Below are 50,270 nucleotides of genomic sequence, written 5' to 3' on the forward strand. Positions count from 1 at the left end.
GTGAAAGTTGGTGAAAGTTGGTGGTGATTGGTGGTCAGTTCATCAGTTGGTGAAAGTTGACCCTCATTTTGTTCATTGGTGAAAGTTGGTGAAAGTTGGTGATTGGTGGTCAGTTCATCAGTTGGTGAAAGTTGACCCTCATTTTGTTCATTGGTGAAAGTTGGTGAAAGTTGGTGGTGAGTTGGTGGTGAGTTGGTGGTCGCTAACCCTTGCTCTATCGACTTTTCAGCCCAAAATTTGGTGCTGTTGGTGCTGTTTTCTCTAATCTCACTTTTTTCTAAATCCGCTTTGATATCTATCGAAGTAGTTTGTGTGTTTGAAAAAGTGGTTGAATTACCACCAACTTCACCAACTTTTTTTTCTATTGCTTGTCTAGTAATCGTTTCAGCCGTTGGTGGTACCACCAACTGACCACCAACTCCACCAACGTTTTTACGGATATTGCCAAGGTAGTATTTCTTACCAGTACGCGAGATAATGCCCATTTCTATTAGCAGTTGGCAATCAAGGTCGATTTCGGCAGCGGGAATCTTTTTCAAGGCATTGATGTTGCGTTTGAGGTCGCTAACGGTAAAACCATCTCCTCGACGTGCAGCAAACTCTTGGATTTTGAGCAAGTTTCCTGCCAATGAAAGCTGGTCACTGTTTTTGGCATACAGTAGCCGCGCCTGTGCTACGTAAAAATCAATGATGTGACAGGCCACTGCCATTGTGCGACCGTCAACAGATTGCCCTGGTGTGGTTTCTCCTGCTAACACTGCGTTAACTAGGTGCAGCCACAGGGCGAATCTACCCAGGTAGGTTTGCAGTTTGGGGTAAGTAGCTTTGAGTCCTGGGTGTTCTTCGGCTTCTAGCCAATTTATCAGTTGGTGCTGGTATGCAGTGTAAATTTTCTTGGCATCATTGGTCAGGAAGTAATCACGCTCTGGCAGTTTACCCAAAGCTTGATAGAGTTTTGCCAAAGAGTCCTGTAACTGTTGCCCTGTACCGTCATCTTTTTGAAACAGATTGATATAAGCTAAAGGATTTTCCTTGAGGCAGAATAACCAACGGGCAAACTCACCTGCGTAATCTGCAAAGTCTTGTCTTTGTTGAAATTGTTTTAAAATTTCCGGTTGGGTGTTACCTGTACGGCTAATGGCAGAACGCTCTAGGTAAATACATTTGTCGCTGTCTACAACGTCTTTAGATAGTGCATCACCGTTAAATTCGCTCAGGTCAATTTGGCTATCATCACCTTTACCACCGCGATATTTATTGCGTCCGGTGATGTAACCTGCCCACTCGTCGCGCCAGTAAAGAATTCCTCTCTGGTTCTCTCCGTGGATTTTTATCCGCGCCTCAGTCGTTGAACCTTGGACAATAAACCGTTTACGTGGTGTAGGTTCAGAAGGCAGTTCTTCACCTTTAGCGCAGTGTTTCAACTGGAGTTTGTAGTCGTCTTGTGCTTGTTTCCAATTGTTGTACTCGTTAGCCTCCAGCTTGTTTAGTGGATTGATGATTGCTTTTTGTGCCGGAGTTTTTAATCTCCCAGTGGGAGCGACTACACAAGTCCAGAAAATTGATGTGACGGTATATGCTGTTCTAGGATCAACAACTAATTGAGAGGAGGTACCAATTCTGGAGCCTGCTACTGGAAACAGAGTAGTTAACAATGCTTCTGGTGATACGGGCATGGCTTGAGCGGTAGCTTCTAGTAAGAGTGCTAGCTTGCCACCGTCACCCCACAGTAGTTGGCTTGGCGATAGTTCTGCCTTTTGTGCTTCTAGCAGTGTTGGTAATTGACGACCTGCCAATTTACGATCAACAGATTGTTCAAACTCTATTGAGCGTGATTTGTAAAGTTTTAAGACATAACCTGAACTAGTACCCGCTTTTGTGGCAAGTTCCAACAACCTAGCTTCTAACTCGGATTGAAGGTAATTGCCTTCAATCAGTGAGTCAATTTCCCCTAGTAGTTCATTTGTACTGAATGAAAATCTGGTAATTGTGGGATGGGGAATTACCTTAGAGTTGGTGTCAGGTGTTAAGAGTGGTTGCTTTTGGTATGGTCTAACTTGCTGTTGGTGTTGCCAAGCTTTGATGCAGTTGATGAGCGCGTCATCACTTAATGTTGGAGTGGGGTTGTCTTTGGCGGCTGATTTCCAAATTGAGTCGGCTTCTCTAGCATCGAGTGGCGGGGAACAGCGAGAGCTATAGTCATCCAGTAATGTTCTGGGGTCGCCTGAATACCTGTACCCCAAGTGGGTAAGTCTGGCGGCTGTGCCGATGAGGTTACGGGCGAGTTTTGCGCCTTTATTATTTCTTTCTCCAATACCTGCACCGCCGTCAATTAGTTGGCGATCGTCTTTGCTGAGGCATTGGTAAAGTGGCACGTCCCCAGTGGGTAACTGTAGCTCTCTGGGTGCAGTTGCTGCTGTCTTTTTGGTGGGAATATTCTCCCGTAAATCTTGGTAACTGTAGCGTTTACCACTATTGAGGATAATTTGAGATTGACTATTAGGTATGTTGTTTGCTGCAAAGTGCCAGCATCCCGCTAATCTCATCACCCGTGATGGGTTTTTAAGGGAGCGGTCAGCATCAGCAAATTCTAATAAATCAGTTTGAAGCGATCGCCATTGCTCTACTGTACAAGGCTCATCAAAAATCCAGTAGCTATGAATTGATTTACCGCCGCTATCTACCTGTAAACTAGGCTCTGGTAATCCAAGCGAATGCCACAATTCTACCTGCAATTGCTTGTCGAGGTTGTCATGTTCGTAGAAGATAGCGCGGCAAGACGTTACATCCTTGTCAGCTTGTCCACCACCGTTGACTACGAAGTAAACTCCTCTGCCATCTGATTGCCAAGCACTAACTGTTTTGATTAACTGTTCGAGATTATTTACTGAAGCGCTTCTACCTTTATCGTCTTTTTTGCGTGGGTCATCATTGGGGTAAAACGAGCGCAGGTAGATTGTGTCTCCTCTCTTATAACCTAGCGCTGCTAGGTGTTGTGCTATCTGGTCACGGTCTACAAATAGATCTTTTTTAGGTGTTTCAATTGTCTTTGGCTGATAATTGACCTTATTCACAGCAATTTGCTCCTGATACTTAATATTTTGAGTATCGGAGGGGTTTTTTGCGCTGCTATGCCTTATAGCTATGGATTGCTGCGTGGCTTGGTTTAGCTCATTTTGATGAGAATCACAGATGCAGCATTGGCATCAATTGGCATCCACTATGGATGCCACAAATTCTGCGGCAACCCGTATAATAAAGTAAGCAATGCGAACTGAATCTCTTTTCAACCAATCAGTGCTTTCTAAGCTGCCAACTTACTTCACTGATATGGTCTGTTTGAGATCAACCCGCTCCGGACAGACAATTCAAAATGTCTAACTATAGCTGTAGGACAAAGCGTTCACTACCTAGTGAGTTTTGTCCTTTCAGCGTTTTGGTACTTTTTACTGTTCACCTCCGTTACACTCTTCATTTAGGGTATTGCTTGATCTTACAAAAGTTTTTGCTACCTACAACTTAATATTAGTTTGATTTTTTACTTTAAATTTCTCCACATTTATTGAAGTTTGTTTACGAAAAAAAAGAGGGTTTGTAGCCCACTCCGACTTTAGTGATTACCCAATCTGAAGCTTGAGTTCTCGCTCAAGCTTCCCCTGCCTCAGATGTTGCCTCTGCCTTCACTTTTTTTTCAAACACCTGGATGTTTGGCTCTTCCAGTACAAAACCCTGATCTGTTTGTTGACCGAGTTTACCAGCGATAGCAGCTACCCACTGAGGATAGCTGCTAGCAGCGTCAGTCAGTTTCTTCCAAATTTTTGGTTTGACGGTAACGCTGATAATACGTCCACCACAGTCAACCTCGAATTGTTGCCAGCCGTTTTCTACGGTATTACTTTGAGGCAGTTCATTAATTTTGATTATTACTTCGAGTTTTCCTGCAATCATAGGCACTCTCCATTACTTGTCTGGTGAGGGATCATTTTCTTCTAGCCATTTATCTAGAAGTTCATTGAGTACCGTATCCATATTGGTTTTGAGCTTGATGCAAGCGATTTTAAAACGATCGCGTTTATCAGACTCAACACGGAGCCTGATAAAAACAGGCTCTTTTGCATTTTTACCCATATTGTTACTTATAGCACCTTATTTTGGTCAGCAATGATTGAGGCTGACTTGGACTCGCTCAATGAACAGGAATTAGTCAAAGGTGGCAAATAAATATAAAGCGCAGTCTAAACAGATTTTCTTAATTTTTTACCCCATTTCAATGCTTAGAGTCTTGCCGCCTCAAGTACAGTCCAAGCTCAATAGTCTGGATAATCTTTTTTAAATTTTATTTTTTCATATACGCAACTCGTAATTTTCAAGTTACTATTATAAAAATTCTATTTTTTAGGATAGTAACTGGTGATCAGACTCGATATACCCACACTTGAGCAAATTTCTGCTGGTCTAATCAAGGTTCAAGCATGTCAGGGCAGGCTTTATCCTTACCCTCAAGACTTGCAACTGGGTTACGACAGGGTAGTTTTGGCATTTCTAGTGGGCGGTAAAGCTCTTGATGTACCAGATAGTATTCCGAAGTTTTACGAACTTTGCGAACAGCCTTTTGAAGAATGGGGAGTGGAAATTGACGACGAAATAGACTCAAGCGACTCTTTGCTTTTTTTGGGAGAACCTACGGAATTAACGATTGAATTAGCAGAAGCGTTTGGTGGGAGTGTACTGAGCCAAGAACAAACAAAAATTGCAACCGAATTACTGCAACACTGTCAGTCACACCCACAAGGAGTACAAATTTACACCAAATTCCGGAGGTTTATTATTGAGCATCCTGTTTTGTCAAACCAGGAGTTCGTAAAAGCAAAAGGGGATTTTGGACTGGGTGTTGGGCTGTCTGATCTTTTAGATGAGTGCTACGAACCTGTACCGAGTTGCTACGAGTTAGAGGGAAACTTCTATGCCTGCCCGTACTGTCATGCGCTGGCTGGAGTAAATCCGCAAGGGCAAGTGATTGCAAACTCTAGCTGTAACCGTTGTCCACCTGGACGCAGACTCAAGCGCAAAGTAAAACTACCAAGTGACTGCTTAAAACTCAAGCGTGGCATCGAACGCTTTTGGTTTTACCCTGGACGTGCAGAAATTCAACTCTTTCAGAAGTTAGTAGATTTGGGGCTAGAGGTTGAACTTTATCCAGAGTGCGATCGCTATGACTTGAGAATTAAGTTTCCTGATGGTGAAGTATGGGCACTCGATTTGAAGGATTACTCTAATCCCTATCTATTAGTCAGGAATTTAGGTGATGAACCAATACCCAGTGAACCACCTTGGGATGTTGCATATATTGTTATCCCTGCGGAGCGGAAGAAAGACCGTCCTGCTTATCTTAAAGAATTGAAATCACGATGGCGGTGGGAGAATGTTAAACCCGTCTTCGATGATGCAGTTTTTGCACTAGCCAAGAAAAAAGCGGGTGTGCGCGAAGTGGAAGTGCAAGCGAGCGAAACTGGGGTGGAGAGCGATACACCTCCTACTAATAGTAAGCAAAGCTACACCAATACAGAAGGGGACACACGTTCTACCAATAGTAAAGGGGGTGAGGAGAAAAGTACAAAGCGCGATAAAAGTCCCACTAAAAACAAGGGGAGAAAGACATGAGAGAAACGAGGTCTTGGCGCTACAAAGTTACACAATCCCTACAAAAACAAACGAATTTACATAAAGACCAGATTGAGGCGTTGCTCGATTTGGAACTATGCTTGTTTGCTATTGAAAAGTTAGGTGTTCAATCAGAACTTGAAACAGCAATTTCTGTATGGCTACTAATATCTAATCGATTTTATCTGTTTCCGCGCTTGGCTTTGTTGGTGGAGACAGTAGAAGCAAAGAGAACGCTATTTAATCTCAGGCAGTTAGTTCCGTATTTAACAAACCAAGATGTTACAGAACAGTTGCTAAAGTTATACAACCAAATTCCCTCGAAGTACCGAGCCTACGATGTTGATGATAAAACTTATCGGTTCACTCGGAAATCCATGCCTTCTATCTGGGGCAACCGTTTTGAGCGTTTTGAGGAATTGCTTGGTAACAAATTGAAGTATCGCCAGCGTACTGTTAAATATGCAGAACCAGGTAGAGAATATCGCTTTCGCTCTGGAGAAAACACTTACAGCGTCAGAATTCCAAAGGATTTGCCCTTATGCCAAGGCAGGGTTCTATCAGTACATCGCGAGAATAATAAAGCAATCTCTGTCACACGAGAAGAAATGGAGTCGGCAGCAAATCTTCTAGATGAACACTGCGGTCAAAACCATGAAGGGCGTTTATCAGATATCATCCTTGAGCATTTTCAAGGAATGGGGTTTGTCGAACTCGACACTATAGTGTTCGACGGGGTAAAAAACTTAGTTGGGCTGCTAAATGCAGGTAAATCGACACTAATTGAAATTCTGACTGTAGCAGTAGCAAAAAAAGGACACCGAGTTGGCATTGTCTTTAACGAAGTTGTGACGTGCCTAAGAATGGCTAGTCTACTTAAAAAAGTCGGCTTACGAGTATCAGTAGTAATTGGTCAAAGGAATCGAAAAGTTCATCTTGAGAACTGGCATAGTGTGGATGGTGGGATAGACGGCTTCACACACTTATCTACAGCTTGTCCCTTAAGCCAATACTTTCAACCTTCAAATCCTCTTTCTCCTCCTTGCTTTGATTTAAGAGAAGTAAAAGACTCGGACGACAATAATACTAGTAATGGTAACAGTAATAATAATAGCAACGGGGATGGTGTAAGAATTTGTCCCCTGATTGGGCAGTGTCCAAGACACCGAGATGCTAACGAACTTGCTGACGCAGATGTTATTTTGACAACAGTAGCTGCTGCAATATTCACTCGTCCCCTACCGCACGTAAGCCCACAGTCAATTACCTACTATGAATTGATGTACCGGACTTGTAGCGTCGTGTTTTTCGACGAGTGTGACAAGGTGCAATCGAACCTCGACTCAACATTTTTACCTGCTATCAAATTAATTGAGAGAGGCAGTAATGGATTTCTCGATCAAGTAGTAACATGGACGCGAGCTACTAAACTACGTAATTCTAGAAACGATTTACGGCAGCTTACTTTTGGACAATTCAATCATGCTTTGCAAAATGCCGATACGCTTGTTGATAATATTTGCACACAATTGCAACTATCCCCTGATGAAAGCGAGTGGCTGGCTGAGAAATTCTTTACCTGTTCGTCCCTAGCTAGGGATTTTGTATTAGAAATTGCCGAAGCTGAAGGCGTAGATACTGAATCATCTACCTTTATTCTTGATAAAAACCCGATTTATCAGGAATTAGCTGATTTCCTGCTAGGCGATTGGAAAAACTCCTGGCTTGCTGAGTATGCAATGAGACTTCAGAGTGAAAACTACCAAGAACAGCAGGAAACAATTGCCAAAATACAAACAAAACTCACTGAAAAAGGCTGGTTGAAGGCAATTAAAGACAAGTGGGGATTTTGTAGCAAGTTTGCATTATTCCTCAAATTAGTCCTTTTTGTGTCATTTTTTCAACAGTCAATCAAAACTGCATACGGGCTTGAGCAGCAAGTAGATGGAGCCGAAGAAATAGTTTTCTTTAATCGCATTCCACGGGACTTTTACGGGTTGATACCGGGACTAGCATCTGGTTTGGTTTGCGGGTTCAAGCTGGAACGGCAAGAGAATCAATTAACACTTTGGTACTTCCAAGCACTGGGACAAGGGCGCTGGCTGTTGGAGAATTTTTCCCATGTCTTTGCTGATGAAGGTACTCAAGGAGCGCACGCTTTGTTACTAAGTGGTACAAGTTGGGCTGGGCAAAGTCCCATTTACCATCTGGAACGCCAAGTCGATTACTTGTTACGTCCAAGGGTTAGGAAAGCTATCGAAGCAATTTCTGAAAGTAGTTTTCACTTTTCTCCTTGTTACTATCCAGATGGTAGCCCTGTCCGGGTTTCTGGGGCAACAAATAAGGAAGAAGCTCTGTTGCAGGTAGTGCGCTCTTTACTTCGTCAAACTGACATCTTGCAACGTGATTTTGACACGTTACCTGAAGGTAGAAAGCGTTTAATTTGGTATGTCAATAGTTACGAGCAGGTGGATTTTGTTTACGATGCCATCAAGAGCATTGATACTAGCTCCTATTGGAAAGAACGGGTGGCGGCTTTGACTTCGCGATCGCCACTGGAGGAAATTGACGAATCTTTGATTTCTCGCAGTAACGTTGAAAATTTTGCTGATACTAATCGAGCAATTTTAATTGCGCCAATAGCAGCGATTGGGCGGGGTAAGAATATTTTAAATGAGGAAGGACTGAGTGCATTTGGTGGAGCATATTTTTTAGTTCGTCCGCATCCCGCACCTGATGACCTCGATTATAAATTTCGACTGGCATTGTGGAGAGAAAGAAAAGCGATAGCCCAAGAGAGAGAGGGAAACTTTATTAATGCTTGCGACTCTTGGCGTAGCGAAGGCTATGGCATCTTTCTCAAAAGTCTTGATACCATCTTGCAGTATTCCCACAAGGGACTATCCAAAGAACTACGCGAAGGACTGATTTGGAGTTTGATGGTGCTTACTTGGCAGGCGATCGCCCGAACAATTCGTGGTAATCAGCCGACTTTAGTTCGTTTTATTGATGCAGCATGGGCACCTAACCTTGCCCAGAAGAAAGCTGAAACTGAAAAAGATTCCTTACTTAAAGGATTTAAGTACGTTCTGCAACCGTACTTTGGCAAAACCAGAACAGGCTATGACCAAATCGACATCGCGCTAGTGCGATCGCTTTACGAACCTTTTTACCGTGCATTGGAGAAAATAGATGGCATATAACTCTATACAATTATTTGCACTTCAAATACCGACTAAGATATCACTTCCATTCGATTTGTATGCGTTGGCTGTTCCAAAGAATTGGAAAGATTTATTTTCCAGATTACAGAAATATAAGCATGACAAAAATTATGTTTTACCACCTATAGAATGTCTTAACCAAGCACTAACAATTTCAATTGATAATGAAATTATATTTCCTTCCACAAACGCATTTAAATTAACATCTAATACCCATTGGTTTTATTCTAAGTCTAACAACATCTCCAAAGTATATATTGTGAATGTTGTCAAGAACTGGTTAAATATTTCATTTAAAGACTTAGATTGTTTAACCACCAGTGATATCCAAGAAATTCATTCACTTTCGGCTCATGACTTGGAATTTCAGCAGGTAGAAATCCCTGAAACTGTATGGAGTATTGAAGGTGGAGAATTAAAAATTGACCCTTTGTACTATAGTCTCATCCCTTATTTGATTGCTAGTGCAATAGTAGCAGAGCCGCTATCTTTAATCGATACAAACAGCAATCAAGTTTTTGAAACATTACAATTTCATGAGTGTGTAGTAGAAAAATCTAATGTTCAAGAAATTATCAGTTGGCCACCAACTATTATTACTCAAGATAAAAAGAAGAAAGATAGTGAAGACAAAGAAAAACAAACACACTATTACTCTTTCTTACTGAGATTTGCATTCCATTACAATTTAAATGGAGAACCCTACCTTACTTGCGATTACGGTATTAGACGTTGGGTTAGTTGGGAGTTAGGCTATCTAAGTTCAGGTAAGACTGTTTATATCAGTCCTACAAACTCTACAAGATTTGCCCCCTGCAAGTTAAAATACATGGGTAAAGAAAGGGGTATAGATTTTGAAGGTAATCTTGTATATTTGCTAAAAGCCCTTAACTTCAAAGATAAATTTAACGCTCAAGATGTAGTTAAAACACCCTATAAAAATAACGATTTGGCTTGGGGTGTAGTTTACGGTAACACAATATCACGCTCGCACAATGCAGAAGATGGACTCTTTCCAAAAGATAATGCAATATTTCATCAAGCCTGTTTAGAGCGTATACAAAATGTATTAGGTGAAGAGTTTTGCTCTATAGAACCTTATTTACGTTGCGATAATGATAAATTGCTGAAAAAACCACGTGGTGAGTACAATAAGGTCAAAGAATTTATCAAGCAGCATTATGCTAGCGTAAACACATCTCCACCATTTTATATCCCACCTAATCTTAGATTAGTATTGTTATCGCAGAGTAAAGAAGCTGAAGAATTAATCCTTGCACTCGCAAAAAAATACGGAATTGAAGATGTTACTATACATAGTCTTGGTGCTTTAGGTGCAGAAATGTCTGGAAAAAATTGGAGGACTGACTGTGCTAATAGAATCAGAGAATTCCAAAAATTACTTCCTTCATCACCTCCAAATCGGAAAACCTTGACTTTAATTGAAATCCTACCCAAGAAGCATTTTTGGAAAGATGCAAGAAAAGACCCAAAACCTTGCTTTCGCCCTGCATTAGCAATGCTTGGTAGCGTTACCGACCATTTTGAGCCTAAAGATGAAAATGACAAAGGTGATTTACTGACAGAAGCAGAATTTAATGATGAAATTACCAAAGTAGAAGCAGCCCAAGCTGCTGCTAAAGAACAAGGTAAATCCGTTAAAAAGAAGTCTCTAAAAAGTAATTTTGCTCATCGTATGGAATCAGCCCTAAAAAGCGGATTGTCGATGGCTGGTGCATATATTTATCCAACTATTGAGGTAGAACAGTTCCCTACAGATGTTGCTAGCGTTGGTGTCTACAAAATCCCTTTTTACACAGGCGAAATAACCAAGTACCTTCCTGTAGCAGTGCGTATGGACAAAAGCGGCGTTACTGCTAAGGCTTACGGATGTGATGAGTGGCTAGATTTTTACCTCTTTCAAATAAAAATGGCATCAGGAGCATTTGAAAGCATCGAATTTAATAAGAAGAAAGTTCAAAACTGGGTGTTCAACAACTTATTCCAAGAAACGAAACAACCAACAATTTACTGCTTTGATGCTGATAACCTGCGCTCTCATGGTTTGCTATTTCTTCAGAAAAAATTATGGCGCAAGCACCTCCTTGCTTTTGACACTTCAGAAAATACAAAAAATGAAGATATTACTTTTATCCCCATCTCAAAATATCCCCACATACGTATAGCTAATATCATTGCACCTAATACAACAGAAGTTCCCATTTATCGTGCTTGTGATGAAGATGGGAACCTTGAAGGACATACCGCAGGTGTCTTTTACCCTTCATCAAAAGGTTCTGAGTGTGGTTACTATTATTTAAGCAACCAACGTCCTGAATCTCGTAGCGGTGGCATTCTCCAAGAAAGTAAATTGCCACTAGCAATAACTAAAAACGACAAGACAGGGAAACCTAAAAAACCAAAACCCCAAGCCCAAGGCTATAATCCCCGTGGCGTTATTCTAAGCTTGACACTTCAAGAAGCAGACTGCTTTAGTGATTGGGCAACGTTTGTTCAGTGTCAGCGACTTTATGGGATGATTCAGTATCTTGACGCTACAATTTTTCCCGAAGTACTCCACCGTGCGGTTGGACTTGGTGCCTATCGACCAATCCAAGCTATTCGCGAGCCATAGTTGGGGTGGGATCAGCAAGCGTTACTGATGATGGGGAGCAAATATTGGCTCAGAGCTTTTATGCCTGAGCCTAAACAAGAGATTCCAAAATATTTTTGGCGATTGCTACCGTCACACCAATTTTGGCAACACAACCTCAAAATAAAGACAGTTGTCCTGGCGATACGTTCCCCTTGCATTGATTAAGTTTTATTCAACATGAGCGTCAATAATTCCGACAAGCGTGAAAATTTTCACGCTTGGCGTAGTCCACATTTGATATCGAAACTGATAGCAACGATTTCCGCCCTGGGTGTAGAAGCGAGTGTAGACAAGTCAGGGCGCAACATGAGCAAAACCCCAACATCCAGGCCCCCTATGCTGGATAATAGTCTGTGGTATTGGAAAAAGCCATTTTCACGGTGGCGCTCGTGCGGGGTCTGGGTAGAGACTGCGGTGTAGACTAAGCGTGCAGACTGCCGTTGACCCTTGACTTGGGATGAAAATCTTGAACTGAAGCAGCGGGGGTAGCAGCGACGATATCACTCTGATAGCAACAGGAACTTGACCATTACAAAATATTTGGTGTGATGAACCGACTATAGATGAAAGTCTAGTCTGGGATTGACATGGTATCACTTGTCAATGCACAGTTGCGATAATGGCCGCGCTCGCATCAGGGTTGGCCTGTGTATTGAGTAAAAGATTGGGCAGTTTGAAATTGATTTGTGTTTACTTTCGCCATTTCTACACCCACTTATACCCAGCGTGTAGACACTTTACTTCTGTGGTAGAGACTACCCTAGAAACATTTTTTCCTGTCAAAGTCCATACAAGCGGTTAAGTACCTCCGCCTGATAAAACTGTTGTATTAATCACTAAATCAACTAAAACTTCTTAATATTTAGCCTGCTAACTTGTACAAATAACTACAATTATTACGCAGAAGCCAAAAATCTCAACTCAAGTCCCGACTGAAACCGAGCCAAAACTGCTTGTGTATCCACACTGAAGGAAAAATCTGTGCTTTGAACGATAAATTGGCCAAAAAATGAATCATAACCTGACCGAAAGTTCACGTAATATCAAGGCTTTGAAACAATCAACATCTCATGCTGTGAATCAAATAATGACCGCAAGTTTAAAATGTGCATCATAATGCGACCAAAAGTTTAATTTCAACATTATTAAATTTAGGAGTATTCAAACACTTAAATTTCAGTCTAAATTTGGAACTTTTGTACTCAGATATGGTTCAAAGCGGTTATGATATGGTTCAAAACTATATTTTTATCTATATTTGAGTTAACGCTGATATTTGTTTATTGCGATCGCTCTGTTTGTAAGAAAGGCGATCACCAAAATGGCTTTTCCCAAGTAAAAATGATAATCACGGAGAAGTGGTTGGTTGCGCGTCGCGCAACCAACCACTTCTCCCGTCTACACAATAATCATTACCAAATAAATTCCCTATATATGAAAACAGAAGTATATATTGGCCACCTAGTTTGTGAACCATAAAATGGCAATAATTGCCATTTTATGGTTCAAGTCACAAAATCTGAATTAAACGCAAGTACTGTATGCAATGATATAGAGCGTTAACGAAAAGAAGCATTGTCATTAACGGCAAAAATGAATATATTAAGTACAACTACTGAAAACTCTATTACGTCTGTAGCCGCCCAGCTGCAAGCGTCAAATGATTTTTTGGCGGAGTTGCAGCAGAAAGCTAAGACTACTCAGCGGGGGTATGCTGGCAATATCAAGATATTTTTTCAGTATTTTCTGCAAAGGGAACCGAATCAGAAAGATGTAGAAGAGTTTTGGGGTTTAGATGAGCAGACAGCTAACGGATTAATCCTTAAGTTTAAGAATCATTTGGTGGCTTCTGGGAGAAAGGCGGCGACGATTAACCGTTATTTGGCGGCGATTAAGTATTTAATTAAGGTGGGACGGAACCTGAAGCACTGCCGATATCACTTTGATAGCGACCGGATTGAGTCTTTGAAAGTAACCAAATACCGGGATACGCGGGGTGTCTCTGTGGATGAATACAACAAAGTATTTGATGTCATTGATATCACCTGTGCTAAGGGAAAGCGGGATTATGCCTTATTTCTGCTGCTGTGGGCAAATGTTCTGCGGCGGGGGGAGATGGCTCAGTTAACTGTGGGGGATTTTGATTACCACGAAAATACATTAACTGTTTACGGTAAGGGTAAGGGGAATGACTTGACTAGAATTGACTTAAACCCCTATGTTGCAGAAGCGATTAGTGACTGGCTGGGTTGTCGTAGAAATATTAAACCTAGTGACCCCTTGTTTATTGCTTTGGATTTTCATAATTATGGGCATCAGCTGACCGGGGATGGGATATATGCAATTGTGAGAAAAACCTGTGAAAAAGCTGGGATAAATAAGCGGATGACACCCCATAAGATTCGGCATTCTGGGATTACTGATGCCCTGGATTTGGCACAGGGAGACTACCGAAAGGTGCAGCATTTGAGTCGTCATGCTGACCCCAGGACAATTTTGGTTTATGAGGACAATAAAAATCAGTATCAGTTGGAGTTAACTAATAAGTTAGCAGCCCGTGTGGGGAAAAGGCGGCAATCCCAGTAACAATAAATGGCTCAAACATTGAGGGTGGATCTATGACGATATCAGCACACAGAGGGCGTTAATCGGGTGCAACCATATTGAGATTACCGAAGGCTGGCAGAATCGGGTGCTCAAGCCTTTTTAGCTTCCGATAATTTGCTGATGACGGTGTTTTCAAGTAGAGGTTAGATTAAGCCAAAGCAATAGCGAACGCAGGGAAACCGGGGATGGCATTTATAAAATAGTCAAATGCTGATTTAAACTTTTATGTTAGTTTTGTCTTGAGAAAGTAGCCAAGATATTGGCTAATAATTTACGCAATATTACTGAGATATTAATTTATTAATTTGAGCATTATAGAAATATATTTGTAGAACGTCTTATATTTATGGCGATTTCTCTAGTGAAAAAACTGTATTTTAGAATTTTAATTCTATAAAAATATGTTTCCAATATATAAATTTTTTGAAAAGTATCTTGTTTTAAGATTTTTAAGTATTCATATAGTCGCATATATATTATCTGTTGCAGGGTGTTTTGTTAGTTATAAAGGGTACTGGCAGACTATTTTTACAATTCAAACAGTAGATTTTAATATTATTTCTCATATCCTACCGACGAAAATATCGATTTTGTTGTCACAAAAATCGAAAGAAGAATTACAGAAAACAATTGATAGTAATTATGGATTATTTGGAATTGTAGTTACTGATTGTTCTCTATCTAGTAAAGACTGTTCAAGCCAAAAAATTCTATATTATTCTAGTCGATTCTTTAAAAAAGAACCGCAGATTGATACATTAGATATCAGCCCTTATGATCTACTAAAAGACCCTCCTCCTATTCTCGCAGAGTCATACTACCCAAAACTTTTTTTAAATAAGCGAGAAAAAACAAATAAAAACAATTTAGGACGTATTATTGGAAGAGTTTATTATATTCGGGGAAATCAACCATCTTTTTTAGACGAATATATTAAATTTATAAAAAAACCATTGAGGCTAGGATTCAGATCCGTTGTTTATGGACAGACTACAATTTTATTTTTAATCTTAGGTGTTTTGAGTTGGGGGATAATTGAATATCAACTCAAAATATCTAAACAAAAATACAATCTTTTAAAAGCGCAGGTGGAACTAGATAGAATAAATACACTTAATGAAACATTCTCACATGTTATTGAAAGTGAATTTTCTTCTAGAGTTACAAATAATCTACAACAACTGGATTTTGCAATTAAGGGTATAATATCCAGGCTTCGTTCAGATACAATTAACATTATTCATGACATCCAAAAAGCTCCTTTGCTCTCAAATACAGATGATTTTGATGAGATTCTGGCTTCATATAGCAAGGAGCATAATGATTCAAATTTATTAGGGTTATTAAGAGATGCCAATGATTCAATTAAAACAATCGATTTTGTGGTCAAAGAGTTAAGAGAACTAACTGATTTAGAAGAACAATCTATGGTTGTTCAAAGTGAATTGCATAATTTAAAAGAAAATCTTTCTCCCACAATTACAAAACGAACTAAGATAGAGTTTGATTTAACAGAATCGCCAATAAGTATAATATGTAATCCTTGGCGATTTCGTAGCATCATTCGTAATGCAATTTATAATTCAAGTGCGGCATTAAATAAACATAGCAGAAACACTAAAATTATAGACTTTCAGCCAAAAATTTTTATTAAATGTTACGTAGAGAGTAAATTAGCAATTATTGAAATTATTGATAATGGCCCGGGTATACCATTAGATATACTACCAAAATTATATGAATCTCATGAGAGATTAAATAAAAGCGCAGGGGAATTAAGAGGAAATGGTAGTTTGATAGTTACTGCGTATTTAAAGTTTCATAACGGAAAAGTTAGGAAAATGAATCATGAGGAAGGAGGAGCAAGTGTTGCTTTTTTATTTCCCATATCAGGAGATTAAAGATGCCTAAATTTTTAATTGTTGAAGATGAAGCGAATATTCGTCGCCAATGGCGTGGGTTATTAGAATCAGAGAATCACTCATGTCAAGAAGCAGAAGACATCTTTGAAACATTAGAAGTGTTAATAAAAAATCAAAATGATCCAGAAGATTTTGATTTAATTATTTTAGATCATCACCTGGGTTCGGAAACAGGACTTGATGCAATCGAAGCTATAGAACAAAAAGTTGGAAAAGGCTACTGCCAGTATAGAGTTGTAGTTATAACTGGACATTCTAATCGTAATTTAGCCACAGAGTATGTCAAGCTTGGTTCTATAGGTCATTTGCTGAAACCAGTTTCCCCTGCCCAGTTTTGGGTCACTATTGAAGCAGCTTTAGAACGCCGTTATATCTACATTGAGCAAAGAGAAGACTGGGAAAAGGCTTATGAGGTACTTGAAAATTTAGGAATATTAGAATCTGTTGATAAATTAAGACAAGTGAATGTTGAGGTTAATGAACAATACGAAATTTTAAGAGCTACTTATGAAAAATTACTTGAAGAATTAGAGAAATCAAAAGGTAATGAGCAGGAAATAGGAGAAGCTTATCGAAGAGCAGCTATAAGTCTTAATAAATCGCCTGGTAGTATAGATTCAATTCTGCCTTTTATACAGCCTTTTCAATATAAAGAAGCATTTTGGAAAGATATTGAAAATTTATTTCAGTCGGATCGTTTAGGATTTTATATTCTGCAAACATATCTAAAACGCATCGCTGATAATCCTAAAAGTCTACCTATAAAACTAATTGCAGGAACCGATAACTACTATGAGTATCGTGTGGGAAGCGCTTTCAGACTTTATTATCGCAAAGATGGTAATGTGATTTCACTTGAAAGGTTTGGACATAAAAAATTGCAAGAAAAAATAATTAAATATTTACGTGAAAACTAAAATTTTTTAGGAAATTATTTGATTGGTGACCATATGGATTTAATTGGGTCTATAGATTATGTCATACCGATATACTCAAGATATTAATGTAATAGATGCGTTTGTGCGTGTAAAGAAATAATATTGGCTATCCTGTTTATGATATACTCAGCAAATTGGAATTTTAATATTATTAAATATACCAAGAATTTCTACTTAGCAAAGTATGGTTTAAAAGACTAAAGAAATTATTATGACTAACTTGCTTCCTGGAACCGAAGTTCAAGCTCGTGGGTTGCGCTGGGAAGTCGTTACCTCAGACCGGTTGGGCGGACAAACTCTCTACCGCCTGCGCTGCCTGGAAGGAGTTCTCCGGGGACAAGAATTGGATTTGCTTGCTCCTTTTGAAACCATCGAGCCAATTATTCACAGTTTGCAACCAGACCGCGCGGCACCCTTGCGTTCGTGGCTTGTATACCATCAAGCTTTTTTGTTAGAGCAAGCTTTGGGTCAGAATGCGTTACTAGCAGTGCAGCCAGGAAGGTTAAGGATAGAACCCTACCAGCTTATCCCAGTGCTGCGAGCTATTCGCATGAGTCGGGTGCGCTTGCTGTTAGCAGATGGGGTGGGATTGGGTAAGACAATTCAAGCGGGTTTAGTCTTGACGGAATTGATGGCGCGGCGAGTAGCGCATCGTATTTTAATAGTTTGTCCTTCTGGCCCGTTGCTGGAACAGTGGAAATTGGAGATGGCAGAGCGGTTTGGCTTGCGGTTGGATGTGATTAACCGCGCTCGGCTAGAGGAAATCCGTCGCAGCACCGAATTGGGAGCAAACCCCTTCGACCATATTCCTCTGGGTTTGGTTTCTATTGACTTTTTAAAACAGGAGCGTGTGCTGGAGCTACTAGAACGAGCCAGCTATGATGTAGTAGCTATTGATGAAGCACACCATTGTATGGATTTGGGAGCAGCGCAAGAGCGAGAAGATTCTCAACGCCGTCGCTTGGCAGAAGTGCTGGCACAGCGATGCGATTCGCTGCTGTTGCTTACGGCTACGCCGCACGACGGCAATGAGCGCTCTTTTGCGTCACTATGCGAACTGCTAGATCCGTCGCTGGTTGACGGGCGAGGAGCTTTAAGGGGCGATCGCTACCGCTCCTATGTGGTACGCCGACTCAAACATCACATTATTGATCCAGTTACTAAAAAACAACGGTTTAAGGAACGTATTGTCAATCCTCGACCTGTAACGGCAACAGACGAGCGGCATCCGCAGTTTGTGGAGTTGCAACACGGTTTATTAGAATTAATTGCTGGCGAGTTGAAACGGGCATTTCGTGCTAAACGCTATAGTGATGTTTTGTCGTTTATTACTTTATTAAAACGCAGTGTTTCTACAGTAGAAGCTTGCCGCTCTACTTTGACAGTGGTAGCAGAACGTCTCCAGCAAATTCTTACTCAACATTCGGAAAGTCAAGAAAGTCGTCGTCAGAGGTTGCGAACGTTGCGAGATTATTACCGCAAGCTGGAAAGGTTTGGTACGGTTAGCCTAGAGGAAGAACAAGAGCAGACCATACTAGAAGCGGAAGAATTGGCGCAACAGCTAGCTAGTTTGCAGCGAGAAGTGGAATCTAATTCTCGCTCACTCAAGAAGGTTTCTAGTGTTGTCGATATTCTAGACGAGCTAGTAGGGCTGGCGGGAGCGGCGCAGGAGCAAGACCCGAAATTAGAACAACTTGTAGCAGAAATTACTGATATCCGTGTTCAAGAACCGCAGACCAATATCTTGGTTTACACCGAGTACATAGATAGTCAACAAGCGGCTGTCAAGGCACTGCAAGCAGCGGGAGTAGGGGAAGTGCTAGCAATGAGTGGTGAGGATAGCGATCGCGATCGCCGGGAGATTACCCACCGCTTCTGCACGCAAACAAAATTGATTTTAGTCAGTACAGATACGGCTGCGGAAGGATTAAACTTACACCAACGCTGTCATCACTTAATTCATATAGAGTTACCGTTTAATCCCAACCGCCTGGAACAGCGCAACGGACGGATTGATCGCTTTGGTCAAGAATATCCTCCACAAGTTTGCTATTTGTACTTACGGGGGACGTTTGAGGAGCGGATTTTGCTGCGGTTGATTGCTAAGTACGAGCGACAGCGAGCGAGATTGACTTTTGTCCCCAATACTTTAGGGCTGACGGCAACAACGGATGCAGCTGCGGAGCGATTGCTCAAAGGGCTGATGGACGAAGACCAGAAGTTGTTCAACGATAGCACCCCTTTGTTTAATTTCTACACAGCCGACGAAAATGAGGGAACGGACACAGCAACGCAGGAGTTGTTAGAAGAAATTGACCGCAGTCTTAAGGGGTTTGAGCAAGCTGCCCGCACTAATTCTTGGTTGGGAGAAGTGGGCATGAATGCCGAACAGCGACTGCTGGCGGAAGCGGCAGGGGCGAGAGAGCAAGGTACAAAAGTTGGGGCGGCAGATTTAGTTGGTTTTGTCTGCGATGCTGTCAATTTGGACGGCGGAGAAGTTTGCGAAACAGACAATCCAGAGATTTTTGAAGTAAAACTGCCTTCAGCTTGGAGCTATGGTTTGGACGATTTGCCAGGGTACGACAAAGATAAGCGTTTGTTAAGGCTGACAACTAATTTAGATATTACTGCTGATGCCCGCAAAAATTCCGTAGGTTTTTTGGGAAGGGCACACCCCTTGGTACGCAGGTCGCTAGACAGAGTGCGGAATTTGTCTTTTGGCGGGACGGTGCAGCAGGGACAAGACCCCCGTGCTAGTGCTGTGAAGGCGGATGTGCCTGTCCCGACATTGTTATTTACTTTTTTGGGACGAGTTAACAGCAGAGCAGGGCGAGAGTTAGAACGGGTGTTGGCGGTAAAAGTGGATGCAGAAGGAGTAACGGAGTTTTACCAAAGTGCCGAAGTCTGGCTCACACTGGCTGACCGTAAACGGGCAATCCGAACTACCGATGTTTGGCAAAATTACTTTGCTAGTTGGGGAGACATTGCCAGACAGCAGGCACAACAACTTGCCCAAACAGGTTTTGATCCTTTGGCAGAAGCCTTTATTAAGGAGTGGCAACGGGAGTTACAAGCGGAGCAATTTCGGCAGGAAGAATGGTTAAAAACTAGGACGCAGGAAATCGCTCCCGCAGCAGATACTGGCCCACAGCAGTTGGAATTGTTTAGTTTGGCTGCGCCAGCGAATGAGCAGTCATTTACACCAACGACTTGGGCATCTTACACAGATCCAGTAGAGAAGCTGGCGGCATTTGCGACAGATAAAACTCAACCTGCGCGTTTACGTAGTGAGGCAGACGGGGTATTGCGGATATATCGCCAAAGATTAGGTCAGTTGCAGGCTCGGCTATTATTAGGAGACCCGGAAATTATTCCCATTGGCTTATTAATGCTACTGCCGGAGGTAGGACGTGGCGCTTGATTTGTTATCACACTGCACATTGGCTGGCCCTGCTTTGACAGAGCCGTTTGTTCGCTTTGAGTTGGAAAGGGAACTGAATAACGCCAAGCTACTCCCTAAAACGACAGGCAAGGAAGGGCAAGAACTGCAAGAGTCATGGGATGTTTATCGACGCAAGTTGCGGGAATTGGCAATGATGGGCGGTGCGTTGCGGGTGAAAAACCATGTTATCGAGCCATTAGCAGAATGCCTGGGTTACGAGCAAGTAGAAGCTGCAACTGAAGTGGAGACACGAGAAGGTAAGGAGCCAGGCGGTTATCTATTGCAGGCATCTGACGGGGCGCAGTTGCGGGTGTGGTGTACGAGTTTGGATGAAGATTTGGAAGCTCCGTCCAAGCGCGGGGCAGCTTATCGCTATTCCTACTTAAAGATTGCCCAACGGGTACTGCTGGCGAGTGGGGAACGGCTAGGATTACTGACGAACGGGATGGAGTTGCGGCTATTGATTTCCGATCCTGCACGCCCAGATTCACAAATTATCATTCCCATCGACCCCCATTGGAAGCGAGCACGGACAGTACCGGATTCATACCGCTTGGTTTTGGCTTTGGCATCTCCGGCAGGAATAAAGGCAATTCCCAAATTGGTGGATAAAGCCAGATTGCAGCAGGCGCGGGTCACAAAGGAATTACGGGTACAGGCGCGGTTGGCGGTTGAACGGTTTGTGCAGGAAGTCTTGGAACGACCGGAGAACCGCAACAAGTTAGCTCAGATGGGCGACCTCTCCCAGTTGGCGAAGCAGTTGTGGCGAGAAGGCTTAATTACCGTTTATCGGCTGCTATTTATATTAAAACTGGAGACGAGCGACAATTTAGCCCAGAGTTTTAGCTTTGCTTCTACTAGCTTGTGGCGGAATACGTTTTCGCCAACGGTAGCTTTAGCACGGTATGCACCGGAAGTGTTGTACAAGGGCTGGGAAACGGGCAGTCTTTTAGAAAACGGCTTACGTACTTTGTTTAAAATGTTTGCCGAAGGCTTGGAGTGTACGGAGTTAAATGTTAAGCCTCTAGGTGGAACGCTGTTTGGGGCAGATGCTACACCCGTACTTTCACAGTTGCGTTGGGGTGAATGGGCAGTTGCACACTTATTGGATCAACTGCTGTGGACAGCGAAGAAGCGTGGTTCTGATACCCGCGAACGAGTGCATTATGGTCCTTTAGACGTGGAAGATTTGGGGCGAGTTTACGAAGCACTGCTGGAACTGGAACCAGGAATTACCAGCGAACCAATGTGTCGCTTACGACGGCAGAAATTAGAGGTGGTGGTGCCTGTTGCTCAAGGGGAAAAATACCGTCCGGTAACTCCGGTAACGATTGAGTCAGATATTGAGGTAGAGGAAGAAGAGGAAACAGCAGAAGAGGAAGAGGAAGAAGCACCGAAACGGGGTAAGAAAACCAAAGTTGAGTGGATTGAGGAAATTCCGCCAGGTCGCTTTTATCTGCGGGTAGGTTTGGGACGAAAGGCAACAGGTTCCTATTACACACCACATTCCTTTGTCCGCTTTTTAGTACAGGAAACACTGGGAACACAGGTGGAAGAATGCAGTCCCAAGGAAAACCCCAATCCACAAGCAATTTTAAAACTAAAAGTTCTTGACCCAGCAATGGGTAGCGGACACTTTTTGGTACAAGCTTGTCGGTTTTTGGGAGAAAAGTTGTATGAGGCTTGTCGTTTATGCGACGAACGAGCAACAGCAGCCCAAAAGCGAGGAGAAACTGCCAAGACTGAGGCAGCAAGGGAAGCTGCTCTAAAGGAGGCGCTGGAGTTCCGGCAGCGGGTTGTTGACTTGCCCGACCCTGATGATAAGTTAGTGAAATATCTACCTTCAAGTGCGCCGGAAGGACAAGAATCGGGCTTGTCTCAAAAGGAAGCTGAGGCGCTGTGCCGCAGATTGGTGGCAGTGCATTGTCTGTATGGAGTGGATAAGAACCCCTTAGCAGTAGAATTAGCAAAACTGTCTTTATGGATTGAGTCCCATGCAGAGGGGTTGCCGTTAACGTTTTTGGATCACCGTTTTGTGGTGGGAGATTCGCTTACAGGCCCGTTTTTCGAGCATTTACTCAAGTATCCAGGTTCACAAGAACCGATAGACGGGTTATTTGTGCAGGGAATTCGCCAGCAGTTTACCCAACAAATGGCAGAGGCGCTAAAGCACATCCGCGATTTGGAAGCAACTGTTGGGGCAGATATCTCTGAAATTGAGGCAAAGCAGGCAGCGAAACAAAGATTAGACATAGCTTTAGCTCCTTTCAAGATTGCCGCAGCAGCTTGGACTGGTGGCGTGATGTTGGGCGGCGAAGATTGCGATGATGTAGCTTATTCCTGGTTGCTTGATGTAATCGGTAAAACAGGAAATTTACCAGATGATTTATCGGAACAGCAGCAGTTGTTGCCAATGATTGCACGGGGATTGGCTGTGGAGGAAGTGCCATCCATGCAGAATGAATTATTGGCGTTGTTGGTATCGGGCAAGTGTATTCCAGCAGTACCTTATGATTTAACTTTTGCAGAGGTGTTTTATTCAAATGGAACTTTAGATAATCGTCAAGGGTTTGATGCAGTTTTAGGAAACCCACCTTGGGATAGGATGCTACCAGCTGACAAAGAATTTTTTGCTGCCTATGATTTTAATATTTTGGAAGCACCAACAAAGCGAGAACGTATAGCTATTGAAAAACGGCTAAAAAATGAACCGAAAATTGCGGCTGAACACACTGCTTATCTTGAGGAATTCAGGCAAACGGAACGGGTGATTAAATGCCTCTACAAATATCAAATTGCTATTATCAAAGGTGAGAAAACAATTGGTAAACAAGACGCATTTCGAGCTTTTATGGAACGAAATGCTTTACTTCTGAAACCTTTTGGGTGGACTGGAGTAGTAGTTCCAGCTGCGTTTCATGTTGCTGAAGGAGCAACTGGAATTCGTCGTCTCTATTTAGAAAAAATGGAGCTTCGTTACTGTTTTTCATTTCAAAATAAACGAAAAATCTTTGACATAGTTTCAAATGTTAAGTTTGCGGTAGTTGCAGCCAGAATGAGTTCAGAAGGAACACAATCTTTTTCCTGCGCTTTTTACCTCCATAATGACGAATGGTTATTTGATAATCTCAGTGAGCGCAAGCCGCTTGTTTACACACTTGATTTTGTTCATCGCACTGGAGGCGAATATCTAAGCTTGATAGAATTACAATCCGAGGAAGCGCTTGAAATTGCAAAAGTTTGCTTTGCTAATGGTATTCCTTTTGGCAAAGTCTGCGAAAGTTTAAACATACGAATTGGTCGAGAAATGAATATGACAGACGACTCATGGCGTTTTACACCTACGTCAGAAGTTGTTGGTCAATCTGACCCGCGAGATTATGATTATCTTAATAAAGCTATCAAAGAAGGATATTTAATTGTCAGTGAGGATGACAGCATTCACTTGTATACAGATCACTGGACTGAGAGACCTCGCTACTTGACCCATGTTACCAGCCTTATAGGAAAAGAAAAATGGGTAAAAGCATCGAAGTTCTTTCGCCTCTTTTTCCGGCGGATTGCAACTGTTGTAGACGCGCGTTCATTTATGGTCGCTGTCGTCCCGCCAGGATGGTTAAGTGCTTCTCCACAAGCTCACAGGTGTACAGGAGAGACACCTACCTACATAGATTTAGTTTTGTTGTCTATTTTGAACTCCTATGTAACCGATTGGAATTTACGGCTAAAGATTACCTCTACTGTAAATTTGTTCATTGCTGAAGGAGTACCAATACCTGCTAGCTATTGTAATTTGCGTGCTTTTCTCGCACACTCTGCTCTCCGCCTCACCTGCAACCATTCTGGCTATGAACCTCTCTGGCGCGAACAATTTGGTGCAACTTGGCGAGAACCACACGAAGAACCGTTCACCTTCCCAGTTTTAGCCACTGATGATGAACGCTGGCAAGTCCGTGCTGCCATTGATGCTGTTGTAGCCAACGCTTACGGACTCAACCGTAATCAATACGCCCACATCTTATCAACATTCAGCCACAAAAGTTACCCACAAGCCCCCCCACGCTGCCTTGCCTACTTTGATGAATTGCAAGCTATAGGTTTAGAAGCCTTTACTAAAAAATACGATCCTTATTGGGATATCCCCCTCAACGAGAACCTCCCCCAACCTGTTATTGACTTACCGATACCAGACGCAGTAACCGAAGAACAACAGCTTGAAATATCTGGTTTAAGTGTGGCTTCAGAAGCTAAAACTAAAAAGCGCACTACCAAAACTCGCAAGGGGAAGTAATTTTTATGCCCAAAATCTTTTATCCCAGTTCTGAAAAACTGAAATACCTGCTAGAAAGTATTCATCAGCGCGAAGTTGCCCTACCCGACTTCCAGCGAGACTTTGTTTGGGAACCCCGTTCTACAGAAGAATTAATTGAAAGTATCTGCCAAAACTACCCAGCAGGAAGTTTGCTGCGGATTAGAAATTCTAAAGGTTTTTACTTCGTTCCCCGCGAGTTTGCAGGCGCACCAGAACTAAAACATCATGCCCCTTCTTATTTAATTCTCGACGGTCAGCAGCGACTCACTTCTCTTTATCACGCATTTTATGGTACAGGCAACCATTGCTACTTTATCAATCTGCAAAAACTAATTGATGATCAAGATTTAGAAGATTGCATCTTTTACCTCAACAACAAAGAAGCAGACAAAAAATTTGGGTCTTTACAACAACAAGCCAACGCCTTAGTCTTTCCTTTAAAAACTTTATTTGGTGTCAAAAATGGTTTTGAAAAATGGCTAGATGAGATTATTGACTTGCGCCCGGAAACTGGTGGGGATAGAGTAACCCTGAAGGCGAAACTGCGAGAAGTTAAGGAAAGCTGGTTAGAACCAGCAGAAGAGTACGAGTTCCCTGTAGTCACCCTCGATGATAATACCTCTGCGGCTGCCGTCTGTACCATATTTGAAACCCTCAACCGCACAGGCGTTAAACTGTCAGTCTTCGACCTCTTAGCCGCCCGTTTTTGGACAGCAGACGTGCGTCTCCGTGACTTATGGGATATAGCTAAAACCAACTACCCAATTATTGTTGACTTTGAAATAGATCCATACTATATCCTGCAAGCAATCACTATCTATACCGCCAGCACCGCCCCTTCCTGCAAGCGCAACGATGTGCTGAAAATGAATGTTGACCAAATCAAAATCGGCTGGAACCCAATTGTCAAAGCCCTAGCCGAAATTTTACAAATGCTGCGCGACGACTGCGGAGTGATTTTACCTCAATGGCTACCTTACTACACAATTTTGATTCCTGCCGCTGCAACACTTGCGGCTGTGAGTAGCGTCACAGGGCCGAGTGTTGGTGCAATCCGCAACAAACTCAAACGCTGGTTTTGGTGTTCCGTATTTGGACAGACTTACGAAAACTCTCCTAATTCTCAATCGGTAAAAGACTACAGCGAACTCAAGCAGTGGATTGCAGGAGGAGCAGAACCGCAAACTGTGTCAAATTTCTCCTTTGATATCAACCTACTAAGACAGACAACTCCCCGTCAACGAGCAGTCTATCGAGGTGTCATTGCTTTGATTTTGCGTCACGGTGCCCAAGACTTCCATAAAGGTGGCAGAATTACCGCCAGTATGATGCTCGACAAGAAAATCGACGACCACCACATCTTCCCACAAGCATTTTTAAAAGATAAGTTTCCTAGTGTTAGCTCAACTCTGCGGGACTGCGTTTTAAACCGTACCTTGATTGACAAAGACACCAATATTCGCATTAGCAAACGCGCCCCTTCCAATTATCTCCAAGAAATCGAGCAAACTATAGGTACAGCCGAACTACAAACCATCCTGAGATCTCACATGCTACCGGATACGCCCACATCGGCTTTATGCCAAGATAAGTTTGAAGACTTCCTCAATGAACGACAGCAACTCATTGCTGCCGAACTGGAAACCGTAACCCAGTAAGGAGCATGACAAAAAATGGATACTATTGGCGAAAATAATTGTGCCAACAATATCCATAATATTGGTTCACTTTTAAATGAAACCTAAATATAATTAAGAATTACTACTTTTGCTTGACAAGAAGACAGTTCATGCACACTGGATTATTTTGTCCTGCTCTACCTTTATATAAACCCCGTGGTTTATTTTCTTCCCAGGAAATAATATCCCAGGTTCCTAAAGTTGGATGGCTTAAACTCTTATAAGTACTTGGCTCAACCCTACTACCGTTAACTCTCCAACCGTTGATTTCTCCAAACCATATTTCTGCATAAGCATCACACTGTTGATTAGGCTGGGAAAATACTAGTAGAAAATCACATTTTATAGTATTAGATAAGCCTTCTGAAGTAGTAACTTTAATATCTATATCTTGATAATCCACGCCAGGTAATAGATTTTGTAGCATTGTTAGTTTAGTTTTATTAACAATATAAAATTAGATTAGCTTGCTCAAATTTTAGTTAATAGACGGTTTTCCCTACTCTTTTAAGGAGGATTACCTCAAATCTAAAAATACAAATACAAACCTAAATGTGAACCAATATATGACTACTGAAATTACCCTCAACCTGCCTGACGAAGTGTATCGCCGTGCTGAACACTTAGCCCAAATGGTCAACCGCAATGTAGCTGAGGTACTAACCGAGGCGATCGCCCTCTCCTTGTCTCCTGTTAGCCCTCAATCCTCTAACAGTGCTTTAATTCCATCCGTTACTTCTCTCTCTGATAATGAAGTCTTGGCATTGAGCGAATTGCAAATGCCAACAGATCAAGACCACCAGTTGAGTGAACTGCTTGATCGTCAGCAAGCCGGAACGCTAAGTGATGCAGAGCGTCCTTACTTGACGGCATTGATGCAAGTTTACCAGGAAAAACTGCTACTCAAAGCTCAAGCCCTGCGGGAAGCAGTACAGCGCGGTTTGCGGGCATCCCTTGAATCATGAGTTCAGGGTCAATTTCTGATGAGTTGCGAGCAAAAATCCGCGCCCAAGCAGGCGATCGCTGCGGTTATTGCTTGAGTTTGCAAAAATACGTTTTAGGAATATTAGAAATTGAACATATTATTCCTACAGCCAAAGGTGGTACGAACGAAGAGGAGAATCTTTGGTTAGCCTGTCGGCTGTGCAATAGCTACAAGGGTGTGCAAACAGAAGCTGTTGACCTCCTGACTGGACGAACAGTCAAGCTATTCAATCCCCGTCAACAAAAATGGTCACAACATTTTCAATGGAGTGAAGACGGTTCGCAAATTATTGGGCACACAGCTTGCGGTCGGGCAACAGTCGTCGCCCTGCAACTTAACAATATTATCGCCGTCACCGTCAGGCAACAATGGGTAATGGCTGGCTGGCATCCACCACAAGATGAATAATTTATATCTAAACTATTTGTTTATGTTCCAGGGAAAATACTCCTTTCTCGAGAGGCTATACTAAGTAGCAATACTTGGAAGCAAATTCATGCGGACTTAAAAGTTCGCGTGCGAGTAGCAATGGATACTGTTGGCAAATTTAATACATACTTGTAATTTAAAGTATTACGTAGGTTCAAACCTTCAATTTGTGGTTGCGGCTTTTGTTGTAACACTTTTGTTTATGCGTTTGTAACACTTTCGCCAACAGTATCTCCCTCTCTCCCACTCACTGGCAAAGGCAGGAATTTTGATGACGAGCATAAAGCTTGCAGATTTAATTTCCCAAGGCGACAACGCGATTACCGCCGCGAGCACCATATTATCGCTCAAAATGGTCATCCTTGATTGTACGGGAGTAGAAACAATTACTTCCTCACAATTAGACTTGTTGTTTACCAATATTCCTGCAACTTGGGGCTTCATAGAACTGGGAGAAGTAGTGGATTCCATCACACTAACCGATACTCTTGCTACCCAGCTTACACAGTTCATCAACCAGCGTCAGGGTCTTAGCCAGTCACCAGCCACCAGCAATAGGGGGATACAAAAGGTTCAACCCCAACCACAAATTATTAACACAGCAGCACAGACTAAGAACCGAAATGTTCAAGCTCTTCACCCTATCCGCATTTTGGACAAAGTAACCGCAGAGTATCAAGACTATTTAAGAACGGAGTTTCGTGCTAAAGACTCAAAGTTAAAAACAGCATTAGAAAACGAACTTAACAGGCCATTATTTCTAGCCCAAGAACCGTTTTTCCAAGCACACAGACCATTTAAACATGGTAAAAAATGGCGGGAACTACCATTGGATGCACAGATAGCGAAGGTGATGGAAGAGCGATCGCGTAGCGAATTCGCCTACCTGCACCAATCAGAAGCAATTGCCCACCTTTTAGGTTCCACTGCTTCAGCCACTGTTGTCACTACTGGAACAGGCAGTGGTAAAACTGAATCTTTCCTACTGCCAGTTATTCAAAATGCTATTGAAGATGCTAATCGGCATAAAAAATCGGGGTTAACGGCTATTCTGGTTTACCCGATGAACGCCCTAGCAAATGATCAGGAAATACGGATTAACGAGTATTTACGTAAGTCCGGCTGGGAGGGAGGAGTATCCGTTGCCAAATATGACCGAGGCACGAAGCAAGCGGAAAGAGAAGAATTACGTCGCAATCCGCCTCATATTCTGCTGACCAACTACATGATGTTGGAGTACCTATTGGTACGCCCCGCTGACCGAGAAGCAATATTCGCCAACCACCGTTGTCGTTTTTTAGTCTTGGACGAAGTACATAGCTATCGGGGAACTTTGGGTAGCAATATCGCCTTATTAATACGCAGGCTGAAAGCGCACCTAAGCAATGCCAGGCAGGATTGGTATGCAAACTCTCCTGAAACTTCTAAGCGTTATCCTCTCCTAATTCCCGTCGGCACCTCCGCTACTATCAAAAGCGTGGCAGAAGGAATTCATAGTCAAGAAGAAAAAATTCGTTTACGTGATGGAGCAGTACAGGAGTTTTTCAGCAAGCTAACTGGTGCAGACCCTCAAACAATTCGGGTAATAGGAGAAGAACTAGAAGAAATTCAAATTCCTGCAAATGCTCAATATTCTTTCACCCCATCGAAGGTGGGTGAAATAGATATTGCTGACTTGGAAGCAGTAAGGCAAGCTCTTTGTACCTTAGCAGGAAAATCGCTAGATACCCCACTGAATACTGCTGCTCAAAGTACACGCCTGTTATGGGATTTAAACCGCTGGCTGATTAGTTCTCCTTTATCCTTGAGTCAGATTGTAGAAAAAATTAAGTCGGAAGTAACAGAGCGAGCACAGTCCAGCAACGAAGAACTCTATGAAGAAGTCAAAGCAGCACTACTAGCAGGTGCTGCTTTACCGGAGGGAACGCCTGGAGCGTTGCAATTAAGAGTACATCGCTTGATTCGCGGTGGCTGGCAGTTTTACCGATGTATCAATTCTGCCTGCGGTAGACTATATCCTATGGGTGAAGAGCAATGCCAATGTGGCTACAAAACTGCCCCTCTCTACCTCTGTCGCAACTGTGGTGCCGATTATTTACGATTTGTCGGCAATACCACCGCAGAGCATCTAGAACCAAGCAATGTAGCAGACGATAAATTAGAGTGGATGCTTTACGACCCCAGCCGCTTTGGCATAAGTGTAGACGACGAGGAAATTGACGAAGAAGAATCGGACTCCCAGCAATCACGTACTCGCCAAGGGAAACAAAAGCAACAGAAACAGATTAAGGGCCGTCCTATCCTACAGGGTTCGTTTGACATTAGCACCTTATCTTTTAGTAGCAACCCTACTGACTACCCCTGGCAAGTAACACTAGCTCCAGCCCGTACTAGATGCCTGTGTTGTAGTGGCACTGCCGGCAGTCGCAATGTCATTACGCCTGTAGCTTTGGGGACATCCGCAGCAGTCAAAGTTCTTAGCGAAGGGCTGGTAGAAGCTTTAGCAGAAGCTAACCGCCACCAACCAGAAAAAGACGGTAAACAACGGCTGTTAGTATTCAGCGACAGTCGTCAGGATGCAGCCCATCAAGCACGATTCATCGTATTTTCAAGCCGCTATGACCGGATGCGACGCAGGGTGATCCAGCTATTAAAACAACATCAGGTACTGTCTCTACAACGAATAGTGGAATTGCTGGGTGATGTAGGGATACAGGAGCATGACAACAAATACGCTCCTCCACAAAACAATGCTTGGATTTCTGATGAAGCCAGAGACCGGGTTCGTGCTTGGGAAGAAGCACCTCTGCTAGACGAGATTGCCGTTAATGCCGGATATCGTGCCACATTAACTAATTTAGGGTTAGTACGAATTGAATACCACCGTCTGGGTGAATACGTGCAGACTCGCGGCGATGAAATAGCCGGACATTTTAACATTTCTATTGCACAGTTAGAGTATATCTGTTCCAGCTTGCTCGACCAAATTCGCACTCGTGGCTGTCTGACACGGGAAATGCTGCGATATCATCCATCTCACCCTAGCTGCCCTGCTTATATTAAAACCGCTGAGTGGGAGCGACGGATCAAGCAACCTCAAGGTTACGCCCTTTCCAAAATTGGGCAACCCGTAGCTTATTTAGATAAAGCTTTGGTTCCATTGGGTATCACTTCCCACAATCCTTGGCGTAAACCACAAACGGGAGGTCGAGAACCAAGTTTAGAACGGATTCTTAAGCATTTGCTAGCCCGTTTCGGTAGCATAGAACCAAACGAAGAACATATGGTCAAACTGTTGGAATTCCTGCAATCTGGCAGCTTCCTGTCGGCAGTAGAACTATATGGGAATCGGGAGAAGATTCGCTTATTGCAGGTCAATGCTGAAGTAATACGCTTAGAATTGGTGCAAGCATCAGCGCGCTATCGCTGCCAAGTGTGTGAAACGCCTTTATTAGGAGCGCGTCCAGGATTGCCATGTCCGCATTGTCACGGCGTACTGGTATCTTGGACAGAATCAGAAGTGATGCAGAACCGAACCGTGCGGCGAATTCTTTCCGAGCAAGTTATTCCTTTAGAAGCAGGCGAACATACTGCCCAAATTCCTAACGATGTTCGAGTCGAATTAGAAACCAATTTCAAAGCTAAAGCTGATGTATCGAAGATTAACCTGCTAGCTTGTTCCCCAACATTAGAAATGGGCATTGACGTGGGTGGTTTAGATGCAGTAATTCTGCGTAATATACCACCAAGACCTGACAATTACGCACAACGGGGTGGGCGAGCAGGTCGTCGCACCCGTATTGGCTTGGTAGTGGGATATGCCCGCAATACCCCTCATGATCAATATTTCTATGATAAACCTACCGAAATGATTGCTGGGGAAGTACCTGCACCCGCTTTAGCCTTGGGCAACCGTGACGTTATCTTCCGCCACCTCAATGCGATCGCTTTTGGTGCTGCTGACCCCGGCTTAGCTGGGAAAATGTTGGAATATGTATCTCCTCTTGGTGAAATAAAGCAGGAAGCAGTCGATGTTTTCATCGCTGGAGTCAAAGCACAATTCCACCACGCCCTTACGCTAGCAAGTGTTGCTTGGGAAAAAACCGTCTTGGAAGAAGCAAAACTAGACGAAGCGATACTAAGCAGACATTTAGAGAACCTGCCAGAGCGAATCCAAGATGTTATCGCTCGCACAGCAAGACAAGTGAAAGAACTGCGAACTGCACTGGAAACTTACTACCAAGAGTTACAAGGAGTCAGAGATAGCAACCGTGCTGGAGACTTAATCGCTCGCATCCTTGGCATTGAGACGGACAGACAACGGGGTAACGCTGAAGCTGATGATCGAACAGCTGGCTATCCTCTGCGAAGATTTGCGGAATTCGGAATTCTTCCTGGGTACGAATTTCCTACCCAACCGGCTGCATTAAGACTTTTGGGCGATGAGCGAGAGGAAGATCCTATTTCGGTAGCACGGCGTTTTGGTATAGGTCAATTTCAGCCAGCAGCACAAGTATTTGCCCGAACCAAACGATGGAAAGTGATCGGGTTAGATAATGCCTCTCCTTGGAATTCTAAAACCAAAGGGGCTGGTTGGGGCTATAGACTCTGTAAAACGTGCAATCTGCGTTTTGATGCTGACGAACCATCTTGCCCACGTTGCAAGAGTGATACACCAGGACAGTTAATACCAGCAGGCGAATTTGCTGGCTTCTTAGCACGGCGGGATGAAAGTCCCATCTTAGACGAAGAAGAGCGTTATGCTACACGCAATCTTGTTAAAACCTATCCGCAATGGAATGGTATTGTAGCAGGACGCTGGACAGTAGGAGCAGGATGGGGATTGCGCTGGAGCCAAGATGAAGAGGTTCGCTGGTTGAATGAGGGATTACCACCGTCAGATAAAGAACGAAATGATTGCATTCCCTTCCTACATAACGAAGCTAAAGGTTACCTACTGTGCGGTGACTGTGGGCGAATACTGAAAAACCCCGACTTGATTCAGGTAGTTAGTGGACGAAAAAAGACTCGCTCTTCAGAGAAAGATGACCCATTCGGGCACACAGAAAGCTGTCTCCAAGCCAGGACTGCACCACGTCCTTTGGCACTAACCACTGCTAGTAAAGCTGAGGTGCTGCGATTGATGTTACCTGTGCCTAAAGACTTAGAACCAACTGAGTTACAATCTTGGGGAGTGTCTTTGGGATACGCACTCAAAGCAGGTATGCAGCACCTCTATATGCTAGATGGTTCAGAGATTGATTTTGAGTTTGAAGGACCTTGGCAGAGCAATACTGACGGTAAGCGTCACGGGCTAGTCTCTCTAACATTTATTGACCCCAGTTTAGGTGGCAGTGGTTACCTACACCGCATTGCTAGGGAATTTAATCTTGTGGCATCGCGCTCCGTAGAACATCTCAACCACTCTAATTGCAAAACCGCTTGTTACCGCTGCCTCAAGTCCTATCAAAATCAGCGATACCACGAACTCCTCCACTGGCCACAAACAATTCCCGCATTGGAAGAATTGGCTTCAGCATCACCAGTAGCTCGACCTTTAACAAGAGGAGATATCGACGACCCCCACCCTTGGCTAGAAGCTTACGCCACTGGTGTCGGTTCACCCTTAGAACTGAAGTTTTGGCAATTGTTTGAGCAGCATGGATTTTACCCTCAAAAGCAAGTAATGATTTCTCCTAGTCCAGGAGCACGACCCATTTCTATAGCTGACTTTGCTATTCCTGAGCGGCGGCTAGCAATTTACATAGACGGGGCAGCTTTTCATAAAGGTGGAAACCGCAGTAGAGATTGCTTTCTCCGTGATCGCCTCCGCAACAGTAATCCTCCTTGGCAGGTTGTAGAGTTAAAAGCGCGTGATTTACCTCAGGGAGCCGAACTTGTCAAGAAATTACAGCAACTTTAATCTGTTAATAAGGCTTTTAATTTTTGTAGAAGGTTTGTAATATTCTTAGCTTTCTTGGGATCTTCCCAATGATAAGACTTTAATATTTGCCTAGATATGTTTTGGAATTCCTGTTTCAATGAAGGAGGTTCTTGTGGCTTTGCTTCCTTAATGCGATCGCGAATTTGCGCCAGAGATAATTTAAGAGCAATAGCCTCTGCCAACAAATTAGCTCTGATTACTTCATCTTTGACTGTGGCGATCACCCTGGCCTTTGTGTATTCCATCTGCCCAGAGCGCAGTACTTCTAAAACATCGGTTGGCATATTCAGCAGTGGTAGCCGACTGACGCGGAAGCTTTCTGGTGACAGCTTACCCACTGTGGTAAACACATTTTCAACAACTGACCACTGCTTACGGAAAACGTTTTCCGTATCCTCATCTGAGGATTCAACTTTCTGTTTATCCAGATGCGCTTTCCGGTTCAGTAAAGCAACTACTTCTTGAGTAGTGCAGTCAAGCTGGATTGATAGCAAATGTAATATCCCTTCCGTTTCCTCTACCGGATTCAAATCTTCACGCTGTAAATTCTCCAGTAAGGAAAGCTTTAAGGCTGAGGTTTCGTCAACTTCTACAATTACGACAGGAACTTCTGTCAAGCCAGCATCCTGTGCAGCGCGGTAACGGCGTTCGCCAGCAATTAGTAAATACTTGTCATCGCTATAGGGACGCACCCACAACGGCGATCGCACTCCCACTTCTTTAATAGAAGCAGTGAGAGTAGCAAGTTTATCGGGGTCAAAGTAGCGGCGTACTTGCTCTTTATTGCAAATAATTTTATCAATCTCCACCGTTAATTGAGCATTATCACTCTTGACGTTGCTGCTTGAAAAGAGTGATTGCAATTGCGCGTTTAGGGATTCAAGTTCGGCAATGCGCTGTTGAGATTGAACTAGTTGTGACTCAATTTCGGCTGCTTGTACATTGGCAGAAAAATAATCGTAGTTTTTATTTTGCGTTTTTCTTGGCATCTTTACTCTCCTCTAAAATGGCTGACAGTTCCTGACAAATAGGATGTAAGTCTTTAATAGCTCTATGAGTAGGACGATGCAAGTGTAGGGGAATGCCTTTTCCCGAAGCATTACTAAATTCGCAGGAATAGCGGACGTGCGGATAGCATTTAATCTTCAAAGGAGCGAGCATTTCTGGCAACTGGTTCAATAAATCCCGTTGCGTTGCTTCATTACTGTCGTATTTGGTGGGTACAAATCCTAAAATTTGGGGTGGAGGATTAAGGCGCAAGTTTTTGCAAGCTCCCCGATGCCAAGATAGCAGAGTATTCGCTCCTGTCAGCGATTTGGGGCTGAGTTCGACAGGAATTAACATATGCGTAGCTACTGCTAACGCCACGTCATTGAGATGGCCAAGTGTTGCAGGGCAGTCCAGAATTACTAGTTGGTGAGGCAAAGGAAAATCTTCAAACCTATCTGCTAAAATGTACTCCCGGCGATTTCGGACTGCCAATTCCAAACCTACTTGAATCATTACTGGCCCACCCAAGCAGACTTGAAATTGTCCCAGAGGCTTTCCCCATTCTGGTGTCATCAGAGGCCAGTTACCATCAAAATTTTCATCAAATACAGCAGCGATGGTTTGCTCCGGGGGTGGATCTTTATCTAATCCACAAAACTGGCTCATGGAAACGTTAGTATCTAGGTCAAGAAGTGCTACATTAAAGCCGCGCTTTGCCATTTCATAGCCAATGTGAACGGCAAGCGTAGTTTTGGAAACTCCTCCGGCATTGGCTCCGATCCAAAGAACAACTTGCTTCATCTATATTGCGATTACAATGCTTGCATTTTGTTATAGTCTACGCCAAAGTGAAATTGAGTTAGATTGTTTTTTGGTTTAGCAAGATAACTTTACCCCATACGGAAAACGTTTTCCGTAAACAGAGGCTTCTGCATCAGTGTCAAAATACATAACGATATTTGGTTTTTATGGCACAAAGTTCAGGCTGATTTTGAACGGTTGAACCAATAGATTAAAATCTATGCTTGATTGTTATTTACCAGCTTAATACTTATGTAATTTGGTACGAGTAAGTAAAAATTAAGCAAAAAAATTTTCAGATTGACTTAAAAGCTTGATCTATAAGAGTTTGAGAAAGCTGCGACCTCGCAGCTTTCTTGCGCGGTATTGGCTCAATGCCCCGATAGCCTCTCAAATAATCTACGTATTCTCTTTAGGGAACGAACATTCAACAGTAATTTTCATATTACTTTTAGCAGTACCCTTTGTAACGTAAGGAACACCTGCTTCACCGCCCATTTCAATGCCGAACTCTAAGGTAACTTTATCTACATTCGCAATCGGAATTTGCTTGAAGGCATTCAAGGTATAAACTGTATAAGTCCGAATTGTGTTTTGAATCGACAAGAAATTTTGCATCATTTTTTGTCGTATTTGGTCAGAACTCATTCCTTTATTAACTAGTGCTTCTTCTTCCTCTTCCTCATCCAATACCGCATTGTTGACTACAGGAATGTTTAAATCCTCTGTGGCTTCGATGTAGATTACTGTATTGTCATCAAGTTTGATAGGTATAACTTTTGTCATGGAATGAAATCCTGATAACAGCAATTTTAGTAACTACCACAACTTTATAAAAGTTTTTACGGAATATTTCTGAGTTTTTTTGTAGTTACTGAGCGATAATGCTGAAAACAAAGAATCTCTAAAAATTTCTCCTACTTATGATCCGAGACGCGCTAGTAGTAGGGATTAATACTTATAGCTATGAACGGCTTAATAATTTAACTGCACCAGCACAGGATGCAGAAGCAGTAGCCCAATTGCTAGAGAAGTACGGAGACTTTAAGGTAACGCGACTGCCTGCGGTTAAGGATAAGCAAAACGATACCATCTGTGTAGGTCAAAAAAGCAAAGTCACTCTAACTCAGCTACAGAAAGCAATTGTGCAATTATTTAAGCCAGAAGGTAAACCCCCAGATACTGCACTACTATATTTTTCTGGACATGGGCTGAGACAAGAACTCGGCATTACAGAAGGCTTTTTGGCAAGTAGTGATGTCAATCCAGATATGGGTAATTGGGGTGTTCGCTTACAATGGCTGCGGCGACTCTTACAAGAAAGTGAAGTTCGGCAACAAATTATTATTCTAGATTGCTGTTATGCCGGAGAAGTGCTAAATGTTATAGAAGCAGACCCCGGAGATAGGGGTGAAGGAAGAGATAGATGTTTTATTGCGGCATCTCGTTCCTTTGAAGTCGCCTATGAAGAAATTGGCAGTAGCCATAGCGTCCTCACCGCAGCATTAATCAAAGGATTAGAACCAAAACAAGAGCGATGGGTAACAAATTACACCTTGGTTGATTTACTTAATCAAGAATACCAAACTTTCCCCCAACGTCCAATTTTTACTAACTCCGGTGAACCAATTAACCTCACCCGCAGGTGGACATCTGCAAAAAAAGATTCTGTTGCAATAGGACAAGCTATCTGTCCTTACAAGGGTTTAAATTATTTTGACTGTACTGAAGAAGATGCTAGATATTTCTGTGGTCGCACAGCTTTAACAGATGAATTGTTAGAAAAGGTACGTCAGGGGAATTTTTTGGTGGTATTGGGAGCATCAGGTAGTGGTAAATCCAGTGTTGTTAGGGCGGGATTACTGTATCAGTTGCGACTGGGGCGGCGGTTATCTGGTAGTGAAAGTTGGCAGATTAAAATTTTTCAACCGGGAGAGCATCCCTTAGATTCTTTAGCACTGGCATTTTTAGATCCAGAATCATCAAATATTATTGAAAGAGCTACCCAACTAGCCGAAGCCGAGGAATTGATAAAAAAGAGTTCCGAAGGTTTAAGACAATTAATTGCTGCTGCGGATACACAGCGAGTAATTCTAGTCATAGACCAGTTTGAAGAAGTTTTTACTTTGTGCAAGGATACCGCAGAACGGCAGCAGTTTTTTGAATCCTTGTTAGTTGCTTTGCAGCAATGTGACAATAAACTCTGCTTGGTGCTGACGATGCGGGCAGATTTTCTTGGTAAGTGTGCCGAGCAAGAGTATAGTGGACTGGCACAGCAGATTCAAGAAAATCTGGTGATAGTTACACCAATGAAACCAGATGATTTGAGAAAAGCAATTGTCGAACCAGCCACGCAAGTACAACTGGAGATTGAGCCAGAACTAGTAGAAGAAATGTTAACAGATGTAGCAGATTCTCCTGGGTATCTACCACTTTTGCAATATACGCTGACACAATTGTGGGAACAACGCACGGATAATTGTTTGCGGCTTAATACCTATGCCCAATTGGGTGGTGTTATGGGTACATTGCGTAAACGTGCTACCGAGGTGTATGAGACATTTACTGAAGAAGAACAGGCATCAATACGGCATATTTTTCTTGCGCTGACGCAATTAGGAGAAGGTACGGAAGATACCCGCAGACGGGTTTTAAAGCAGGATTTAGTAAATCAGTGTTTTTCTGAAGAGCTTATTGATAAAGTAGTTCAGGAATTGGCGAATAAACAGCTAGTTGTTACCAGTGAAATGGTAATTAAAGGAGAAGCATTTGAGCAAGTAGCGGTTGTGGATGTTGCCCATGAAGCACTGATTCGCCACTGGACACTGTTACGCAAGTGGATTAATGAAAATCGGGATAATCTCCGACAAAAGCGCAAATTTGAATCATTAGCAGAAGACTGGAGAACTAGTGGAAAGTCGAAGGATTATTTGCTCCAAGGAAAATTGTTGAAAGATGCATTTAATTGGCAAAAGCAAAATATTGCCAATCAAATGCTTTCTAATTTGGCTGAAGAGTTTATTAAAACTAGTATCAAACAACGACGGCAAAACCGTTTTAAATTTATTGGCTTTAGTTTAATTATGCCTGTGAGTTTAGCAGCATTTTTGGGCATTTTTAGTGTAAACCTGCTAACAACAAGAGAACTTCGCCAAACTTTAGAAAAATCTCAGGGTTCAGCAAGAGTTCAAGCACTTCAAGAATTGGTCAAAAGAGGCGCTAGTTTAAATGGAATAACACTACTTCGACGTAACGACCTTAGTAGTGCTGACCTCAGTAATGCCAAGCTTAGTGGTGCTGACTTAAGCAGCAGTATACTTATTAATACTAAACTTCGTTACGCCAACCTTAATGGCGCTATTCTTAGTGGTGCTGACTTTAGTGGTGCCGATCTTAGGGGTGCTGACTTTAGTGGTGCTATCTTAAGTAATGTCAAACTCTACGAGAGCATCCTTGGTGAAGCTAATCTCAAAGGAGCCAAAATCAGTAATGATGACATAAATAATGCTTTCCTGTGCAATACCATCATGCCAGATGGAAATGTATCTAACCGCAACTGTGCAAAAATAGATACGAATTCCACATCTGGAAATGCAGATATTGGCTTACCAAAAGCAGGAACTATTCCTCAATATCCAGAGGAAGTAAAAGTTAAAGCAAATCAGCCAGTTTCTTTAGAACAGGCAATAGAATTAGCACAACGTAATAATAAGGGTTCATTTGCAGAAAGTCGTCTCCAAGCTACACTCGAATATTATGATTTACAAGAAGCTTATGAACTAATACGTATTGCCCGATCTGGTGTAACAAATGCCCAGGCCAGTTTAAGAGATATGGAAACATTAGAGCGGACTAGATTATCTATAATCCAGGATGCTGAAATTTTCAAGCTTTCTCGTGCTAAAACTTGTTCAGAATATAATAAGAATAAGGAAAAATTTGAAGCTTTTGGGGATATTTCCTCAATAGTGAGATGCACGGGTAAGGAAGCTGATATTATTCAACAACTTGCTCGAACAGGGGCAATGGGTCGAAATAACGTACTGCGTTCTCAAGTTAATTTAGCAAATTTACAACAAGAACTTACTACTGCTTTATCACAAGAAATACTTTCGCGTCGCCGATTAGCAAATCGCTTAGGATTTCCACAATCAGTAATTGTTTCTGCGGCTGATCCACTCAGATTAGCTGGCTTATGGACTTTCACTTTAGAACAAAGTATTATTTTAGCTTTACAGAACAGAAGCAAAGAAAAAGAACCTAATCAGATAAGTTTAGAAGTACAAACAGCTTATTCAGCAATGCAATCTAATTTAGAAAATATTCTAACCGCTAATCTCGCTCTTGAACAAGCTCGGGAGCTTCTTCGTCTAGACCGCTTGAGATTTCAAGCTTTATTTGGCTCTCAAGCAGATGTGATTCAATCTGAAAGTCTGCTAACAATAGCCGAAAAGAATCGAGTTCGAGCAATTATTGATTATAACCGTGCTTTTGCTCGGTTAATACGAGTAGTTTCTTCGGATAATGGGAATTTATCAAATAGTTCAAGTGGAGTAAATACACCACCAAAGAACTAAAACTTTTGGCGTTGCTGAATGAAAGGATGAAAATTTAAAATTTGATTTCTCAAACTCTTACTCTCTGTGCCTCTGCGTGAGACAAAAATCATCCCATCAATAAGCAACGCCAAACTTTTATAGGTATGGTTTGTATTCTAAATTCCGTAATCAAAGTAAAAAAAACTTACAGATCCAGTTTTGACTTATAAGTAATACGCCAGTCAACAAAAGGGCTATTACGTGTAATTGATAGCTCAAACTCTTCTCACTCATTCATCTCCCTGACGCGATCGCCGCATTGAAAGCAGATCATCAACTCCTTCGCGTAATTTTCTGTACGATTGCTAATTCAGCCCCTATTTCATTTCACTCTATCTGATTACTTTTACTATCGTCCCTGGCTCGTTGTACCTTCTCAACTTGCTTGGGCGCTTCTATTTCTCTAAAGAGTCGAATTGCTTTATCAAAATTTTCCTTACTTTTTTCTAATTCTTCCATCTTTTGATAAGTCAATCCCAATTGATAGTAAGCTTCAGCAAGGTCACATTTAGCACCTATTTTATCCAGCAGTTCTATCGCTTTTGAATGATAAGAAAACGCTGTTTCAAATTCTTGCTGTTCTCGATGAAGTTCTGCTAGACCAGTTAAAGCCCTAGCTTTAATTTGACTATAGTGGTTGTCATCAGCAAAGGTCACAGCTTGATTGTACATTAGAAAAGCTTTTTGGATATCTCCTAAATTTTTATAAGTTAATCCTAGAAATATATATCTATGTCCTATAGCCCATTCATTTAATTCATCCAAGTCATTTTTTGATAAGTTATAACTTTTATTCGCAAAATCTTGTGCTTTTTCTTGAAACGATATAGTGGAATATATAAAAGCCAAAGCATAATATGCTTCTATTTGAAAATTATAATAATATTTTTGCTGACAAATTTCTAAAAGCTTTAAAAAAAATTCTTCTGCTTCGTCCATTTCTAATAAATCTATTTTACAAATACCACTGCCTACTAATAAACTCCTATATAACCTGTTTAATATTAAGACATCCTGGCTATTAGTGTTTGTATGTAAACATTCAACTACTAAATTTTCTGCATTTTTATATTCCTTAAAGCTTTCAGAAAGATTACCAGCAAACCAATAGCCTTGAGCAAGACTCATGTGAATGCTTACCAAACTTATTCCACGTAAAACATTACCTATTATTTGAGTTCCTGCTAATATTATTTTCTGCGATAAGCCTAATCTACGAAGTGAAGTACTTAGAGTTTCTCCACCTCCTAAATTATGCCATTTCCATTTTGATTGCCTTGTATGTACAATTACACTACATGCCGCTTCAAAATCATAAATCGCTAAATAATGATAGTAAGCTTCAAAAGCTTGTAATGCTTCTTTTATAATGACAATCTTGTTAATACTCTCTGTCCAAAATTCTGCGGCTTTACGGTTTGCTGTCTCCCAATCTTCACTCGCCCTCAGCCTACTTATTGCTTCTTCCCTAATCACTGGATGCAACCAGTATTCACCATTTTGCAACTCTACTAAAGAGCGATCCCGCAAAGAATTAACTACCCGCCGATGTTGTGGCTCTGGCACATCCCATAGCAAAGAAAAAAGACCATTAATAGGAACTGTTGCAATATCTTGATAACGATAACATCCTAAACGACAGAGGAGTTTAAAAGCTGGAGAGTGTTGTTGTGACAAACGATTAAGCTGACTGGTGACTAAATCCCTCAAATCAGCTTCAACTAATAAATCTCCCTGATTCATTTGCCAATACTGCTCTACATTGCCTATATAATCCACTTCAATAGCACCAGCAATAATTTCCATTGCTTTAGCATTTCCTCCGTAGGCATTATGCATAGCACTCAAGGCTGGAGAATTTGTTTGAATACTGCGGCTGTTAAAATATTGTTGCCATGCATTAACAGGCAAACCTTCCAGAAGATAATACCAAACAGAAACATCAGATTCATGTAGGCGATCGCGACTAGTAATCAAAGTCAATGACTGCAAACTTGGATCAGCTAAAACTCGCAATAACTCTACATAGAGGCGGTGAGGCTTAATAAACTTACCATTTTCATCGAGTGTGGGTTCAAGATTATCAATTAAAACTCCAATTCTTTCAGCCTGAAGTTTCTGTCGCAAGCGTTCAAGTGATACACCAAACTCCCGCCCTGGTTCTTCATTAAGTTGCCGTAGCCGTTCCTCAAGTAAACTTTCAACTGGAGTAATGTTTCCGGTTTCTTTGGCAATAGGAAATTCTATATAAGAGCCAAATTTTTGCTTGAGATAATTTCTAGCTAAAGTTGTCTTACCTACACCACCTTTTGCGTGAATTAAGATGACTTTTTCACCTTGGCTGTCGAGGTTGTTGAGATATGTGATCGCTTCTTCACGCCCAACAAAATTTTTATCTAGTATGCTCTTTTGAGTTATCGGTTCTAATGTTGCGGTTTCTATAGGAGTTTTACCACCTACCAATTCTGGCTTGTACTGCTGAAAAAGAGCCATCAAATCAGCACGTTTTGAACGGCGTTCGTCGGGAAACTCATTTTCCAAACCAAACTCCTCGCAGATGACTTTGATGTGTTGTCTGACCGTTGCTTGAGAAATGTTTAGAGACTGGGCTATCACTTCATCTGTCTGTCCAGCCAAAAACTTGAGCAATACTTCCCGTCGCCTGTGTGTTAACTCGTTAAATGCTTTGTCGAACTGTCCTTTACTCATATTCTGATGCTAATTGCCAGTAGCTTCACAAGCGTTTAGTGAACTTGTTTATTAAGACTCACAGCTTTGTGCAGTCGGTGTTTATTCAACCAGTGCAACTATGAAATTACGCCGATATCGGTTTAACAAAGCAACAACTAAACAACAAACCACTAATTTGCTCAAAATTATCTCAAACACTAAGAGGCAAAAAGTAATGAGTAGTTTCGAGAAGATTTCCGCCATCATAGCCGTCCTCGGGTTGAGCATCCAGTTTTCCGGGTTATGTATTCAGTTTACTAGGTCTTTCGAGCCACCGAAGTTAAATAAAATACAAGCACCAGTAGTTCAAACATCTTCTGAAACTAAATAAAGCAACAGCGATCTACAGGGATTTTCAAGCGAATAGACCATACAAATGAACTTCAAAAGCCACATTGCTGGCTGTACTCAAGTTTTGACGCTTTTCATCTCCAACATCTAACTCTTAAAAAAAGGCAGAAAGCATGAATACTAATCTAAATGATGGCTACAATCTCCTATTTAAATGGACTTGTAAAGGACTGAAATATTTTCTGCTGACTTTGTTTGGTTTTGCAATGGCATATGTCATTTCTAAAGTTTTTGGATCTGACACAATTGTTCAGATGCTTCTATCTCCAATTGTATGGGAATGGCTTCTCCGCATAGCAGTGCTTCTCTTATGTTTTTTTGCACTTGCCATAATCTATGAGTCTACTCGTTAATTGTCTATAGAGATTTCTTAACCTATGCAATATTCGATGAGATTACCATTCCAGCCAACTCATAAACTTCAATAAATATGTTTTGAAAAAAGTATGATTATTCAACGCTAAACTGCTTTAATCTCATTTTTACTCAGCATTATTCCCTTAATTCACTTCTTGATAATTTCTACACAGTTGCAAATTCATATAACCCTAATTACTCCAAGGTTTACTTTTAAAACTATGCTTGAAATTCATTCCAATAAATGCATAGTTAAGCCAGTGAGTCGCCCTTTTGAGTCAGCTAAATAATGGGATACAAAGTAAGATAAGCTGCCAAAAATTTGCCAAGTGTTAGTTTTATCTTTCACAAAATAAACCTTAATAAACCGCCCTAATAACATGCTAGGGCGGTTTTATTGCTCGACATAAATTCTGAGGCAAAACCTTAAATTCAGCAATTTTTACTATTAATAAAAGTCTTAGCTTCAACTAATAAAGTTAATATATGTTTACCAGTTAAAGCTATAAACCATAGCTGTCTCTAGAACTTTGATTCATTTATCTTTGTCAAAAAACTATGCTACTTTGAGCTTAACATAAGTTCTATCTCTGGTATTACTGTGCATTCTTGGTTAATCACAAGTGCCGCAACTTTTAAATATCTATTGTGAGGATTCTTCAGAGCAAATACCTTCCTTAAATGCGGCATCGGTAATTACCCTTCGTAGCCAATCGGATTTATTCGGCAATCCTCTAATAGCTGAATCGACTTTGAGTGATACCTTGACGCAAAGTGGCTGTTTAGCTAGTGGCTCATCTCCCATTGGCTCAAAGTGTTTGAGATTGTCTAATTTGTTCTTTGTCATTGGTATACCACTGATTAGCTACAAATTGAATACACACTATTATTAACCCAATTTAGCTAAAAAGCTTAGATATCAAGTACTTTCACTCGTATACCAGTGAATTAAAACAGAAAAAATTTAAATCTTGCTACAAATTGAATACAAAAAGCGAAACGCTTTCAGAAATAATCTCTAAATCTCTTGTTAAATAAGGATTATAGCAATTTTACCTGATTACGCTATGGACGGAAACGATGCTATAATGCCAAATAAAGCAGCCAGAACAGCAGCGGTATTCACTGGTATACCGTAGAGAACTTAAGTATATTTACTTATTTGTTTTCATCTGTTTTGAGATTGTGATCTGCTTGTGGCTACACTTTGAATACAAAGGCTGAACCCTTGAAAAATCGTACTTCTAGCAAAAATCATTCTGCTTCATGGACTGTAGGTAAAGCTCAAATTCAATCAAACGGTGGGTATCTACGTATTGCTCTCCCTAAGCATCTCTACCCAAGTAAGCGCAAGTATCTAAGTTTGGGATTAGCTGATACGCCAGAAAACCGAACTAGAGCAGAAGTAAAACTGCGAGAGATTCAACAAGATATTGACTACAAAGAATTTGATACCTCTTTAGAGAAATACCGTCCTGGTCATCAGAATAAAGTCGAGACTCCAAATACTCAGAGTAAGGAACTCTTTGAACAACTGACCCTGAGGCAAATGTTAGAAGATTTTGAAACTAGATATTTTCGGACACGTAAAAAAACTAGACAATCGCAGCGTACATTTAACCACCATCAAGAAGTGGTCATTAGAGCGTTTAAGTTTGAAAAAAATTTAGACTTTTACTTATCCAAAAAATCTATTGATAAAGCGATAGAGTTAACAGACGCTGGTACTCATTTAAGAAAAGACATAGTAGCTTCTTTAAGAGTTTTCCTCAAGTGTTTTAAATTTGATTATCAATTTGAATCAGGTATAGCAAAGGGTTACGAACCACAAGAGAGAAAATTGCCAACAGATGCAGAAATTGAAGAGGGTTGGCATAAAATTCAAGTAGAAAATTTTTCTCATTCAAGACATAGAGGTAATGCAGAGTCTTGGGGTTGGATAATGGCAGTGATTGCTACCTACGGTTTAAGACCTCACGAAGTATTAGCAATAAATTATGAAAAATCTTTTCACCCTCCACATTACTGTTTATATATTGATGAGAAATTAACTGAAGGAACCAAGACTGGTTCAAGAGTTGCTTATCCACTGCCATTAGAATGGGTAGATATTTTCGACATTGCTAATCCTAAAACTAGCTATTTGGAAAAAAAGAAAGATTTTTTCTTGGCGCAATTAAATAAATTGTCAGAGCGCTTAGCGGAGAGAATGAGGTTTAAAAATGTAGGTTTTCAACCTTATGATCTGCGGCATAGATATGCAATCCGAGGGCGCGAGCTTGGATATCAGATAGATAATTTAGCGAAATGGATGGGGCATAGTCTCAAAGAACATACACAAACCTATCAAAAATATTGGGATGATGATTCACATGTCATAGTTTATGAAAAAGGTCTGCATGGTATGCAGAAATCAGAAACAATTCAGAATCAAAATCGCTCCTATAGGGAATTAGAAGCTTTGTTAGAAAAAGCCAAGCTCCGCATTGCGGAACTAGAAGCTGAGTTGCTCAATTATTGAATTGTTGATGAATTTTTAATCCTGTGTAGACAAATAAGAAGTAGTAAATTGAACTACTAAAATCAATTCACCTATTTTTTGAGAAAACTAATGAAAAAAATTAATTCAATCCCAAACAATACTCGTGTATCTAAAGGTACTGCTAAAATTCAAACAAATGGTAAATATCTACGTATCCAACTTCCCAGACATCTTTATTTAGGCAAGCAAAAATACTTAAATTTGGGATTGATTAATACACCAGATAATTGGAATTTAGCAGAAGTTAAACTACAAGAGATTCAAAAAGATATTAATTACGATAAATTTGATTTAACTTTAGATAAGTACCGACCTAATTCTAAAAAACCAGCCAATAATACGGATGAGTCTGAAACAAAAAATCTAACTTTTAGAGAAATGTTAGACGCTTTTGAAGCAAAATATTTCTACAAACATAAAAAAACTAGAAAATCTAAAGATACTATCTCTCAATATAAAGGTTTTATTATCAGGGCTTTCCAATTTCAAGATAATTTTGATTTTTACTTATCCAAAGAAAATATTGACCAGGCAATCTATTCAACTGAAGCTGGTTCTTGTAATAGAATGAGGACAGTAGTTGCTTTCCAAGTTTTTTTTAATTGTTTTAAATTTCAATATGAATTTGCTGAAGGGATAACTTCAGGTTATCAACCAAAAGTGCGAGTCTTACCAAGTGATGAAGAAATTATAGATGCTTGGTACAAAATGAAAGTTGAACGCAAAGGGTGTAACAAGGAGCATATAGGTAATGCAGCATCCTGGGGTTGGATATTGGCAGTGATTGCTACTTACGGTTTAAGACCTCATGAAGTGTTAGCAATAGATTATGGGAAATCTTTTCAACCTCCATATTTTCCTCTATATATTAATGAAAAAATTACTGGAGGAACTAAAACTGGTTCTAGAATTGTTTACCCACTGCCATTAAATTGGGTAGAGCTTTTCGACATCGCCAATCCTAAAACAAAGTATTTGGATGAATCTAGAGAGATTCTTCATGCAAAAATCCGAACACTTGCAGACCGTTTTGGGGAGAGATTAAAACTCAAGGGAGTGAACTTTAACGCTTATGATCTACGACACAGATATGCTATTCGGGGGCGTGAAATTGGATATGAGAGCGATGATTTAGCAAGATGGATGGGTCATACTTTAAATGAACACACACAAACTTACCAAAAATATTGGACTGACAATTCACACTCTATTGTTTATGAAGCAGGACTAAGCCGCATAGAGGAATTAGAGAAAATTAAGAACGGAGGATTATCAATTAGCCAATTAGAAGCTGAATTAAATAAAGCCGAGCTTCGCATTGCTCAACTGGAAGCAGAGTTAAGTTTCAAAAAAATGCAGGCAGCACACCTTAACAACATTGACAAAAAGATTGATTTGTAGTTTGTTTGCACCTTAAGCATTTGTAGCTAAATCTACCATAGTCTACATCTTAGATTGTTAAAATATAACAGGATAATTATTAACTAAATTCACAATTATCTTGTTTTGCAATAACTTGAAAGAACAGAAATATTTGTAATACACAGGACATTAGTTTATGTCATTCATAGTTGATATGATCTTGCCCTTGGCAGAAGGTCAAAAACTCCCAACAATTTACACCCTATCTAATTATCAAATAGCTGATAGTAATCCTCCAATATGGGAAATAGCTGTATTTGCTGCTAGTGGACATCCACAGCAATTCAAGAAATTAAAAATTTCTACTCTCTGGAGTTTAGCTCCAAAGAGCCAAGTCTATATAAAATCCTGGTCAAATAAAGCTAGTTTATTTGGCAAGAGTCAAAATTTTTCTAATCATATGTTGATGGACGATGAGCTAGATAGATATGTACAACCTTTAGTTCTTATTTGTAAATCTTTAGATCCATATGATGGGCTTGTAGAAAAACATTTAAACTCCGGGGGTATTCTTAATAATTGTTCATTTAAGCATAAAAAATAAACCCTTTACCATCAGGCTAAAATCAACGCATATAACTACATATTCTTACCTTTTTCTTATCAAGAAATATCTCAAAGCCTTATTTTCTCATATTGACTAGCTAGTTAGCTATGCTTGCACTTGCATCTTGTGAGCTAGTTACAGCAAAGCTTTGAGAGTTTTCGGAGATGTCTTATATCTAAGTTCAACAATCATAAAAAAGCCTGCATATATGCAGGCTGAAAACTCGCTTATGAGATGAAAATAGGTTTAACTGTTTTCTGCAACAGGTTCTTTTCTGCACCAAGCAATGACTATTTCTCTGAGTGTTCCGTTACTATCTCCGCTGGCGGACAGAAATTTTTGGACACTGAACACAACCCAGTCTGAATGATTGGAGATATACTCACCTGTGGCTTGATTTGTAATTGTGAAATTCTCCAGTCTTTGCCCTATATAAGGATGCTTTCGCTTTGGAGTATAGTCTGCTTCGTGACGTAACAGCAAAGAGGTTTTTTGCCCTATCAATGGCTCATTTGATGAAATTTCAACGCCTTCTAGCGCCATGTAAAGATAGAGAGAAGCATCTTCAAAACATTCACGCAACTCTTGAATATCTGTATCCATTATTAATCACTTCCAAAGCTGGTTTGTTTACCTTCAAAAATGCACCAGGTTCCACCACCAATCGCCGCTCTATGGTCTTTAACTACCCATCCATTCTTTTTTGCCATCTTGTAGCATTGTTTGAAATCTCCAGCTACCCAATGAGCATTTCCTAGTTTGGCAGCTTCAATTCCAGAGATTTCTCTGGTTTCAAAAACTGTTGTGCCAATCAGTCTTTCAGAATTATTTACTTGTCCGTTGGCATCTGCTGCGTAGTTTCGTCCGTCCTTGGTTTGCCAGACATAGTAGATGACCCCACCTACTACCGCCGTCCCAATCAAAATGCATCCTACTCCTGCTGTACCTGCACAAAAAGCGGCAGGTGCAAGTATTACCGCCGGGTTGGCATTAACTGGGCGCGACAAAGTTGAACAAAACATCGCAATTGATATTCCAACAGCACTAGCCTGTTGAAGCTTGGTTTGAAATTTGGTCATAATGTGAATATCCAAATGGGACAGGAATAGCGGCTTCTACTTTGGTCGGTGGTAGCCGCTATTTCTGTGGTTTAATACTATAACGAGCGTTATATATATGTCAACTATCGTTATATAATTACTGTTATATAAGTGAGGTAATGAGTTCAAAATATGGCGATGTAATCATGCGGCTGAGAGCTAGAGCCGGGTTAACTCAAAGGCAAGTAGCAGAAGCTATGGGGCTGACAGTCCAAACTGTCAGCAATTGGGAAAATGGTGTCAGAATCCCCAAATTATCTCCAAAAGAAACTATGTCGCTTTGCAGGGTATTAAATTGCTCACTTGAAGAGTTGGCAGATGAGTTACCTGGAGAAAAGGAATCTGGGTAATGCGAATCTTTTACTAGGGTTAAGGCCAGATTTGCTACCACTTTGTGCCCAGTAGAAGCAGTGTTAGGGTAATTGCTATCAAGTGCCAAATCTCCAGAAAGTACTGTTATAGATAACTTTCAGTGCTTTTAATTTTGGATATGCTTTCAGGGTCAAAAAGTTACTGTTTTTAATAAAACAGTAACTTGGCTCTTTGGTGAAGAGCGCTCGCTATCTGGAACCTCATAAAAGCTGAAACACTTATTTGGCAAAAGTTATAGATTACTTTGCCCTTGTTTGCAGCCATCTCGGCTTGATGCCAATAACTCTTTTACTCCCCCAACCTCAAGAGCTTGCCTTCACTCAGTTATTTTGGCTTGGCAGACTACTAGTCTCATCCCCTCCTGTCCTGGTACAAAGCATTCCCATATTCTCAAGTTTGGTTCAACATTTTCTAATTTGACGATCGCCTTTTGCAAGCCTTCTTCTTTTTTAAAGCCGATGACCACTCCTGTCTTACCGTGGCGCTTGCTACCAGGGAAATGCACCCGTACCTTTGCACCTTTGGTAATTTCTCTTAACGTTTCGTCAGTTGGTGAAAGTTGGTGATTGGTGGTCAGTTCATCAGTTGGTGAAAGTTGACCCTCATTTTGTTCATTGGTGAAAGTTGGTGAAAGTTGGTGGTGATTGGTGGTCAGTTCATC

29 protein-coding genes and 1 pseudogene are annotated in these 50,270 nt (G+C 41.3%); 17 read left to right on the top strand and 13 right to left on the bottom strand.

The window, feature by feature from the left end; all coding sequences use genetic code 11:
* The 3 genes from H6G41_RS35405 to H6G41_RS26580 all read right to left on the bottom strand — a co-directional run.
* The coding region (locus H6G41_RS35405) for a DUF3987 domain-containing protein (protein WP_190750226.1) at positions 1-3,074 on the bottom strand (3,074 nt) is incomplete at its 3' end.
* Between the two features lie 571 nt (positions 3,075-3,645).
* A complete protein-coding gene (locus H6G41_RS26575; protein ID WP_190750228.1) occupies positions 3,646-3,948 on the bottom strand; it encodes a fertility inhibition FinO-like protein in 303 nt (100 codons plus the stop codon).
* 12 nt (positions 3,949-3,960) lie between these two features.
* On the bottom strand, positions 3,961-4,128 hold the full coding sequence (locus H6G41_RS26580; RefSeq protein ID WP_190750230.1) for a plasmid partition protein ParG: 168 nt from the start codon (positions 4,126-4,128) through the stop codon (positions 3,961-3,963).
* A 282-nt stretch (positions 4,129-4,410) separates the two neighbouring features.
* Between H6G41_RS26580 and H6G41_RS26585 the strand changes: the two genes are divergently transcribed.
* From H6G41_RS26585 to H6G41_RS26625, 9 genes are all read left to right on the top strand, one after another.
* Positions 4,411-5,661, top strand: a complete 1,251-nt coding sequence (locus tag H6G41_RS26585; protein WP_190750232.1) for a hypothetical protein — start codon at positions 4,411-4,413, stop codon at positions 5,659-5,661.
* Positions 5,658-8,864, top strand: coding sequence for a hypothetical protein (locus H6G41_RS26590; protein ID WP_190750234.1), 3,207 nt, complete (start codon positions 5,658-5,660; stop codon positions 8,862-8,864). The genes H6G41_RS26585 and H6G41_RS26590 overlap by 4 nt, the downstream gene beginning before the upstream one ends.
* Positions 8,854-11,520: a pPIWI_RE module domain-containing protein gene (locus H6G41_RS26595; RefSeq protein WP_190750236.1), complete on the top strand. Its 2,667-nt coding sequence runs from the start codon at positions 8,854-8,856 to the stop codon at positions 11,518-11,520. Before H6G41_RS26590 ends, H6G41_RS26595 begins: the two co-directional genes overlap by 11 nt.
* Before the next feature lie 1,614 nt (positions 11,521-13,134).
* Positions 13,135-14,127, top strand: a complete 993-nt coding sequence (locus tag H6G41_RS26600; RefSeq protein WP_190750239.1) for a tyrosine-type recombinase/integrase — start codon at positions 13,135-13,137, stop codon at positions 14,125-14,127.
* A 422-nt stretch (positions 14,128-14,549) separates the two neighbouring features.
* Entirely contained in the window at positions 14,550-16,049 is a 1,500-nt protein-coding gene (locus H6G41_RS26605) for a sensor histidine kinase KdpD (RefSeq protein ID WP_190750241.1), read from the top strand.
* 2 nt (positions 16,050-16,051) lie between these two features.
* Positions 16,052-16,987: a response regulator gene (locus tag H6G41_RS26610; protein ID WP_190750243.1), complete on the top strand. Its 936-nt coding sequence runs from the start codon at positions 16,052-16,054 to the stop codon at positions 16,985-16,987.
* Between the two features lie 232 nt (positions 16,988-17,219).
* Positions 17,220-20,429, top strand: coding sequence for a helicase-related protein (locus H6G41_RS26615; protein WP_190750245.1), 3,210 nt, complete (start codon positions 17,220-17,222; stop codon positions 20,427-20,429).
* A complete protein-coding gene (locus H6G41_RS26620) occupies positions 20,419-24,741 on the top strand; it encodes an N-6 DNA methylase (protein ID WP_190750248.1) in 4,323 nt (1,440 codons plus the stop codon). Before H6G41_RS26615 ends, H6G41_RS26620 begins: the two co-directional genes overlap by 11 nt.
* Positions 24,742-24,746: 5 nt before the next feature.
* Positions 24,747-26,420 carry a DUF262 domain-containing protein gene (locus tag H6G41_RS26625; protein WP_190750250.1) on the top strand — a complete coding sequence of 558 codons (1,674 nt, stop codon included), beginning with the start codon at positions 24,747-24,749 and terminating at the stop codon, positions 26,418-26,420.
* 103 nt (positions 26,421-26,523) lie between these two features.
* Here the strand turns inward: H6G41_RS26625 and H6G41_RS26630 are convergent, their stop codons facing one another.
* Positions 26,524-26,868 (bottom strand): hypothetical protein, encoded by a 345-nt coding sequence (locus H6G41_RS26630; protein WP_190750252.1) that lies wholly within the window; start codon positions 26,866-26,868, stop codon positions 26,524-26,526.
* A gap of 139 nt (positions 26,869-27,007) precedes the next feature.
* Between H6G41_RS26630 and H6G41_RS26635 the strand changes: the two genes are divergently transcribed.
* From H6G41_RS26635 to H6G41_RS26645, 3 genes are all read left to right on the top strand, one after another.
* On the top strand, positions 27,008-27,406 hold the full coding sequence (locus H6G41_RS26635; protein ID WP_190750254.1) for a hypothetical protein: 399 nt from the start codon (positions 27,008-27,010) through the stop codon (positions 27,404-27,406).
* Positions 27,403-27,834: an HNH endonuclease gene (locus tag H6G41_RS26640; RefSeq protein ID WP_190750256.1), complete on the top strand. Its 432-nt coding sequence runs from the start codon at positions 27,403-27,405 to the stop codon at positions 27,832-27,834. Before H6G41_RS26635 ends, H6G41_RS26640 begins: the two co-directional genes overlap by 4 nt.
* A gap of 292 nt (positions 27,835-28,126) precedes the next feature.
* Positions 28,127-33,778: a DEAD/DEAH box helicase gene (locus H6G41_RS26645; RefSeq protein WP_190750258.1), complete on the top strand. Its 5,652-nt coding sequence runs from the start codon at positions 28,127-28,129 to the stop codon at positions 33,776-33,778.
* On the opposite strand, the gene H6G41_RS26650 is transcribed toward H6G41_RS26645, so the two are convergent.
* The 3 genes from H6G41_RS26650 to H6G41_RS26660 form a co-directional block, all read right to left on the bottom strand.
* A complete protein-coding gene (locus H6G41_RS26650; RefSeq protein WP_190750260.1) occupies positions 33,775-34,788 on the bottom strand; it encodes a ParB/RepB/Spo0J family partition protein in 1,014 nt (337 codons plus the stop codon). The two genes, H6G41_RS26645 and H6G41_RS26650, sit on opposite strands and share 4 nt — an antisense overlap.
* On the bottom strand, positions 34,766-35,590 hold the full coding sequence (locus H6G41_RS26655; protein WP_190750262.1) for a ParA family protein: 825 nt from the start codon (positions 35,588-35,590) through the stop codon (positions 34,766-34,768). Before H6G41_RS26655 ends, H6G41_RS26650 begins: the two co-directional genes overlap by 23 nt.
* A gap of 399 nt (positions 35,591-35,989) precedes the next feature.
* Positions 35,990-36,376 carry a CU044_2847 family protein gene (locus tag H6G41_RS26660; protein ID WP_190750264.1) on the bottom strand — a complete coding sequence of 129 codons (387 nt, stop codon included), beginning with the start codon at positions 36,374-36,376 and terminating at the stop codon, positions 35,990-35,992.
* A gap of 137 nt (positions 36,377-36,513) precedes the next feature.
* Between H6G41_RS26660 and H6G41_RS26665 the strand changes: the two genes are divergently transcribed.
* A complete protein-coding gene (locus H6G41_RS26665) occupies positions 36,514-40,167 on the top strand; it encodes a pentapeptide repeat-containing protein (protein ID WP_190750266.1) in 3,654 nt (1,217 codons plus the stop codon).
* A 348-nt stretch (positions 40,168-40,515) separates the two neighbouring features.
* On the opposite strand, the gene H6G41_RS26670 is transcribed toward H6G41_RS26665, so the two are convergent.
* The 3 genes and pseudogenes from H6G41_RS26670 to H6G41_RS26675 all read right to left on the bottom strand — a co-directional run bounded on the left by H6G41_RS26670 (position 40,516) and on the right by H6G41_RS26675 (position 44,473).
* A complete protein-coding gene (locus tag H6G41_RS26670; RefSeq protein ID WP_242038060.1) occupies positions 40,516-42,651 on the bottom strand; it encodes a tetratricopeptide repeat protein in 2,136 nt (711 codons plus the stop codon).
* 81 nt (positions 42,652-42,732) lie between these two features.
* Positions 42,733-42,897, bottom strand: a pseudogene (locus H6G41_RS36250) (LuxR C-terminal-related transcriptional regulator); the annotation flags it as partial.
* A gap of 1,372 nt (positions 42,898-44,269) precedes the next feature.
* A complete protein-coding gene (locus tag H6G41_RS26675) occupies positions 44,270-44,473 on the bottom strand; it encodes a hypothetical protein (protein ID WP_190750270.1) in 204 nt (67 codons plus the stop codon).
* 381 nt (positions 44,474-44,854) lie between these two features.
* On the opposite strand from H6G41_RS26675, the gene H6G41_RS26680 reads away from it, so the two are divergent.
* From H6G41_RS26680 to H6G41_RS26690, 3 genes are all read left to right on the top strand, one after another.
* Entirely contained in the window at positions 44,855-46,147 is a 1,293-nt protein-coding gene (locus tag H6G41_RS26680) for an Arm DNA-binding domain-containing protein (RefSeq protein ID WP_190750272.1), read from the top strand.
* Between the two features lie 90 nt (positions 46,148-46,237).
* Positions 46,238-47,569 carry an Arm DNA-binding domain-containing protein gene (locus H6G41_RS26685; RefSeq protein WP_190750274.1) on the top strand — a complete coding sequence of 444 codons (1,332 nt, stop codon included), beginning with the start codon at positions 46,238-46,240 and terminating at the stop codon, positions 47,567-47,569.
* Between the two features lie 157 nt (positions 47,570-47,726).
* Positions 47,727-48,134 carry a hypothetical protein gene (locus H6G41_RS26690; protein WP_190750276.1) on the top strand — a complete coding sequence of 136 codons (408 nt, stop codon included), beginning with the start codon at positions 47,727-47,729 and terminating at the stop codon, positions 48,132-48,134.
* Positions 48,135-48,383: 249 nt separating this feature from the next.
* Here the strand turns inward: H6G41_RS26690 and H6G41_RS26695 are convergent, their stop codons facing one another.
* Both H6G41_RS26695 and H6G41_RS26700 read right to left on the bottom strand, forming a co-directional pair.
* Positions 48,384-48,740: a hypothetical protein gene (locus tag H6G41_RS26695; protein WP_190637023.1), complete on the bottom strand. Its 357-nt coding sequence runs from the start codon at positions 48,738-48,740 to the stop codon at positions 48,384-48,386.
* A gap of 2 nt (positions 48,741-48,742) precedes the next feature.
* Complete coding sequence (locus tag H6G41_RS26700) at positions 48,743-49,216, bottom strand: hypothetical protein (RefSeq protein ID WP_190750278.1); 474 nt, start codon at positions 49,214-49,216, stop codon at positions 48,743-48,745.
* Between the two features lie 140 nt (positions 49,217-49,356).
* On the opposite strand from H6G41_RS26700, the gene H6G41_RS26705 reads away from it, so the two are divergent.
* A complete protein-coding gene (locus tag H6G41_RS26705) occupies positions 49,357-49,587 on the top strand; it encodes a helix-turn-helix transcriptional regulator (protein ID WP_190637027.1) in 231 nt (76 codons plus the stop codon).
* Between the two features lie 338 nt (positions 49,588-49,925).
* Here H6G41_RS26705 and H6G41_RS26710 read toward each other — a convergent pair.
* On the bottom strand, positions 49,926-50,270 hold a 345-nt coding region (locus tag H6G41_RS26710), incomplete at its 5' end, for a hypothetical protein (protein ID WP_190750280.1).

This window comes from Tolypothrix sp. FACHB-123, from assembly GCF_014697075.1.
In the GTDB taxonomy this organism is placed as follows: domain Bacteria; phylum Cyanobacteriota; class Cyanobacteriia; order Cyanobacteriales; family Nostocaceae; genus Aulosira.

Coding starts and splice junctions, on each gene's coding strand:
- H6G41_RS26575 (WP_190750228.1), bottom strand. CDS start 3,948: ATGATTGCAGGAAAACTCGAAGTAATAATCAAAATTAATGAACTGCCT.
- H6G41_RS26580 (WP_190750230.1), bottom strand. CDS start 4,128: ATGGGTAAAAATGCAAAAGAGCCTGTTTTTATCAGGCTCCGTGTTGAG.
- H6G41_RS26590 (WP_190750234.1), top strand. CDS start 5,658: ATGAGAGAAACGAGGTCTTGGCGCTACAAAGTTACACAATCCCTACAA.
- H6G41_RS26595 (WP_190750236.1), top strand. CDS start 8,854: ATGGCATATAACTCTATACAATTATTTGCACTTCAAATACCGACTAAG.
- H6G41_RS26600 (WP_190750239.1), top strand. CDS start 13,135: ATGAATATATTAAGTACAACTACTGAAAACTCTATTACGTCTGTAGCC.
- H6G41_RS26605 (WP_190750241.1), top strand. CDS start 14,550: ATGTTTCCAATATATAAATTTTTTGAAAAGTATCTTGTTTTAAGATTT.
- H6G41_RS26610 (WP_190750243.1), top strand. CDS start 16,052: ATGCCTAAATTTTTAATTGTTGAAGATGAAGCGAATATTCGTCGCCAA.
- H6G41_RS26615 (WP_190750245.1), top strand. CDS start 17,220: ATGACTAACTTGCTTCCTGGAACCGAAGTTCAAGCTCGTGGGTTGCGC.
- H6G41_RS26625 (WP_190750250.1), top strand. CDS start 24,747: ATGCCCAAAATCTTTTATCCCAGTTCTGAAAAACTGAAATACCTGCTA.
- H6G41_RS26630 (WP_190750252.1), bottom strand. CDS start 26,868: ATGCTACAAAATCTATTACCTGGCGTGGATTATCAAGATATAGATATT.
- H6G41_RS26635 (WP_190750254.1), top strand. CDS start 27,008: ATGACTACTGAAATTACCCTCAACCTGCCTGACGAAGTGTATCGCCGT.
- H6G41_RS26640 (WP_190750256.1), top strand. CDS start 27,403: ATGAGTTCAGGGTCAATTTCTGATGAGTTGCGAGCAAAAATCCGCGCC.
- H6G41_RS26645 (WP_190750258.1), top strand. CDS start 28,127: ATGACGAGCATAAAGCTTGCAGATTTAATTTCCCAAGGCGACAACGCG.
- H6G41_RS26650 (WP_190750260.1), bottom strand. CDS start 34,788: ATGCCAAGAAAAACGCAAAATAAAAACTACGATTATTTTTCTGCCAAT.
- H6G41_RS26655 (WP_190750262.1), bottom strand. CDS start 35,590: ATGAAGCAAGTTGTTCTTTGGATCGGAGCCAATGCCGGAGGAGTTTCC.
- H6G41_RS26660 (WP_190750264.1), bottom strand. CDS start 36,376: ATGACAAAAGTTATACCTATCAAACTTGATGACAATACAGTAATCTAC.
- H6G41_RS26665 (WP_190750266.1), top strand. CDS start 36,514: ATGATCCGAGACGCGCTAGTAGTAGGGATTAATACTTATAGCTATGAA.
- H6G41_RS26675 (WP_190750270.1), bottom strand. CDS start 44,473: ATGACAAAGAACAAATTAGACAATCTCAAACACTTTGAGCCAATGGGA.
- H6G41_RS26685 (WP_190750274.1), top strand. CDS start 46,238: ATGAAAAAAATTAATTCAATCCCAAACAATACTCGTGTATCTAAAGGT.
- H6G41_RS26690 (WP_190750276.1), top strand. CDS start 47,727: ATGTCATTCATAGTTGATATGATCTTGCCCTTGGCAGAAGGTCAAAAA.
- H6G41_RS26695 (WP_190637023.1), bottom strand. CDS start 48,740: ATGGATACAGATATTCAAGAGTTGCGTGAATGTTTTGAAGATGCTTCT.
- H6G41_RS26700 (WP_190750278.1), bottom strand. CDS start 49,216: ATGACCAAATTTCAAACCAAGCTTCAACAGGCTAGTGCTGTTGGAATA.
- H6G41_RS26705 (WP_190637027.1), top strand. CDS start 49,357: ATGAGTTCAAAATATGGCGATGTAATCATGCGGCTGAGAGCTAGAGCC.